Raw genomic sequence first — 57,671 nt, forward strand, 5'->3', positions numbered from 1 at the left:
TCCTGATGACGCAACGATTGGTATTGCAAATGATCCGTCTAACATTGACCGTTCCCTTCGCCTGTTAGCTTCACATAATTTAATTGAATTGAAAGAAACAGATAGCGGACAGTACAAATTAGAGGATATTAAAGAAAACTCACACAACTATAGTTTTGAACAAGCAGGTATTACTGCTTTAACTCGTTTGTATGAAGATTTTGATGGCGTTATCGTTAACCCGACACACGCTGGTAACTTAGATTTAACTCCGGCTGACGATGCGCTCATTACAGAAAAAGAAGATAATAAATTCGCAATTACATTAGTCGCGCGTGAAGATAATGCGGACTCAGAATTGATCCAACAGTTAGCTGACGCGATGACGAGCGAAGACGTTCGCAAGTTTTTAAATTCTCGTGAAGGCGAAGCTTCTATTCCGGCATTCTAAAAACCGAATGGTTCACCACCCCTGTGGCATATAGTATTGAAGCGCACCCCAGAAAGTTGTATTTGTCGCACAACTTTTGGGTGCGCTTCACTATAGTGATAGGTAAGACCTTGAAGTTATCGCTAGCTTCTCCCGCACTTCAATCGCACTTACGACTTTCACCACCTACAGCGTTCCAACTAAAGCCAATTTCATTTAATTATCAGCACTTCTTGTGGCTCAATTCTTCCATATCAATAAGTCGATGCTCCCTTGAAAGATAAACCGCTTTTATTCATACGAGAACCTTATTAACGTATTAGAAAATGCCTGATCTTTACCGAAATTGTGTGACCACGTTTCATTTGAGTCAGGAACGTTTTCCACCAATAGAAATAGTGACAGCGTCATTATAAAATTTATCATACATATTTTTGACGTTCGTCAATGAAAACAAAAGCTTATGGTTATGGTCATCAAAAATCACAAAATTCCCTGCAACACAAGACATGATATAGAAAATTTTCCAGACGATTCAACTCAAATATTCGCTTCATCATATATGAAATCCGGCTCAAATCCAAGATCGCGCAGCATCTGGTGGTCTTCCGTATCTTCCCGGCCAAGGGTTGTCAAATAATCACCGATAAAAATTGAGTTTGCTGCATACAATCCCAATGGCTGAAGACTTTTTAAATTAACCTCTCTGCCACCCGAAATACGTATCTCTTTTGTCGGATTAACATAACGAAACATAGCAAGCACCTTCAAACAATATACCGGATTTAATTCGTCAGTTCCTTCTAGCATGGTTCCGTCAATCGCGTGCAGAAAGTTTACGGGTATAGAATCTGCATCCAGCTCTTTGAGTGCCTTAGCCATTTCCACAACGTCTTCCTTTGTTTCTTTCATTCCAACAATAACACCCGAACATGGTGACATACCTGCTTGCTTTGCTTGATTCACGGTCCGAACCCGATCCTGATACGTATGACTTGTTGTAATCGCATCATGATGATTTTCTGAAGTATTGATATTATGATTGTAGCGGCTGACACCCGCATATTTTAGCTTATCAGCCTGCCCGGGTTTCAATATGCCAAGACAGGCACAGATTGTCAGATCGTATTTGGATTTGATTTCTTCGACTGCCTCAGCCACATGATTCAGTTCCCGATCAGTCGGCCCTTTACCGCTCGCCACAATACAGTAAGTACCGGAGCGCATCTGCTGTGCTTTCTCAGCACCTCTTATAATCGAATTCTTGTCCAGCATCCGATACTTTTCAATTGGTGCAGTAGAGTCTCTTGACTGTGCGCAGTATCCGCAGTTTTCCGAACAATTTCCGGATTTTGTATTAATAATCATATTCAGTTTTACTTTGTTTCCATAATAGTGTTTACGAATCTGATATGCACCGTTTAACAATTGCAAGATATCATCATCAGGGCATTTCAGTATGCCCATTGCTTCTTCATCCGTCAGTTCATATCCGTCCAAAACACCTTTTGCCAGTTTACTGTATTCCATATATGCATCTCCTCCCCGTTTACGCTGCATTCTCTTTTTGAAAACGTTGAACCCCGATTCCTGATTTTCTAAGTCTGTATGCGAAAAGTCCTGCGCCAATTGAAAGAATAATATCTTTCGGTAATGGCACCATCATCCATGCCCAGGCTAGTCCGTATGTGAACCCCTCCGGTGCATCAAACCAGAGAATATACGCCGCATACATCCAGTTAGTCCCAAAAACATAATTAATTGCCAAACCAATCAGTGCTGCAGTTATGTACATTGGCAGACTCCTTTTCTTTTCAATCAATTTTCCGGCAACATAAGCTACTAGAATAAAAGACAAAATGAAACCAAATGTCGGCGTAAAGAAAACCGCAGCTCCTCCTTTGAATTGTGCAAATATAGGTGCACCTACAAGCCCGAGCATCATGTAAACAAACATGGAAAATGCTCCGAGTCTGCTACCCAGCACTATACCTGCGAGCACCGCAAAAAATGTCTGTAACGTTATCGGTACACCACCAACAACCATAAATGGTGCAATTGATGTGATATTTGCACCGATTGCCGTCATCGCTACAAACACGCTGGCTGTAGTAATGTTAAGTGCTGACCAGTTTGTTTTGGCCATAATCGTCACCTCCTAATTATATATTGTTAACCTAATAATATTTTGGTTAACAATTATAGTGCAAAGAATATCATAAACTCTTATAAAATAGAAGACCTTAAAATAAAAATTAGAAATTTCATTATTGATTGAGGAATTTCTAGACTTTAAATCCGAAGACGAAAGTTGGGTTAAACTTATATAAGGCCACTTTATATAAAAATCAAGCCTAGTAAGGACTCTGAATACTATAGCACATAGACCAGCTTTTAATATTCTTCCTTACTTATATCTATTTAATGTTTCTTTTGGAATATGACAATAATCATTTGGACATCTAGCTAACCTATCTTGATGTTCTTCTGCACTTCTCACATAGTTTGTAAGAGGTAATACTTCAATAACTATGAGGTCATAATCATTTCTCTCACCAAGAAATGCCTTCGCCTCTTTTAAGTGTTTTGGCTTTTCGCTATATACTCCTGTCCTGTATTTCTCGCCAACATCCCTTCCTTGTTTATTCAAGCTGTATGGATCAATAATTTCAAATAAGTATCCCATTAATTCCCTGATTGATACAACCGTCGGATCAAATCCTGTTTTGACACATTCGGCGTACCCATCATAATCACCCTCAAGTGTATGGCTTGTTCCATTAGCTCTTCCCGCTTCTGTAAACTTAACTCCAGGTAAAGTTTTTATAAAAGCTTGTACTCCCCATAAACATCCACCTGCAAAATAAACTATTTCCATATTATTCTCTCCCTTTATACAGCAAATGGCCCAACAATCCAAGAATGGATCGCAGTTCTTATTCCAGTTTCGCGCCTGATAGCGGGATTGTAGAAAGTACTTCTTTTCTATAAATCATCTTGCACAAACCCTAATTCATTGCCGTCTATATCTAGTATGGTAAATTTTCTACTTCCATAAGGCGTGGAAAACAATTCCTCTACTATGTCTGCTTTACCTTTAAATTTTTGCCAAAGTGTGTCAACGTCATCGACATAAAAGTTAAAGCGTCCAGGAGATGGATAATTTTCATGTTCCATCAACCCAAACATCGCTCCTCCTTCATGTTCAAAATGTACGTAATTAGGTTGTTCAGGAGGCCATGAAGCTGCAACCGTATACCCTAACACTTCTTCATACCACTTTACTGCTTTTTCAAGATCCCTAACATTTGCTCTAACATCTTTAACCTTGTTTTCATTTACAATCAATCCCCTCATTCACATTTCATACCATGGGATTTTAGGTCTCGATCTTGGATAACCGAATTTTTGACGGTACGCTTTTCTATACTCGGTGAAGTCAAACCACTGCTTGTCACTGACCGAGTGATTAGCATGATGAATAACACATATGATTTGATCCTCCACACAAGGGGCAGTTCTGCATCCAAGTGTAGCCTCCAATTTTCCGTTTGTGTTAAAGGTAGCCTGGGATTTTTATAGCCATTCAATTCAACCCACCTCTCTTATAATGGAATTTTACACACTAAAATAATTCTATGTTGCTTACTAAAAGTCCTGCTTGTTCAAAAACTAACCCTAACATGATGTAAGAGCGCAATTCTTATTACAGAATTGCGCTCTATTATTGAGGATTTGAGTTATCCCTTTTTCTTTTTATAATATCAACAACGATATGGAATGCCAAAGCTAAGCCAAACGAAAAGAATAACAATCAAAGTGTTTACTATTATGCTCCAAAAACCATAAGTCGGTAAGTAAGAAACTAACAACGACATAGGGACTATAAATATCAGATCTAGCCATCTCATTCTATTAAGTACTTATTTTAAGTCATTCAAACGAATACCTAGCTTTTTTGGCAACGTGGCGCCAGGCATTATGCTTATTTAATAACCAAAACTTGCCCGATTCAGACAATTTAAACAACTGCGTCCTTACATGGAATAAGCACATTTGATGAATTTATATACCATATCTATGATAATCTCTAAAATATGTTTTGTTATCCTTACCTAATTCGAATCAAATGCTTCCCGATAAAATTCTCTTAACTCAGTTCCATTATCCGGCCATTCAGGTGGCAGTTTGTTAACCATCATACCCAATGCATCAAGACAGCGATGCCATCCTGCAGCTGTTGCTGACGCCCAAGACCAGTCATCAAACGTATGCTCAAATGTCATTCGACATCCATCAGAGGTGTTTTGCAATTCGATTCGCAGCAAATCATCAACTTCACGAAAAGCAAAAACCACAGGTGGCTGGAATGCAGTAATCACTCCTTCATACTTTGTTCCTTCTCCATCTGTTGGGTCCTGTCTGGCTTCCAATAATGAGCGTGCTCCCGGGTTTGTTTGTGGGATTTTTGTTAAAAAGGATACTTACAAAGAAGCTGACCTTATGATCAGCTTTTTTCTTATTCAAATTACCTTTAATGCCTTATTACTTTATTCCATTAAATGGCCCGACTGATGAACAAATTTATTCCGGAACAGCGCCCGATTACTGAATTTTACCTTAGTATAAGTTAAAGATTAAATCTTTGTCTTTTTTAAAAAAACTCCTTAACCCAAATACAATAAGCATCCCTATGAACCCTGCTATACCAAAGCAAATAATGGACTGCCAATCCATTGCCTCGTTATGCCATAGACTTTTAAAGAACTCGAATCAAGTTATTCCAATAAACCATCCAAGAGCCAGTTTCATTAAATGTGAAAATTGCAAAATTATCATCCTCCAGTTGCTTTCCGTCAAAAAGTAAATTCTTACTCCATTAAATGGCCCTTTAACTTGATACCAATTATTTCAAATTCCAAGAATTAACTCAATCCTTTTTTCTATAAAAAATGGCACTTACCTTATTCGCGATAAGCTGTGAGCGTCAAGTGAAATTGAACACTTTTTGCTAATTAATTTTGAACACTTTTATCCTGTTCATTTTCTTCGCCAAAAATGGATTTTCTGTATTTCATTCGGTAACTTTCCCCATCCATTTGGATTACCTCCGCGCGATGTAAAATACGATCGAGGATGGCCGTGGTAGTGGCCGGATCCCCAAGAAGGTCTCCCCAATCTTTCGGCCCCTTATTTGAGGTGAAAATGATGGTAGATTGATCATATAATTCATTAATCAGTTGGAAAAACAGATTCGCCTCCTGTTGATTCATGGCCATATACATTAAGTCATCAATGATAACGAGATCCGACTTAAGGATACGCTTTTTTCTTGTTTGCGATTTGCGAATGACATCTGCTGTTTTAAGAATATGAACCAATTCGCCCATTGGCAGGAACGAAACCTGGTAACCCCGATAAATGGCCTCAATCCCCAGCGCAACACCCAGAAAGGTTTTCCCTACGCCGGGTGGCCCCAACAGAATTAAATTATATAGTTGGTCCAGCCACGTTAGTTCTTTTAGTTGATTCAGCTGTTTTTGACTCAACGCTGTTTGTTCATGAACATCGAATTCCTCCAACGTTTTGTGAAAAGGAAATGCCGCCCATTTCATGTTGCGCTCAATCCGTTTCTCCTCTCGGCGTTTTTGTTCGTAATTCAATAAACGGGCAAGAAACTCCTGGTAGGAGGCGTCTTGTTTCTCCGCCTCCGTAATCATTTCAGGGAGTTGTTGTGCCGTTTCTGAAAGCCGTAATGTGCGCAATTGCTGTTCAAGATGGCCTGTTGATGTCATGTAGAAGAACCTCCTTCCAGAATGCTGATATAATCGGTCAAAGCCCTAGTCGTTGGCTGACAATTCTCATAAGATTTATGAACGGGTGAAGAAACGTCATTCTCCATTGCCTGATCTGTGCTCTCTGATTCCTCCTGATGCAGGTGGTTTAAGACGTCTCGAAAATCATTTCCGGAATATAATCTATTATCCACACACATTATTAATGCCTGTTCCATTCGCTGGCTATCGCTGTTTTTCGTGCATTTCGCTATGACTTGGAGCTGGTCTTAGCGTGACGTGGGTAACATTTACGAATTTCCCCCAAATAAGTCGTCGCCCGATTCGGATTTTCAAAACGTGAAGCCAAGCTTTGGATATAGGCTTCAATATCCTTTGAACGATCCCTGCGATGATTAGACGCTTGAATGAGTTCTCCTTTTCGGTTATCGATTTTGTGTTCAGCGATGATCTCGCCGTTTCCGTCAATCACGGTCAGTATCTCACCTTTATTTAAAAGATGAACCTGATTGGACTCCCCATGTTGATAGGTACCAAGTGGCACGGAATAACGATTGCCATCGTATAGGATAGTGTTGTCCTTCCTCACCGTTACTGTTATACTAAAATCATCTTTTTTAAGTATATTTGCTTTAGGAATGACTGGGCGCAAGTGTTTCTTTTCTATTTGAAACACCGTGTCCGGTTTCTTTTTTGTTGTATTGTGTATTTTGCCGTTACCGGTTCGATCCAGCCATTCCTGACACGTCTCGTTCCATTTATCAATGTTGTCAAAAACACGATGTTTGGCAAAACCATTTTTGACGAATCCCACAACATTTTCAACTCGTCCTTTTGACTCCGGATCAGCTTTCTTGCACATATAAACCCGGAATCCCCGTTCCTCTCGATACTTCTGAAAGTCTGCTGTAAAAATGAGGTCGCCGGCATTTTCATCGACAAGAATGACACGATCCTGGTCATAAACGATTTCTTCAGGCATTCCATCAAGTTGTTCAAAGAATGTCTCATGCGCCTGGATAACGTCTTTCGTCGTAAACGGCCGATCCCACCACATCACTGTTTTATACCGTGAATTCGACAGGACAAGGCAGATAAAGTAAAGCTTTTTTTCCTCTCCTTTCGTCGTCTGTTGTTTTGTCTCACCAAAATCAACCTGTGCCTGTTGCCCCATGGGGGGATCGGGAATGGCCTCGTAGTCTCGCACATGTAATACTTTAGGAATATGATACCGCCCTCGTAATTGGCTGACATAATTGCGAACGGTACTGGCCGCAACATCCATATTTCCGTGTTTCTCTAAGAGCCAATCTTGTATCTGCGCGGCCGAAAGGTCGGGGTGCTTTTTCAACCAGGAAAAGATCTCATTTTCATAAGGATCAAGCTTTTTAGAGCGTTCCTTTGTGCCGGCAACCCAAATAGACATTTCCTCAGGCTCCCGATTCAGATAATCATAAACAGTTGTTCGTGAGATGCCAAGCTTTCTGGCGATCTGAGCAACTTTAAACCCCTGCTGGTAAAGCTGCCGTATGTCCGTGTACACTCTGAACTTGTCCACCTTTCCATACACTCCATTTCTTTGATGATATCTATTAACCTATCATATCGAAATGGCGTGCGTCTTTTTAAAATAGAGCATGTAGACTACCGCGCTCACGCTTGCTTCCTTCTCATTCGCATTAGCTTGCTCCGCAAGCAAATGCTCATTACGAAGCTACGCCCTCCAACATTTAAAAAATATTCAATTTTCAAGGTGCAAATGAATCGTTGACAGAATCAAAATGAAAACATGTAAAAGGAGATTCAGTTACCGTTGCATTGGGCAGGCCCCGGCCGGGGCCTGCCCAATGCAACGCCCCCCCAAAAGTGTTCATTTTTATTTAGCAATATCTGTCTACTTTAGTTTAGCAGTCACATGATAAAGAAGCATTGATGGCAATCGAGCAAAAAATAGATGAGAAATATTCAAAGCAATTTTAAAACTTAGCGGGATTTCCTGCTGAGTTTTTTCATTCTTTATGATATGCAAAAGACTTGTATCATTTTACTGTTTTCATTTCGCCTGATATTGGGTATAATAAAATTAGAAGACATCACATAAAATAAAAGAGACCGCTAGTGTAGATACACTAACGGTCATGTACAACAGCCCTTCAAGGGGGCAGCTCACATTGTAGAGTGAAAAGATTAACCACCCTTTATGCTTACCAGGCTTGCAGGGTGGTTATTTCTTTTGAGACAGCATTGCAACGACAAGTGTTGCGAATGAAATCATTAAGATTAACGATTCAAAAACTGTCAAAGGCATCACCCCCTTTCTCTAAAGGAAGGTGCGAAAAAAGGAGTGAGCCACCACCCATGAAAGCCTTATTGTACAAGTTCTATTGTAACAAAAATCAATCTTTTCTAACAGAACATACTTTCCTATTCGTGAAGAAAATAACAAAGGCATGTTAGGCCTAGTATTAACCTTACACTTCTTTTTTCTTCATAATTCTTTCTCTAGAAGTCACCTTTTTGAAGCTTTCCACCCTATACCATCTTGAGAGCAAAAAGCATGTCCAACGATCAAGTCAAATGGAAGATGACCTAATCCATAGACATGCCAATATTGCGAAACAAATCCCTGTTTCTAACCTTTGAACCCGGTAAATCGATTATGCTTCCTTAATAAATTCACCTTGTTCGTCCAGTAAGTAAAACACGTTTTGAAAATCCTTGTCACCCCCCATTAAATCCTTATCGGTTGTTATACGTAATTTCATATCTTTTGCATACATTTTCAACGGCTCGATATGCTTCATTGATTCAGTGATGGCAATCATACGTTCATTAAATGAACTGCCTTTCCACTTTAAATGCAATAATAAGTCTTTGATATCTCCACGGCACACGTAAACATAAAATGGTTTTCCCTTCCATTCAATGGCTGCGATAAACGGTTGTGGTGCCGGGGTAATTACCGCTCCAGGGAAAAATTGATATAGTTCAAAAAACATGAGACGTTTTAACACACCTTTTGTTTGATACACCACCCAATAATTCGCTTCATACGAAACATTTGTTATGAAAGCGCCCGTCTGTCCCAACGTATAAACGGGCATAATCTGCTTATTTACACGCATTTCATGACGAACGATTTTTTGTTCGCGAGCCATCTGTTTTAAACGTTTCTTTTGCAGCCGGAATAATCGGGAGAGTTGTTTCCCCCCAATCACCCCCACCTTCGCCAACGCATCCAAAGCTGCACATTCTTTAGGGGACCTATCATTCACATAATGGATGGTCTTCAAATTGGACGGCAGCCGCTGCCAGTGCAAGGTCCATGGCTGTTCAATTGAAAATGGTCTTGACATCGTTTATCCCCCCTCTTATAGGACACGGGTGATACGCGTACGGATTTGTTCCTTTTCCGTATTAATGTTATCCACGCGCACCAGCACCCGGTCATCTTTCTGAACGTTTTGGAATTTCAAGTGACTGGACAGGGAATCAACCCCCGGCTCCAAACGAACAAAGACACCGTATTCCCGTACTCCGGACACAGTGCCAACATACTCCCCATTTTTCTGATAACGTTTCACACAATCCGGCCATGGATTCTGCAACAGAGCTTTGGCGCTAACTTCTACGTGCTGTTTTTCTTCGTCAATGGCCATCACCTTGACTTTGATGGCTTGGCCTTCCTGAAATTCGTCATGCAAGTTATCAATCCAGCCATAACGAATTTCATCAATCGGGATGACTACATGAATACCGCCGATATCCGCCAATAAATACCCTTCATCTACATGGCGAATGACAGCCGGTGTTGTATCCCCTACTTGTAGTTTGCGCAGAGTAATAGCCGCCAATTTTTCACGTGCTTTGGTGCGCGATGCTGTAAACAATTCATTTTCCTGATCGTAATTCAACACCATAAAAGCAGTGTTTTGTCCCGTCATGGAACGTAATTGGCGCAAATTTTGTGCGCCCGTATACTCCAATGGAATCAAACCACGAATGGTTCCCACCCTTACGACGGCACATGGATGTTTTTCTTCCCCTGGTTGTCCAATTTTTTCAATACCGGCAATTGGTGCGTATAAAATTTTGCTGTTCTGATAAGCTGCATAAATTTCTTTCCAGTTTTCCAGCGTATGGTCTTGTTCCTGATCCACCATCTTAGACGGGTCAAATCCTTCAATCATTACGCTTTCGTTTAATTCTTCAGCCATTATGAATCGCTCCTTTTCCAATTTTTAAATGAAACTTTCCGTTATTGATTTGTTACAAGCTGCTTTGATATCTCGTTAATAATTGCTCGATAATCTCTATCGCTGTTTGGAGTGCCTGTTCCCTTGTTTCAAAAAAAGCATGTGGCCAGGTTACCCCTGCTTCTGCCAACTGATTATGGCCGGCACTTGTGAACGAGCGTAAAACTTCGGGGAGATAGACCCAATGCTGATTACTCGGCTCAATCGTGCAAGCGAAATAGTACTGTTCCCCCGGCACGTTATACAATGCTATGGTTGCGGCCCCCACCCCCTTAAAGCGAAAATGATATGTTTCTTCCTGATACAACAGGCTTCCTTCTGCATGTTGATAAGGATAAGTGTCCATTTCGTTCTGCTCCTTTCTCTTGTTAAATGCATACAAAAAACACCCTTTTCCTATGAAAAGCGCGTTAATCCCAAAAGCCATCATCTGCTCCCTGCCCAATGGGCTGGTCCGGCTTGGCCGACGTATTCTTTTGTTCGGTTTCCTGTTCCTGTACTGAAGGTTCGACTATTGGCTCTAATTTTTGTTGCGACTGCGAAACGTCTTGGTCAATGGGGCCGGACGATAAATGATTTTTGTCTGGCACGTTTTGAAATGCTTCATCGGAAACCGTTTTTTGTTCGTGGGGCTCTGAGAACCTATGTTTGTCGTTATCTTTCACGGGTTCAGGCTGATTTGGCGTTGGCTCAGCTTTTTGATGTTTTACATTAGCAAGACGATGGAACTGCCTTTTCAGTCCAGCCCCCGTTTTTTCTCCCGTCTGATAAACTGCTTGTCGCAGTTTAGCTTTTAGACTGTTATCTTCCCATTCCCGTCTTTCCTTCCAATCCGATGGGACAAGGTCACCTCTTGCCAGAGCAGGTTTCTGCATAGCTGCTTCATACATAACTTTATGGATAAAGCTGTACTTCGGTAAGTTGTCCATAATATCGGTTGGATCAAAACGGTATTCTTCTGATTCTGTATCTCGATAAGAGTCCGGGAAGACCGTAGGCATTATCAGGCGATGCTTATATGTTGATTGACGCATCACGATTTTATCTTTACCAAATTCATCCGCAAATTCCTGTGCGTCCTGAAAGCCGACACCATTAAAACATAATTTATTCCGACAGTTCGTCATAATCGCCTGTTTCATAGCTTTCGGGCTGATGTCACCTGCTTCAACTTCCAATTGACCCAGTGACTGAGATGCAAGAATGCCTGACACTTTATAGGATGCTGCAAGCGACAGAAAAATCTCTACTTGCGGATTGATATAACGTTTATACTCATCAATGAACATAAAATGCGGACTACGAGTGTCTTCGGTTCCCGGACGGCGGAAGGTACCGTTTTGTAAATGCATGATCAAGAATTGTCCAAACGCATCCCCTGCTTTTTTGAGTGTTCCAAGTGCTGTGTTGACGATGAGCACCCCATCATTGGCAAAATGTTCATCAACATCCACATCACTCTTGCCGGTCATGATATTTTTTAATAGCTCGTTACTCGTGATGTTTTCCAGTTGCGCGCGTAAACCTATGACAAACTGCTTATATTTTTCTGCCATACTGCCCAACAGTTCATTTTCAATGGAATGCACCAAATCGGTTTCCCCTTTTTGCATACGCAATTCATTGGTCCGCTGCTCCAATAACGTTAAGTCCCGTAATGTTTCCAGTACTTCCATTAAATCGGTATTGTCCCCTTTCAATTCTTTAAGCAAGCGGGTTACATTACGTGCGGCCAACTCCTGGACGTTGGCAAAGAAAGCGTCCTGTTTGCCGAACAGCCCCCGTAATACAATAACCGTTCCTTCCACCACATCCTCCACATTCCCTTCCATGGGATTAAATTTCTGCGTATGAGGACTGGTGGGATCAATATAAATATAGGGGATAGCCATTTCATCGCAGAAATCCTTTACTTTTTCCGCAAATTCGCCTTTGGGTTCCACCACGGATAAACCTAGATTTTTTCCTTGTTTCTTTTGCAACAGCAGCTGATAAATCATTGGCTCCAAGACAGAGGCTGTTTTACCGGAACGGGTTGCACCAACCACCAGCATGTGCGTGAACATGTCTTTTCCTTTCCATACGATTGGCAGGTTATCCTGTTCAATAGAGTGTCCCAATACCGTCACCAGTTCATCGCTGTTTTTACGCTTGGACTGCTTAAAGTGTTTTTTATACGATTTATAGCCTTCCTCGGGGTTTTCGATAATGCGCTGATTGCCACGCTTTTGGCGATAAGCCTTTTCTGCTCGTATATACATTATATTGGCATACACACCTGCCAATCCGAAGAAAATCATAGCCATCCTCATCATAAATGTTTTAGAAACCATCTGCTCCCATTGCCAATATTGATAAGCCAGACTTCCTAAAGCCATAACAATGCACAATGTCAGTGAAAACGTCATGAGACGGGAAGCCATAGTATATTGCAGCTTTTTGCGCCACCTCCATAAATGATAAATAACAAATAAAGCTCCCCCTGTTCCAAGCGTGAACAAGGGGACTGGCAGGAATGTTGTCTGAAACATAACGATAATGCGGGTAACTGCCATACAAAAAACAATTACGGCATAGACCATTAGTACGATAGTATCACCTCTTTTAAGTTATATAAAAACGCTTGGCAGAAGGTTGCTTCCGCCAAGCGTTATTTGTTCCATTATTTTTATACGGCTAATATGTCATGTTTTTACTACCCGTTTACACAGGAGCAATTAAGAGTTTCATAGTACATTATTATTTAATTTCCTTTAATATCTTTTCTTGCTCCCTTTTTTTTATATACTGCATGAATTTACCTTGAATGGTATTTAAATTCTTTGAGTAGTATTTAAAATTAAACCATGAAAATACAAAAAACAACAGTAAAAGAACTAAATATATTATACATCCCCATATATGTTGGAATTGAAGATAAAGTAATTGATACGCAAAAATTATAAAAATGACAGTTCCTAGACTAAATCTTAAAACGCCAAGAGAGTGTTTAGTTGTTAATAAATACCTATACCTTCCAGCAATATAATTTCTCTGTTCATCTTCCATTTTTAAAAGACTTGTATGCCATTCATATTCTATAAAAAAATACTTCTCATTTAGTGTTAAGTCATCCCAATTATATGGTACTTCAAAATCTTTATAGTGATTTAAAATCTCATCAATGACTTTTCTCTTTTTTCTTTTGTCATAGAAATCAAAAATAAAGTATGCTTGATGTAGCAGATAACCAACAGGGACACTGACTACAATCAAAGAAAACATTATCGCTAATAAGTCAGTTGAGTTTTGTATTGACCCATTTAGTAAATTTTGTTCAAAATCATATGTTAAGCAGAAATATAATCCAAAACCAAAGATGATTGTCCATCCGGGTATTCCCCAACGTATTAGATATTTACTATCAAAGCGCAAAGTCGTCCCCCTTTCAACAAATATTACTGGTCGCTTCTATTTGAAATGAGCAGTATTCCAGCTTCTTTTAAAGCATTTCTTGGTTTTGGTTACGCCGTATAAGCCAATTTGTTGCTTCAATTGTTAGCACTCGTTCCAATCCTTTTCACCATGACTCACAACCCACTCCATCACCATCTCGGTCAAGTCCAGGGTGATAGCCTGGATCATCTTCATGTACAGGAGCACCCCCAAATTTTCTTGCTTCATCACAATTTTCGTAGAATACAGGTACCCCCTCATCAGTTCCATCTACAGGCTCTATACCCCCACCAAATAAAGATGATATAATTAATATTGCGACTCCAGACCATTGTGCCATGAATGAGCCTAGAATGATAGTTAATACATCATCTCCATCAAAACTAGCTACCTCCCTCACTTTGAAGTGTCGATAGCACCAATAACCGAAGAAAACTACCATACTAATCAAAGTACTTATAATAAACCTAACAACACCATCTTGAATATCCACTATTCCAGTTTCAAATCCAATATAGCACAATGCTGATGCAGTGCATGCAGCAAAAAATGATTGCATTGAAAAATCTTGTGATTCCATATATAACATTTCTCCTCTTGCACCCGTTGGTTAAATACACCTTTTCAGAGCTAACGATTCATGAAAAATGTGGAGTACCCTATAGTTATTAGTTAAATCCGAACATATTTTATCATTTATTACATCGGAATATAATGATTTTACCGTGCATAATTCTCCTTCTCTGTTGTTTTGGTTAAAAAATTCTGTTCTATCAGCAAAAATTCCACATGATGAATATGTTTCAGTAACCGTTCATGAGTGGGGCGTAAGCCTGCATGCGTCAGCACAAGCACCTTCCGTCCATTACGCATATAACGGTCTTTGCGGTAGGCCAGTACATGGTTGATTTTCACAATATCGGTGTCCAGCAAATTGATGAAATATTTTTCTTCTCCATTGTGCTGGACGATATGATGAAAGCCTTTCGGGTGATTGCCTGCCTTTACAGATGGTTTAAATGTAAGGTTCTCAGTTTGCTCTAAATATTGATGTAAGCGTTCCTGGTCATCTGCAAATTCAGGTACATAGCTTTTGCCGAATCCAAGTGGAAATACTTTGATGCTGTTGCACTGTAGCATAGCTCGGCTGTCCATGAGACGGTCAATGACTCGAATGAAGCTGTCTTGACCTTTGGCGAACAGGGCATAGTTGTCGAAATAACGTTCGCCAGACTGAGTGCGTTCGTCTGTACGGTGCATTTCCATTTCCCGTACAGTTTTGGCTAGGTTTTTAGCGGATATTCCATGCAAAAATGTATAGACCACATATGCTGCTCCTTTTGGGCTTGTGACGATACCCTGTACATTGTCGGCGCGGTTCAGGTTAAAAGTGTGTTTCACATACCGGCTGTCCCAGATGGTCCATCCTGCCTGTTGTAAGCGCAGAAATATTTCATTGGTTGTAAGCAAATACGGAACATGATACGTACGGACACGTAAGTCGTCGGCCCGACGCTCAACAGGATAGCCCTGCTTTCGCAAGCAGGCTATACCAGTCTCGCTGATGCGATGGTGATTGCCCTGTCTGGCTTGCTTGGCGTTATAGCCTTTGGTTGGCTTACTGATGATGTAGCCGGTGTTGCGCAGAATGCTTATTTTCTTATAAGCATAGCGCCATGTTAGGTTATGGTGCTGTTGTATCTGCTGGGTGCTGAGTATACGGTAGTCGTATAAGGTTTTGAGTATATTGACGTCCAATGGTTGCAGTCGTTTGATGACCTGTTTTTTGTTTGCTTTTCCCAATTTATCACCTGCCTTTGTTGTTCGTGGAACGGGGCTGTTTTGTCTCCCCAGTTCTCCAGTCCTTCCGAAATGGCTCAACAAAACTATTCTCCCTTTGGTTTTTTACCACTGTTCGCTCAGTTACACCGCAAGTTGTCTCCAATCAAGGAGTCTATCTTTTCAAATAGGTAGAATATCCAAATTCCGTTTGGGTAGAATATCAGGGGTAGTTCCAAATCGATTATGTTCTACCCGTGTAGAACATTTTCTGGGCAGGTAGAATATTAATTCGACTACCAGAAAATATTCACCTCGTTCTCTTCTACTATTGCTTGCTCCTTTTTATTCGATTTTTCAAAGCACCAGTCCAGATTACTAACTTCCGGAATATGTTTTAAATCGTTATGATGCTCCTGTAAATACGCTAAGAACGAAACCAGGTTTTGTTCTTCTACTAAATACGCTTGAATATGGTTTTGACTATCTGGATGACCCTGTTGGAAAAGAGATAACTCTTTCCAACTATCATCTGCAATCAACCGCGTGTATCGGATGGCATCAATAATGCATTTACTGTTGCCATTATCAAGGTCGCGTCGAACATTATCTTTAAAGTAATGCAATATAAGCAAGGCGGATTTCCCGAATTGACAGTCAATACTGGCGTAATTATAGGCTTGAAACGTAACATGTTGATAATAACTTTGAAGCGAACTAAAATAATCACGGTCATGCTCAACGTTGAAAGGTAACATCCCTGCATACGAAAACTGAAAAACCGGATAGCCATCAATAACCAATGGCTTGCTTGCGGCTAGTGGATTCTCCGGTAAACTCCTTTCCACGGGCTCATCGTTTTGCATTTCCATTAATCTTACCATCGTTTCTTCTTTCAGCATTTCTAAACTTTTTAGGATATTTATATAATGCGTCTGCAGCATGTTTCTTCTCCTTTTCCTTTTGTCTGACGTTGTAGAGCCTTTATTGATTAGCTGTCACTCTGACTAACGTCCGACATATGATGTTTGATTTTCATTTAAAAAATAGACTGTCCGACATTGTTTGTTCAAACACCTGCCATACCAACGGTTATACCTATATAATAACGTCAGACAACCAACATTGGAGCTGTCTGACGTATTATGATGAAATATTGATTTATCTGGGATACAAAGCCTATTATCCCGTCTGACATTCGTAACTTTCATTTGTTGGCTAAAAACTTGTTTACATATGGCATGGGATCTACCGATTCAAATGTGCCATCACCCTTCTTTTGATGTATTTCAAAATGGAGATGTACGCCTGTGGAATCACCTGTTGTACCCATTTGTCCAATGATTTGGCCTGCTTTTATTTTCTCTCCCACTTCAACACCTCTTTTCATCATGTGCGCATAATATGTCTGCAATCCATTCTCATGTTGGATAATTACTAGGTTACCAAATCCACCCCTGTTAAACGCTGAATATACAACTTTACCTTCAGCAAAAGCCGTGATAGGTTTGCCACGATCTTGACCACCAGCAATATCAATCCCTGCATGAAAACTTCTTTCTCCTTCTATAACACGATAACCATAGGTTGATGTTAGATTTTTCGTATGTGGCACTATCCATGCCTGATTTCCTTTTATCTCCACCGTTGCTTCCTCTTTTGATACAAAGCCAGCGTTATAGAGATTATAAAAATGCATGACCTCGTCTACATACCAATCAGCATGATTATAAGCACGTATAGCTTTACGTAGATCACTAGATTTCGTTATATAAACTTCCAAATGGTTAGCAGCTGCAAAAATAGCATCTTTTTCTTCCCACGGACTTGCAATGCCATTTCCATTAGCGTCCACACCAAATCCACCGTACCTTTCAATTTGTTTCGGGTCTGTTTTGATGTCTTTAGGAATTTCTGTCCCACCTAAGCCTTTACAAAAGGGATAGTCCCAGCCCAACCAACTACATGGCATGAATTGAAGATGGCCTTCTGCTCCAACTGGTGATACCATATCGATGGTAGAAAATACGGTTTCGACACGGTGGATGGACGCAAGTAATAACCATGGCACATCATATTTCTCCCCCGCCTTCTTATACATCGGGATAAACCGTTCAGGGATTTCTTTTTCAGCTATTTTGGAAGGTGTTCCTGTTTGTAGCACGTTCTTATCACCGAAACCAATATCACCAAAAAACATACCTAAAAATACTACACCCACAAACAAAACAATACAAAAGAACATGATTAGGCCAACAAGAAGACCAATACTTAATTTAAAAATTCCTCTCATAAGTACCGGTAATCCTTAATGATGTAAAACATTCAACTTATAATTCCTAACCCGGAATGTTTCTTCTATTTGTTTCATTTTGAGGGTGTAATTAACTACTTCCTGCCTAGTTTTTTTGCCTTTACTATTGTAAATATCACCTGTAACTCGAGCTTTCCAAACAAAATATTCTTCACTTGGTTCATAAGGTTCATAAACCTTCGCAGACACTATCTGCTTTTTATAGATTGCTGCAGTTGGTCTAGGTGTTTTCTCTACAAGTTTTTGATACATCTTGTCTGTCATATAAGCATGAGCATTTTTAATATGCTGTATCGGCTTATCACCATTAAAAGCATAATAATTTGTTGCGAATTGTTTAGCTACTTTTCTGGACTCCTTTATTTGTTCACCTGAAAAATGCTTACGATAAAAACTCTCAGGCTCCTTCAATGTATCCGGATCAGGAGTATCTATCTCTTGTTGCTCATGATTTTCCTGAATTATATTGGATTCTATTGCGGTCCCACTCGCTTCTTCCGTTAGTTCGTTATACTCACGCACTGTTTGATTATTTTGTTCCAAAGCACCGTTTTCTGTTGACACATCATTTGATGCATCTTTAGGCATTGTTTTTCCGACAAATATAGAAACTAAAAACAGCGTAATGATAATAGCCATTACGCTGTAAACAATGATATTTTTGGTTTTTTCATCCATATCGTACATGGCCCTCCTGTATTAATCCAATTCCGGATAATCATTTTGTTCCGTTCGTTTTTCATTTGCCACCGGAGGCATATGGTTTTCTAATGATGCTAAGTCTGTTGAATTATCATGTTCAGACATCTGAACATTATTTGTACGGTCTTCAGCCAGCTCACCATATTGTGGCGTTTTCAATGGTGATTTCACGACTGTTTCCGGACCATCTTTTCCAAGTGTATTTTTACCAGATTTACTTTGAGTTGCTATATTATTTTCTGTTATATGGCCACTTGATAAATTATCTGGTTGGCCGTAGCTCAATCGGTCAACATTGTTTGCTGCTGTATTCGACTGGACCGTGCCTGGTGATAAAGTTCCCAACGTATCACCTTCTACATTTTTTCCTTGTGTATCCTTGTTATTGGCTTTCACATTATTATTATCAGGCTGTAAACTCGGCATTGGGTCACTACGGCCATTTTCTTGTTCCGTCATCTCCTTATTGTTACCGGTATTGGAAGTCTCCGATTTCTCCGACACTGTAGAAGAATGTACATCTTTATCAGGGGGTCTTACACTGCTTGACTGATTGGCTGGTATCACTGAAGCTTCTGAATTAATTTCATTCCTTTGTTTTAGTGAAGTCAATTGGCTGGATCGTTTAGCCTGAATACCACTTTTGGTAACATCTGCAACATTGCCTTCACCGGTGGCCATTTTTCCAACGGAACTTCCAATATTTGCCCCAGCTAAAGCTCCTGCTCCCCCTGTAGTAAGACCTCCAATTGCAGCACCGTAAGTTGTTGCTAGTCCCTGCGTCCCTTTCTTCAGCGGATTGTTGAAATCACCCATTCCATCCCGTATTTCTTGAACGCCTTGAGACCCAGCCGCAAAGATATTTTTAATTCGTTTACGTAAAAAGAACAGCAACATAAATAAGACAAAGTGAATTAAAGCTGCGGCAATATATCCCATAAATGGATTACCGGATTGAGTTGCCGTAAAATCAGCCTGATATAGTAACTCTGAAATCGCAAATATGATCAGTGCTGAAAAGGCCACCACAATTTTTAGTACCAATGGTAAACCCAGTTCTATAAAGTATCGTTTAACCACATTAAATTGTCCCGGCATTGCTCCAAACAAAAGAGCAAATGGAGCAAAAATTGCTATTAACATAAACCAGAATTGAAACAGCAACAAAGCCAACGCCAAGAAATATACAGGTAATGAAGTAATACCATTTATTGTTAGATACATTGGTGTGAAAGATAAACGTTTGCTGATATTATCATAAAATAAGTTATTGTTATTCCAATCTTTTGTTTCCGTTGCTATAGCATCGTACCGTTCTTCAGAGTTTGGCTTCGCTTTTAATAAATTGTTTACACGGTTAATTGCTTTATCCTTACTATCTGCTAAATTATTTAGATTGGTTTCACCGTACATCATATACATAAATGGGCGATCCACAAACAACGTCCAAAGATTGTTTTTCATCTCTAACTTTAGGCTTTCTTCATCGAGATTGGTTGGCCCAGCATTTTCAACCTCTTGAGCACCATTCTGGCCTTGTTCATTCAAATTACCCGCTAATACCAACGTACTGGCTTCCGTAGTCACCTGATTCAGCCCAGATAAGAACGTGGAGTAGTTCGTAAACAACAATAACGCTATGGTTAATGCTAGGACTGTTTGCAAAATAGTTCCTAATGATGAAAACATCGATCGCTTCCAAACCATTAGAAATATAGCATAAATGACTGTGAAAAGAGCTACGAATTTTGCTAAATTTCCAAAGATGCCATTTGATGAAAAGTTACCAATACCAGTGATACCAGTAATTTTCTGCATTATGCTGTCCAGTTTTTCAATAATTAAATTGATAAAGTCAAAACTGTAGGCAAAGTCTAAGGAAGAAATCATGAAATTGGTCATTAGGATATTCATATCAAAAGCAATGTTGACAAGATAGTTGAAAAACTCATTCATCTTCTGTCCTGCTTTATCTTTCATGTCCAGGAACCAAAACTTATCCGTTACTTTATCAGCAAAACTTTCCTCTTTATTAAAATCCTCTGGAACAGCATCTAAATGATAATAAGAATTATCGTCTTCTTTAAAAGACCCTAATTGATTATGTTGGGTTTCACCTTGCTGTTCTGCATTAACAGGACCAATTCCGCCAATTAACAATGTAATAACTATAGTTAGAGACAGTAACTTCATCAAGCGTTTAATAGATAATCTCATATATCCGCCCATAAAAAATAACCCCTTTAAATCAGGGGTTATTCATAGGTTTATGCCTCCCTTTATTATTTATTTTCTTCTTCAAAGCCATAAGACTCTTTTCCATTTGATGTACTTTGCTTCTCATACTCATGTATTACTTTTCCCGACTTCCAATCATTTACTTTGTCAGGTTTTTTCTCAGTAAATTTTTTTACTTTCCACTCTCCTTTTTCATTCTTTTTTAAGCTGATGAAATTAAAATCGCTCTCATCTTTTTCATAACCTCTCCAAGGCTCTACATAGTAAATTACCTCTTTCGAACTTTCACCGTAAACATATCCATAACGTCGTATTTCATACTCATCATTCAATTTTTCAAAATCCTTAAATTGGTCGGTATACTTATTTTTTATTTTCTTATAGTCTTGCTTGTTAATAAGTTCTTTCCCGTGAATATCATCACCATTCTTACTAACAATACCTGTAACATATGGCTGATTTTCAAGCTCTTCTTTGCCTTTAGGCGACAACATTTCGTATGCAACAGGAATATTTAATTCAAATCCAGCTTTATAAAACTTTTTGGCTACTTTATCTGTTTCTTCAAATACTTTTTCACGTTCTGACTTTTGCTCGTTTTTTGCATCGCCTTCGTTATTTTCTGGACTAGCTTCTTTATCAGAGGAACAAGCAGCCACAAATAAGAACATACTAATCATCAGGAGAATAAATAGTGTTTTCTTTTGCATCAGAACCACTCCTTTATTTTGTTATAACCTTCGTTTATTTACTTTCACCGTACCAACAATACTAATCGGTTCCTTAGGAGGTTCCCATCAACTCTCTTTGTTTTTCTTCCACCGTTGCGGTAGATGAATCAAACGCATCTAATAAATCTCGAAATACCGGATTAATATGAATAACCGCCGAACGTCCAAAGATATCCTGGAATAATGCATCCCCACGTCCAAGGTTTTTTAGCACATCAATATTTTCTTGCGTCTGTGGCAAGTTTAAATAATTTAACATCTCCTGGGCTTCTTCCGTTTTCCGTAAGCCAAAACTGAATTTCATTCCCATGTTTGCCACGTCCTGCCCATGATCCGAAGCATTTTGCGAACCTTTTAAAAGCGTTGTATTATAAAATCGTCCCATTCGCACAATAAAGTCCATCAACTCCGAGCCAACAGCACTTTGTTCGATAGAACTAGCTTCATCCTGTAGGATAAATTTGTGTCGCATACGATCTTGATTAAACATGTACTGTTTCGTAAAAGCTGTCAGCGAAATCATAATTGCCTCAGATATTTTATGTTGAGGCCGCATTTTTTTCGTTGTTTTACTTGGCAAATTGAGATTCTGTACCATTAGTACTTGAATGGGGACATCAGGATGCAGTACTTTATATTGCTGTCCTACTTCCCCGAAGAGTAACTTCGCAAGCTGATTACGCCGCAATGTTTCTAACATACCTTTTAATTTGTCAACAGCGTTAATACGTGCAGCATTCAGGTTTGCTGCATTATAAAGATTTTCTAAATACGTTATTACCGCCCCTATACAAGGGTCTTCTTGTTTCGCCACCTGTTCTATTGCTTCACTTAAAATAGCGTATGCATCATCTTCAATATCCACATTTGTAAGATGTGTCAGAATGTCCATGCAGATATCCTTACCTTCCTCCAAATTAGTACTTGTTCGGAAAGGGTCCAACGAACCAGCGTCCTTTGCATCTGCCCCTATTTGCCAGACAGCAATATACTCTTCAGGAATATAAGGAAGTCCCTTTGTCCAATTTTTGCGGTCACCCTTTGGATCAATAACTAATCCCTGCGAACCAGTCAAAGTGGCCAAATAGATAAATAGATTCATAAACAAAGATTTCCCTTTTCCGGTCATGCCTGCTACCATGACCGAGATAGAGTCAAACACATTATTGACATTTTCATACGCTTTGGCCGCAAGGTCCGGTTTAATAAAAACAGGCTTTTGAAATTGACGTGTATAGCCAATATAAAAACCACGGTTATCCCCGATATTCGTTGTAGCGCCAAACATCATACCTGCTAAAACCGTTGGAGATACGTACATAGGAAAATCATTATTAAATTGTTTTGATCCCGGTATGGTTTCCATTAGTAAGTTGAGTTGTTCACCATATGGAGAAACAATACTGACTCCAAATCGAGATAATTCATCCGTTAATTGCTCAACCCGTGTTTGCAATGTCCGTTTATCTTTTGCAATGACTTTAAATACAAAGGAACAACTATATCCCGGCTGCCCTGTCTGCTTAAAGTAATTTTCCATTTGCACAGCACCCTGTTCCGATTCAACAACGCTTTGATCGATGCTGTCCTGCCCTTTCGCAGCTTCTTTTCTTTGATCCTTATATTCCAATCGTGCATTACTCAATTTCTTTTGCACTAACCGATTAGGCTGGTGATGTGCTCGTATGGAAATAGTGACCGGAAAAGGCATTCGGGACTGCACATGATAAAGCCATTCGAAACCGGGATGACTACTGACGTCATTCATATCATTACAGACTAAATATTGTGTATACAGCTCTTCGACTTCATGATTTCGTATTTTACTTAGCAGCAATGTTTTGGGGCCGACTTCATCAATATTCGCATTTTGCAGATCCATAAAGGCATTTTCTTTGGGACGGATAGCTTCATGATGGATATTATTGGAATCTATACCCTCAACTTTATCACCTGATGCAAACGCCTGTCGATATGTCACATCTTGATTCGTTGGAGAGATAGAATAGGTTTTTTCTGCCAAATAAATAAGTTCTCCCGTTGTGGCTGATTTTACCATAGAAGAAAAACCGTTAGCCATATTCGTTATTAATCCTTCTGCCTGTTTCTGATACGCCTCTATCACTTCCAAAGGAATATCATAAGGGTATAATCCAACTGCCCGGTAGACTGGTGAACGTAGACCATCTAAAAAATTCTTCAACTGATAAAGCAATGTGTTCCCCATATTAGGTGATACATATCTATTTTTGGAAGGATCTAATTGAACTCCCAGATAATGAATATATTCACCTGACTCATTCTGAGAACGTTGTTTGTTCAAATGCTGATTCACCTGTTCCATAAAATGCTTTCCATTCTCTTTTAACGAATAATCCAGTCGCTGCATTTCCTGTATGGTTTGATTCACCACACCACTAATATTCTTAGGTGTGGGATCAATTATAAAGTGCAAGTCGTGCCCATTATTTGATAGATAACTTAACTGATGCTGAAATGGCTTTACTTTATCATCAAAATCCAAGAAATCGTAACTGAAACCTTCAATTCGATAATAGGCCCATACAGTGTTATCGTGTGCAAAAACAAGATTATCTTCAATATGCCTAATGGGAAATTCTAAAATATTTGTCGGCATGCCAAAACTCCTTTCTTTCTTACTTATAAGTCACAAATCCTTTATAACGATAGGTTGTAGGTTTAAAATGATGTATCTTAACACCATAGGTATAATGACTATGGAAGACATGCGTACTTTCTTTGGGTATTTTTCGTCCATGGACGTATGTTTTTCTGCTTAATTTTCGTACATGATAAAACAGAAAGGAACGGAAGAAATGGATTGGTGATCGTCCTTCTGTTCCGACATCTGTCAATAACCAAGCAATCGTAATAGGTAAAAGAAATAAAATACCATCGGGAATCCACCGAATGAATTGGCCTAAAACCGGTATTGCCAGCCAAATAACTTCTCCTATGCTAAATACAAGTAAATAAAGCAGCCCTTTAAAAGGAATAGGTCTGCCCAATTTCAGGCCGAACAGCTGATAAATCTTACGATCAAATTTTAAAAAGTTATTTAATACATATAATGGGATACGCCTTTTTTGTTCATCCTGCATATAAAGCTCCTTTAATTAGATAAGGAACAGCATTGATTAATGCTGTTCCTTGAAGAAATAATTGACGCCATATCACTGGCCAATTTTCAGTTTTTTGTTGAACCATTCAGATAAACCTAAAATAAGATCCGGGTTTAACACAAATATACCAATGATTGATCCTGCAATTAATACGCCTGCTGCGAACAACCACGCACGTTTAAAAACAGCCACCATTAACAAAACAATGATGATAAAAAACAGCACATACTGTATTTCTTCGGTAAACCAACTAAACAATGGTTCCAAACTCATTCATCCATCACCCACTTTCAAGTTGTCTTTTTATTTATTCGGATGCTAGCTCTTTAATTGCTTGATCGGCTTTCAGATTTGATACAAGGTAGTGGTCTTGCTCCTTGGTGACGACTAACCTGTATACGGTATCAAATTGAATACTTGTTTCCGGGTCCTCCATCGTTACGTCAGCAATGACAATAAACTTCGATTGTTTTTCTCCATGGAATACATCAGCACTTCCTACTTCCACGAAATTTAACGCTCCCTGTAATCCGTTTTGATGCTTCTCATCTGTCAAAATATAACTCAATCGGTCTTCTGAGTCTTTGGCATAACTAGTAAAGAAGGTGTCTAAAAAGTTTTTAATATTGGTCACTTCCTTACTAGCTTTTGCCGCCTCTAAATCCTTTCGATAATTATTAGCTTCTTCGGTTACAGTCGTTGCTGAATCGACATTTGTAATAAATGGTAGATCATAAACACCATAAGATGTTCCGTTATACGTAATTGGTACAGCAAAGAAATTGGCTACTTCTTTGGTTTCAGTTTTCGTTTTTGCTTTTTCCTTATCTTTCTTATTTTCGTTTTTTACTTGCACCTCTCGGCTCATTTTTGTCATTGTTTCAAAAATAATATGTGCTTTGTTTTCTGTTATTTTTTCTACGTTCTGCAGACTAACGTGCTGTACAGATGCATCCCATTTTAGACTGTCCTTAACCAATCCTGCTTGACTATCAAGTCCTTTAGCCAAAAAGTTGGAAAGCCGTTTTTCACGAACTTTCCAACTATCACGTTTCCAAGTGAAATAATTTTTGGTGAAGTCTTTAGCAAACTGAATGGCTTCCGGCTTTGTCGCAGGATTTGTCATTGGTTTCGGCTGGCTTTGTTTCACTTCAGCACCAGAGTTGATGTTTGACGTTATGTTCACAAACACAACTAAAAACATGAACGAAAATAACAGCCAAAATGTAATGACACCGAGCTTACGCATAAGATAACTTTTGGGACGCGCTGGTTTCTCTTTTTTAGGCTTTGTGCTGAAAAACACTTTCATTTTTTGCATAAAACGTTTTAATGCCTTGATGTTTTCTTTATTCTCTTTTTTCTTTTGAATGTTTTTCAACCATTTGACCTCCCTCCCATTCTGTTTTTGCTATCTTATATTTTTTTACTGGAACCAAATACGATAAAAATGGCAATAATGATAAGAAAGGTAGTTACGGCCCCATACCGAACTAAAGCCATATCGTATAGACGTACAATGGCATCTTTAAACTCTTGCCATAAAGGTTGAATAGCCGGAAACTCTTCCAAAATGATACTTCCGACAACCAAGAACAAAAATATACCTAAAAGCAGTCCAAGAAAAAAACGAATCATATGTTCACCTCCCTCTCCATGAAATAACTAAAATTAAAGCTAAGACTTTGCACATTCCCCCTTTCAAGGCATAAAAAATACCCTGCAGATGCCGCAGAGCAAGTCCTTCATGCCTATTTTTCTTTACCAGTATATGTTTTGCTTTGACTGAAACCTTCTTTCACGAATAATCGACATTAGTTTAATCATCTTCCTGAAAACCAAATGAAGTAAGAAAAGCATTGGCAGTTTCATGCATGGTTTGTTCATTTACTTCATTGGAAGTACTTTCCTGACTACTTGCTTGCGACACATTACAATTATCCAACTTCCGCAGCATCTCTTGCTGATTTTCTTTTAGTATTTCCATATCTTTCTTTAGAGAATCAATCATTTCTTGTTGTTCCAGTCCTTGTTGAGAACTATTTACTGCAATACCTAACAGCTTTCGTATACCTTCACTTCGCTGATTGGCAGGTAGTTTTTCCAGATATTCATAAATTACTTGATCATCACTGGTTAAACGAAAACTATACCGTTTTTTCCAATTTGTATGCATACACTAACCCATCTTTTTGTCTCGCTTCTGATTGGTGATGGACCGTCCAAGCCGAAGGTAACCGATGGTATTGGCAAACTGACTTTCCGTTATACGTTTTAAACGATGATCAAAGTGGGGCTGGACAAATGACTCGAACAAATTACCACCGCCACCTGCCAGAAAAATAGCGTCGAACAGATCGCTTTCTTCTGCCCAGACACTTTTTAGCCGATCGGCAATATTCGTTGCTATTGATTCCTTACTTTTATAGATGGCTTCTGCAAAATCAATACGTTTTCTCTTGTAGGTTAAAAACTCATTCTTTAAGATTCGACTGATATGGAACTCATTCAGATCGGCACCTCCTGATTGAGCTTTAAACACTTGCCTAATGTCGCGATGCAAATTAATAACGCCTTCATCCACCGTTCCCGATAATTTAGCATGCGGTACGAAAGAACCGTTTTTTTGCATTTCGACTACAACAAAATCGGTTGTTCGAAAACCAATATCCATTAACGCAAGAAAATTTCCCTGCTCCATTAAATGCGGATACGTATATTTCCCTTCATGATTTAGGAGAGCTGAAAAAATTGCTGATGCGCCCTGTGGAAACACCATCGCCAGATCAATATTCAGACGTTTTTCCTGGCCTTTAAATGGACCAGTATCCCATTGCATAATTGGCTGCATTCCCAGTATTGCCTGCCTAAATTCCTTTGCCTGTGACTGATAAAAGTCCAATGGCAACCCTGTGGAAACCTGTACATGTTCATCATCTGTAACCAACTGAACAGCTACATTTAATAATACCTGCGTATATACATGAGTAAATCTTTCCTGATCAAATATACGGGAAACGGAACGTGATTCCTTGGCCAAATCACCGACAAAGTAATCTTCTCCTTTGAAATGAACATGTATATTTTTTAAATTATTCGGTTCCTCCCCCATAACACTGGTAAGGTTTCGATGATATCCTTTCCCTACTAATGATGGAAACACAATTTGTTTTCCGGAAGATGACATAGCCTTTACATATCCATAACCCAAATCAACTGCGACATGCTCCATAATTTTCTCTCCTTTCCAATCCTTTATATTTAGCTAGATAGTGGATTCTTCCCATACTTCTCGATAAATAGATTACTGTGTGAAAAGGTGTGTAGCTTAGCCGTATTTATTAGGTTTATATGTTCGTGATCATTTCTCTCCCTAAATAAACCAGTAACAACAGTGCCGTGCAGCGATCTAACAGGTGGAACGTCTTTTGTCTAACGTTGAACCCGATTGCTTTTGGGACTGGATAGAAAAACTGCACTTGCCCGGTAAGCATGTCCCCTGCAATATGGGCCAACAAACCAACACCTGCTGATAACCATACCCACTCACTTGTAAGAGGGTACAATACTAAAACGATTAATACAGAAAATAATAGCGAATGTGTTATCGTCCGATGACCAAACATTTTATTGATCAAAAACGATAACGGGAACACGATTTTTCCAAACTTTGATTTATGCTCATCCAGATCTGGAATAATACCTGCTATGCCGCCTACCACTGCTGCCCGCCAGTCCCCACCTGTAACAACATAACCTGCAGCTATTCCAGATAATAGATGCGTCCTCCACTCCATGGTCATTCCCCACTCTATTTACTTATTAGACATAACAACTTCTCCAATTCCTAATTGTCCAACCCAGGTACAATTGAAACAGATATAAAAAGCAGGATCATTGGACATTTTCCCTAACAATAAGTATGTTTTGCTACCGCATTTCGGGCATGATGTAACTTGTGACATTTGAATCGTGTACGCTGATTTGAAGTGGTTCATGTTACCCCTCTTTCCGATTTATTTATCATATTTATCTGCTAAAAACCCTCGTATGGCCTTTTTCGTTTCAGCTTGGTAAACTTCTTCCACTTTGTCCTGCATATACCATAAGAAATTCTCTAATTCTATAAGACTAATCTGCATCTTGATTATCTCACCTCTCGGAAAAGCACTTATTTGGCTGGATGCTGTTATAACAATGCCTGCAACAACTGGGGCTATATTTTCGGTCCAGTCCAGCCTTGTGTTAGCTGATACTTTTAACACCATTGATTTAAAATGTCTTGTTTTCTACTTTGGCTCACTAACATTACACCCGTCTGAGTAGGAGCGCATAATTTAGAATGACAGCTGTATAGAGAAGAGTGAGAAAGGAAATCTCAGCATTATTCGTTATCATTCCTGTCATAACAACAATGACACCAATTTTAGGGTGTGGTTTTTTGACCACACATGTGTTGTTTTTTTGCCACACCCCCAAACTATAAATACCGGAAATGTCAAGGTGTGATTTGATACCACAGCTACCTTTTATAACACAGCTAACTCCCGCTGCATCAATATTCAAAGGTGTGGTTTTATATCACACCCTTTCATTTCGCTTTAATTGTAAATACGTTTTACGCCGATACAAGCGGCCAAACTCGTGTCCATTTTTCAACCATAGTTTCCAGGCTAGATACACTTTTTTGCGTTCTAATATATCAAATTCCATCACTAATCTGGCCAATGTCGCATTAATGCGGTTACGATCTCCTGCATAAATAATTTCCGGATTCATAAACAATGGACGCTGGGATACATTTCGTTTATGTGCTTTTATTTCCTGCGCATTCACAAACTCAAATAACATTCCTTTAGCAAGAAGCTGGGATATCGTCTTACTTGTGGCTGAACGCTCTCGATTTAAATAACGTGCTATTTCCGAAATACTCATAAATTCATTAGTTTCGCGATTAATAATGGCATTGGAATGAAATTGCACTAATGGCATAAGTGACAGCAACAATCCCAGCTCGCTATTGGTTAGATGCTTACTCTGGATGACGGTATCCAAATTCTCCTGTATTGCCTGACAAAATAGTGCTTTATTTTTCTGTTTTAATTTGTAAAGGCCGTATCCCTGTTGGTTAGCTTTTGTTTCCTGCTGGGTTACCTCACTTAAATCAACCGCTTTTTGCATGCTAGATGATCGTGCTTTACCTTCAGCCTCGCTGAGCGATTTTCTAAAATTTCCTGTCATGATCTTTTTTCCTTTCGGAATAAGCAACGCTCTGATTCAAACGTTGCCACATTCCCGTATGTCAGCTTCCCGTTGACTCGGCTTATATGAATTCGTGTATTTGTTTATTCGTTCAGCGAGTTTGCTGTTGCGTTTAATAATTTGGTTATTTGCAATAGCTGTATTTAAGGCTTTTTTTGTTCCAATAAACACCAATTTTTCTGTTGCACGTGTCATAGCAGTATATAATAAGTTTCTTTCCAACATCATATAATGACTTATCGTAGCAGGAATAAGCACAATCGGTGCCTCACCGCCCTGTGCTTTATGGATCGTAATAGCATAGCCCAGATTCAATTCTTTTGTCTCTGTTTTGGTATATGTGATTTCTTTACCAAAGTAGTCAATTTCCATAATGTCAATAACGTTTCCATCATCATCTGTTTTTTGCCTAAATCCGGTAATAACACCCGTATCGCCATTAAAAATTTGCTTCTCATAATTATTTTTCACCTGAATAACTTTATCCCCAAGACGGAAAAGGCTCTTACCTATTTTCCATTCTTGTTTCATTACGTCAGATGGATTAAGCTTTTCTCGAAGCATTTCATTTAAAATTTCTGTGCCAACCGGACCTTTTTTCATCGGACTGAGAACTAGAATATCTGATAGATCATAACCTAATTCTTGAAAACGACTCGCACTTCGTACAAGTAACGCAGCAATTTTCTTTGGATATTGCTGAACCAGAAAATAGAAATCGTCTTTTTCTTTATCAAAGACAATTGACTTGCCCTGATTAACGCGGTGAGCATTTTTGATAATTTGACTTTCTTGTGCTTGTCGAAATACCTCAGTCAGCTCTATTGTTGGCAGTCCGGCTTGAATCATATCACGCAAAACATTCCCCGGACTGACGGATGGTAATTGGTCAATGTCTCCCACAAATAACACTTTTGTTTGGTCATTAAGAGCCTGTATCAGATGACTGGCTACTTTAACATCCACCATAGACATCTCATCCACGATTAATAGGTTGCATGGCAATGGGTTATCCGGATGATACTCCGGCCATTCACCCTGCCGATAACCGATCAGCCTATGAATTGTTGACGCATCCTGTCCAGCCACTTGTGATAACTTTCTGCTTGCTCTACTTGTAGGTGCTGCAAGGCGTATGATATGCTTGGGATACATTTCCTTATAAATATCTATCATGGCCCGTACTACGGTTGTTTTCCCAGTACCGGGCCCACCTGTCAGTATAAGGAGCTGTTCATCAAATAATTGTTGAATAGCTTCCCGCTGTTTTTCGCCGAGAATCATTTTCTTTCTTCTTTGATACCAATCGATACATTTTTTCACAGTAGGCATGCCTTGCCCATTTCGAAAACGTCTCATTTTGGAGAGTTTTCGGCCTAATTGTTGCTCATGGTTATGCAGGAACTTTGGGAATATACAACCGCCCTCGTTGACAATCATTTTTTCTTCTGTACACATTAAGCTATCTTCCAGCTCATTCATGGTGACCATCTCAGATGACGTGACATTATGGTTCAATGCCTTTTTCGTTTCTTCCAGCAATTCCTGTTGAGATATATACGTATGTCCAGATTCAAAGCATTGTTTTTGCAGTACATACTGCAGACATGCTTCAATACGATAACTTGATATCGGCATAATTCCCATGCGTTTGGCGATCTCATCTGCTTTCAAAAAGCCAACCAAATTCAGCTCAATCAATTTATACGGGTTTCGTTTAATGGTTTCGATGGTATTCGAACCATATTCCTTATAGGCCCGTAAAGCCATATTGGCGGTTATACCATAGGTGAGCAATTCGGATACAACCTTCTGTACCCCGAAAGTATCCATCACACTATCCACAATCTTTTTGGCCCGCTTCTTCCCTATGCCTTTTATTTTTAAGAGACAGAATTCACGTTCTTTTGCTATAACGTCCAACGTCTGCTTACCAAACGTCTGAACAATCTCCCCAGCCTGCTTTTTTCCACATCCCTTTATAATCGGTGATGAAAGAAACGCAAGAATCTGTTCTTCGGTCTGTGGAATCGGACGTTGCCAACTCTCCACATCAAACTGCCTTCCGTACGTTGAGTGTGTTTCCCAAACACCCCAGACTTCCACTGTCTCTCCTTTTTCTACTCCATATATATTGCCCTTTATTTTCATTCGTTGTTCATTGGATTGCATCATGGCAATCAGAAAATCGTCATTTCTATATAGCACTTCGGTAATGGTGCCTTTTATTAGAATCATTCCAAAACCACTTCATGCTTCTGAATCCATCGTCGTAAACGATGAATAAAATCAGAAGAAGAATATTTGGCTGGGACGGCACCTTTGGCTTCTTGATATATGGCATAGAAAAGTGAAACAGGCATCGTAACAGTTTTTCTTTTATTTTTAACCCATGCCTTAATCCGTTCAATTATTGGATAAGACGATGGTTTCAAGTCGTTTATTTCTTGTTCCAAATCTGTATCCATGTCATCCATTGTACGTAACAGTTCTTTTTCTCTTTCCGTACCTACACATTCATTTGCTTCATGAAGAAGATTCTCTTCTTTCTTTTTGGACTCCTGATAACTTAGGATTTCATCAAACTGTAATTCTACTTCAGCTGACATAGCTACCTCTTTTAAAAAGGCACTGACTTCCTGCTCAGGAATATTCATACGACTTGGAATCCCTGATACTTTCGGAATCGAGACCATCATATGATATAAATGGCTCGGCAAATAATGAAAATTATTATCCAGTTCTAATAAGATATACCCTGGGAGTACACTGCTAATTTTCTTGGAGTCATTTCGGATATTTTTTAATTTCGATGTTATTGCTTTAATTTGCTCCCGGTACTCTTCTTTTATATTTATGGATTTGGAATCATGATGGTCTTGTATGTGTTCATATGCTACACGCAAATTACTTAAGCTGACTTGCAGTCGTTGAGAGTATAGATGATCCGATATGTCTGAGGATGTTAATTCATGGGGATGTAGTTGATCAGTTTTTGCACTCACTATCTCAGTATAAGTTTCCATTGCATAAATTGATTGAACACCTTGATATCCAGTTCGGGATAATAATTCCGTCATCATTTCCTTTACTTCTATTTCGGAACCAGTACGTACCTGAATTGCAAAATAAGACATTACACTCACCTCATTTCTTCGTTACCTCATCCAAATGTTTTTTGGGAGTTTCCGTTAGCTCTTTAACCAATACGCAGTTATCCCTTATACACTTAAAACTTAAAGCCCTAAATACTCATAAGAGTTCCATTGGCTGGCTTCCGAATAACCTGTTTTGGCGATTGACCAGGATGTACGTTTAGCTTCATCTTCTCTCTTCTTTGTTCTAATATTCGCGGAATAGATGTCTTCATGAAGAAATGTTTCATTTCTTCCATTGTTTGTTCACTTATATTGGGTTGAGTTATTTCTTTCAATTTTCTCCTCCCTTAACTAGATTTTAATTCTACTAGTGTTCCAAAAAAAATATAATCAATCGGAAATTTATAAACTTCTTGGATTTTTCTTTGCTGATTCGCCGTAAGATCACCAGGATATTTTTCCCACTTAACCAATGTACTGTGGGAAATCCCAAGCTTTTTGCACGCCTGTTCAATAGTCAATCCAGCATTAACCCTAGCTGCTTTTAATGTGATCTGTGGCATCTGCTGCATCTTGTTACCTCCTTTCTGTTTTCTACAATACTAGAATTTAATTCTATAGTAAATGCGACTTTAGAATTAAATTCTACTTTTATTGCTAAAACGTTTGAAACAGTAGAATTAAATGATAGAATAACATTAAACGGAGGGGGGGTGAACTTATATGAGTGAAATGGAGCGAATAATATCTGAAAACATTAAAACATTATTGAGGAAATACAATGTAACCCAAAGTGATCTTAGCAAAATTGCAGGTGTATCAGAATCGACGGTTGGTAAATGGATACTACAAAAGTCAACACCACGAATGGGTGCCGTACAAAAGATAGCGGATCATTTCAAATTGCCCAAGAGCTACATCTTAAATGAAAAACAGCCGGAAAACTTATATGAAATTAATAAGGAGTTTTCATATGTTCCAGTTTTAGGAACAATTGCTTGTGGTGATCCAATCTATGTAGAAGAAAACTTTGAAGAATACCGCACTGAACCAAAACAAAATTTACCAATTGGAAACCTTTATTACTTAAGAGCAAAAGGCGATTCAATGGAGCCAACCATTCCAAGTGGTTCGATTGTATTAATTCGAGAGCAAAACGATGTAGAATTAAATGAGATTGCAGCGGTTCTTGTAAATGGAGACACAGAAGCAACCTTAAAAAGAATTTCAAAACAAAATGGAACTGTTTTTCTAATGCCCGACAACCCAAAGCATCATCCAATTATTGTTGATGAATCAAATCCGGCTAAAATAATAGGAAAAGCAATTCGTTACACACAGGATTTATAAGCATTTGGCCAAATGTTTATGAAAGGGCGGTTAAACTAACTGCCCTTTTAATTTAAAACGAGGTGATAACAATGATAGCAATTTATTTAAGAGTGTCTACACTAGAACAAGTAAAAGATGGCTACTCTATAGATGCCCAACGCGAACGATTAGTAGCTTTTTGCACCGCTCAAGGTTGGAATGACTACAGATTTTATGTTGACCAAGGTGTATCAGCAAAAGACACCGAACGACCTGAATTAAAACAAATGTTCAAGGATATTAAAAAAGGTAAAATATCTATGATTCTTGTGTATCGATTAGACCGCTTTACTAGAAGGGTTATTGATCTCCATGAAATGCTAGAAGAAATGGAAAAATATAATTGTAAGTTTAAATCAGCAACGGAACCTTACGACACGACAACAGCGATGGGAAGAATGTTTATTACAATTGTTGCTGCACTTGCCCAATGGGAAAACGAAAACCTTTCCGAACGTATTAAAATGGCTTTAGAGGAAAAGGTCTCAGGTGGTGAACGTGTGGGGGGTGTACCATACGGATTTGATATGACAGAGGATAGAAAGCTAATTAAAAATGATAAGGCACCGATTGTACTAGATATGATTAATAAAATTAAGTCTGGTATGTCTGCGATGGCACTAGCTGATTTTTTAAATAAAACAAATAACGATAAACCAGTATGGAGAGCACAAACTGTATTACGAATCCTTAAAAACCCTGCTCTTTACGGTGCTACTAGATGGAATGATAAAGTCTACGAAAACACCCATGAAGGAATTATAAGCAAGGATGAATTTATGAAGTTGCAGCTCATATTGAACGATCGAACCCAACACCGTAGACGAGATGTTACGAACACGTATATATTTCAAGGTGTCATAGCTTGTCCTAGCTGTGGTCATCCCCTATCCGTTAATCGGTATATACGAAAACGGAAAGATGGATCTGAACATCAATTTGCTATGTATCGTTGCCAACCTTGTGAAAAAGAAAAGAAATTTACTAAAAGTATAAATGAACATAAAATAATTGATGCTCTTTATGACTACATGAGAAACGTAAATATAGATAACATCGAAACCATTGAAGATACCAGCGAGTCAATTTATACGGATCAACTCAATCAAATTGAAAAGAAAAGGGAAAAATATCAGAGGGCCTGGGCATCGGATTTAATATCAGACGACGAATTTAAAAAATTAATGGATGAAACCAAGGAAACGTTTGAGTACTTAAAAAAGAAAGTCAATGAATACGAATACCCTGTTGTTGTAGATAAGGAAGCATTGAAGCAGATTGTGTTTACATTCAACGATAATTTTAGACTGCTTACTCTTGATGAAAAAAGAGCGTTTGTCTCTACATTTATCCGTAAAATCGAGATTCAAGTTATACCGCAACCACCTAAAAGACCAGATAAATCCAAGCGTGGCCTCTATTCAATAGAGATTACAAACGTCGACTTTTATTGATTGTTATAGTTGTATTTACATAACGAGCCCAACAGGAAGTGGCAAAACAACGACATTATATACGCTACTGCAATCGATTCTTGAGGAAAATTCCTTTCAAACCATTACACTTGAGGACCCAGTTGAAAAGGACATTGACGATATCCTACAAGTACAAGTAAATGAAAAAGCGGGTATTACGTATCAAACAGGGCTAAAGGCTGCTCTTCGGCACGATCCTGATATTATTATGATTGGAGAAATCAGGGATCGATTCACAGCACAGTTTGCATTTGATGCTTCACTAACAGGTCACCTTGTACTGAGTACACTACATGCAGGAAATGCTCAAGGTACTATTCAGCGCTTATTGGAAATGGGAATAACCAATACTGACATGAAACAGTCATTAATTGCAGTAGCTGCACAGCAACTGATCCCGGTTAGTACCAATCACCAAACCACGAGGCGTGCTGCCATTCTGGAAATGTTGGATGGCACTACGCTTGAAAATGTTTTAGACAGTGGAGGTCTACAGTCGACGGACCACTTTCACACTTTTGATCACTTACGAAAGAAGGCTTTTGCACATGGATTTATTTCGGATAAAACGTTTTGGGCTTTCGGCAGCCAAACGTAAAGCACCTAGCAAAGAGCTGCAGTTACGTTTTTTACACCGCCTGGCCAGATTGCTAAAAAATGGTTATGCCTTAATCAGGGCCCTTGAAATTATTCAGTGGGATAAACAGTTGAAATTACTTGCCACTTCGGTTATTTCGTCACTTAAATCCGGTAGCCCATTTGACGAAGCGCTTGAATACGCCCGTTTCAGTCCCGTTGTCACATCCTATTTGTATTTAGTCCGTAATAACGGTGACATGGTAACAAACTTGGAGAAATGTATCACCATGTTTGAACAACGATTTGTCTACATGAAAAAGTTCCAAGAAACGGCACGGTATCCATTAATCTTACTTATTGTGTTTACTTTCCTGCTGTATTTTATCAAACAATCCATCCTGCCTACGTTTCTGGATTTTTTCCAGGGAGCTCCGGAAACTGTATCGACCTTCATGCTTGCGATAACATTAATTGATACGATTGGTTATTTTTTCATCGGTTTCTTGTTCATTTTGGGTTTAGGATTTGTCATATGGCATTTAAACAAATCAAAGATTGACATTGATAAACAAATAAGACTGTACACCCTAATCCCAATCTACCGACAATATAAGCAAATGCAAATCTCATTTTTATTCGCCATACACATCAGCTCCTTATTAAAGAGTGGCCTTTCTATAAGAGAAGTTTTGATTAATATGTCGAAACAGAAAAAACAACCCATTCTTGCCCACTATGCTTCCTTGCTTACTAATGAATTATCGCATGGAATTTATGTAACAAACTTGTTGGCAAACTTACCGCTCATTGATAAGCAGTTATCCATCATCTTTCAGAAGCATTCGGACGTACAAGCGTTGGAGAAAGATTTGACCGTTTATAGTGAACTACAGACCGAAGAAACGCATCGTAAAATCATGAAAACAATTACTTATATACAGCCCATCTTCTTTGTCATACTTGGTGGAATGATTGTTACCATTTATATTTCTCTCATGTGGCCAATGTTTCAGCTAATTAAAACCATTTAACAATAAAATTAAATTCTAATCAGTGGGGATTCAACACCCGGACTTATTATTGGGTTTGATTCATAGGATAAGACGAGCTTAGTCTACTCTTCCAATCCCCACTGATTGTGAGTGATTCGATTTACAGATGGTTGTCAGTTGTATGCAAAACAAAATATTACCTAGCTCATTTGTAGAACAGGTTATTTTTTGATTATGTCCAAATAAACGGTGTTTGCTGATACACAAAATAGTTCAGCCAATTGGAAAACAATAAATGCGAATGCGAACGCCATGTATTCAGTGGCCGTTCATTGACATCGTTATTCGGAAAATAGTTTTGCGGCATATCAACATCGATCCCTTTTTCCAAATCCCGTGCATATTCGTCAGCAAGCGTTGTGGCGTCATACTCTAAATGTCCCGTGATCATGATATGTTTCGCATCTTTTGACATGGCCATAAATGTTTCGTTAGCAAATGTTGTCGCCAGTAGATTCAGTTCCGGATGCTTAACAATCGCATTTGTCGGGACATCAGTATAGCGGGAGTGCGGTGCATTAAATACCTCATCAAAGCCGCGCAACAATCTGTTTTTCGAATCCATTAAACGGTGCTGGTAAATACCAGAAACCTTTTTCGGCAATGCAACCTTATCAATACCGTAATGATAATACAACGCAGCCTGTGCGCCCCAGCAAACATGAAGGGAGGATGTGACATTTTCTTTGGACCATTCCATAATATCGATTAATTCCTCCCAGTAATTCACGTCCTCGAACTGGAGATGCTCAATAGGTGCACCTGTAATAATCATCCCGTCAAAACGACGGTGCTTCACGTCCCCAAAAGTTTTATAAAAATTATCGAGATGATATTCACTTACTGTTTTTGCTTTGTGTGTGGCCATGCGCAAAAACGTGATGTTAATCTGTAACGGTGTGTTACCAAGCAGACGCAAAATTTGCAGCTCTGTTCTTTCTTTCTCAGGCATCAAATTAACAATCAGTATATTTAACGGACGAATATCCTGCGAAACAGCACGTCCCTCATCCATTACAAATATCTTCTCTTCTTTCAGCGCATCACGTGCTGGCAAATTCTTTGGTATATTAATTGGCAACTTATTTCTCCCCTCTCCAATTGAACCTAGCCATAAGTTCATATTAATACATTGTTACTGGCATTTTAACTTAACTATACACCTTTTCACACTTCACCGGTAAAAAAGTCGTGGATTCTATCCCATCTTTTAAAAGTTTAAAATAAATTGAAAAAAAAGAAGGACTTTAGCAAATCATGTCGAATATAAGCTTGTAAAGGAGGTGAATAATTTATCAGACACAGCTTCTAAAATCGGAACAGCTTCTCCTCGATACCATTAGTTCAAATCTTCGGATATTCCGTTTTCCCCTTTTGCTGACCATGCAACTGACCATCTTCGGGTACTTGGCACTCGCATTCACCACAAAAACATTCCTCAGCTAGTTAGAATTACCGCCTATGTATTACGATTTTACATCAGGAATGAATATAGGTGAAGTCCGAAAACTCTAAATTCCATCTATCATTCATGAACTTAAGGACAGTAGCCACTTAGCACTCCGTTGAACAAACTACCACAAAGCCATACGCAGGCTTATTAACTGAATTCACCTGCAAGATCTTATACTCTTTCCTTGAGAAACTTTTCCTTGTAAAAATTGAAAAAATTGGGAGTAATTGGATTGAATTCATGTTGTTCACAGGTCCAAACGGCAGCAGCAAAACGACGACGGTGTCTGCAGTGTTGCAGACTATCCCTAGCGAAGATTGAGACAATCATGCTCGATGAACGGTGGAAAGATTACTTCCGGAGAACTAAAGGCACATGAAAAGCCGAGATTGCGCAAAGTCGTGGAAACCATGTACAACAATCAAGCATCCTTAGCTGGATGACTACTGGCGTTTATGTTCCTCGTCCTACCGATGTTCCAGTTAATCAAAACTATTAACGATAAAAGGAGATGTATTTAATGTTTACCAATCAAAAAGCATTTACATTAATCGAAATGCTGATCGTGCTGATGATTATATCGGTATTGGTCATGCTGCTCATACCAAATCTTGGTGATAAAAGTAAAGAGGTGAATAGAAAAGGGTGTGATGCCCTTGTCACCGTTGTCCAAGCCCAGGCCGATGCATACTACATCGAGACAAACAATTACCCGGAAACAATCGGTGAATTGAAGAAAGAAGGTTATATTACGGATGACCAAACCAAGTGCCCTGATAACAAAACAAATCTAATCATTGACACTGATGGTAATGTCTCTCGCGACGGCGACGATGAACAATAAAAACGGATTCACATTGGTCGAGATGCTGTTTGTCCTTGCTGTATGGTCGGTGTTAATGCTACTAATAGTCCCCATACCCCTTCCCTTATTGAACGAGAAAACGGAAGAATATTTTCTGGAAACACTTGAGATGGATTTGCTATACACGCAAAGTATGTCTTATAACTCCAGGACGAATTATATGCTCATGTTTCCTGATGACCGTACTTATGTGATTAAGCAAGGTGGTTATTCTACTGTAGATAGACCCGTTGTGAAACGTAAATTGCCTGACGGATGGAAGATTCAGGATCGGTTAATGTCAGTGATTTCATTTAATCAAAAGGGAACCATTCTTAAACCTGGCACATTTGCCATTAAAACATCATCCAGCACATATAACATTGTTTGCCCATTAGGTAAAGGGCGGTGTTACATTGAAGAACAATAAAGGATTCACGTTAATCGAAACCATTGTTGCAACAAGTCTTGTCATGATGGTGATCGTATCACTCATTCCTGCTGTAAATATTTTATCGAAAGAAAGGATGAGTTTACAGCAAAAGCGAAGTATTAGCAATGAGTTGCACAGTGAGCTGCAATCCTATGTATGGACTGATCGTCACCCCAGACTTCCTGTCCATTTTGTGAAAGAAATAAAAGGGGTACGTGCTGTGTTTTCCTTTACTGCAGAAAGAGAGCTTTTGAAAGGATGTGTGACTTGGACTAATGCCCAAAAAAGAGAAGAAAAATTATGTTTATATGGATATCCGGCCAAATGAAAAAGGTTTTACATTTATCGAATCGCTACTAACAATCAGTATCCTTTTAATGACACTCCCTTTTATCGGGTATGTTGTAAAAGGAACGGATTTCGCGACCGACTATAAACCATTAGCAGTACAACAATTTTTTTACTTTTTAAGAGATGAAGTAATTAGGTCACCCGATGTAACAATTCAATCATCGAAATTATTGCTCCAGCAGCAGAACGGCACAACCGCTACCATAATAAAACATGGTGACAGGGTAATCCGAAAAGTTGATGGGAAAGGCTTCGAGATTTTTTTACAGGATCTACGGGGGGTTCGTTTCAATCGGGTTCCATATGGTGTGCGTGTGTCAATCATAACTACAGATGGGAATCAGTATGAAAAAGATATTATCATCTACCGCTGAACAAAAGGGGTTCATCCTCCCTTACGTCCTTTTCTTCATAGCCATTGCGTTCATTGCCATCACGTTCAACGTTAACCTGTATCGTGATGAGGTCCAAATCACCAAGAACCAAACAGAACAGTTAAAAATCGAAACATTGCTGCAAATGGGACGGACACGTTTTAAAGACGAAGTTGCAAGTGATACTGAGATACCCAATCCAGTCGTTTATCACTTCCCGGTTGGAAACGTTAAAATCCGTTATGCTGAACCGCACGAACAAAAATATCACCTTTATATTTCCATCCAAACAGATACGTTCGCTACATTAAGCATAACTAACCAACTGCGGATATTAAATGAATAAATGTCTCCCAATGTGTCAAACTAAGGATGCCTCTAAGAAGATGTGTACAATTTTCAACAAATGTTCCACCGCCACCACTTCTCTGGTGTTTTCTACTATAATGAAAGTAACAATCTTAGTGAGGTGATTTCGGTGGAACAAACGTTGAAAGTTACGAATGTAATGAGCGATCCGACTAGATACAACATTTATCAATACATGATTAAACACCACCGCAATGTTAGTGCGGCTGAAATAGCAAAAGCCTTTGAAATTCACACAAATGTGGCCAGGTTGCACTTATCTAAACTTGAGGATGTCCACATGGTTGAATCCTATTCTGAAAAAACCGGGAAAGGCGGACGTCCAAGCAGACGCTATCACATATCGGATGAAGTAATTGAACTTAACTTCCCATATCGAGATTATAAATTGCTTTCGTCCATAGCGATAGAATCATTTGCTGAACTTGGGGAAGCCGGACAGCAGGCATTGTATAACACAGGTAAAAAATATGGTACAAATATAATTAACAGAGATCAACAGGGGCACACATCCATTGAGCTTACTACAGAACAAAAGCTGTATATTTTGGAAGATGCTGGCGATATGCTTGGTATGTATCCCGAATTTCATTATAACGAGGCACAAAATATGATTACGTTCACCATTAAGAACTGCCCGTTTAAGGAAATTGCCCTTAATAATCAGGCAACGATTTGTCATATGCATCATGCCTTTTTGAAAGGAATGCTTGAAGCATTATTTGAAGATATTCAACTCTTGGAGACAGAAAACATGTTTGAGGGCTGTGAAAATTGCTCATATCTGGCAAAACTTGCAACTGTTTAACTAGATTCATTTACATTATTCCATTCGTCGTTTATAATAGCCTTGATAAGGTTACCTAAAGGAGGAGGAAAACATGGATCGAATGTTTCGCGTCCTTGCCTTTTGGACAGGTATTTTCACCGTCATGTTTTATGTAGGAGACATGCATAAGACGGCCGTATTATTCCTTGTTCAAACGGCATTTTTCCTGACAGTAAGCTATCTGAAATTATCTGAGCGCATGTATATGTATTTATTCGGAGCTTATTGTACATTATTTTTTGTTGGATTCACTTGGTATTCAGAATTTATATTAGTGCCAGGATTCGAATAATATTCCTGGTCAATCGCAACAAAAAACCCTGTCTACATACAATTGGGACACAGGGTTTTTTATTTTCTTAGTTTTCATTATTGACAAATTATTAAATTGTGTTTATACTATAAAAGTAGCTTAACTTTTATCCCTAACCAACAAAAGAGCAGAGCACATCCCCCCAAAAATGCCGGCCATAATAATGGCCGGCATTTTTCTGTTTACCTTCATTTTCGTGCTATTAAAAGACAACGAAATACAGATTAAAGTGTAAAGAAAGGATTCTGCCGCTTTTCGTTGCCGATTGTTGTTTCTGGGCCGTGACCGGGATAAACAGTGTAAACGTCAGGTAGCTGATACAGTGACTCACGTATACTCCGTTCTAGCTGTTTTATGTCACCACCGGGTAAATCTGTACGTCCAATGCCCCCATTAAATAATACATCCCCACTGACGATAAAAGATGCATTATGAAACAGAAAGCTTACACTTCCTGGTGAATGACCAGGTGTATGAATCACTTCAAAAGAAAACGTTCCTATCTGAAGGTTTCCCGGGACAAGTGAATATTCTGCTGTTGCTGTAGTGATTTCTGTTCTCATAAACGTCAACGAACCATTTAAGACCGGGTCCTCCAGCCATGATTGTTCACTGGCATGCAGATAAACATCGCTTCCGAAATAAGATCTCAATTGACTTACAGCACCGATATGATCAAAATGTGCATGCGTCAGTAGGATGGCTTCAGGTGTTACGCCTACATCATTCAAATAATTGACTATAGTTTCAAAATCCCCACCCGGATCAATAATAAGTGCCTCCGCCTTGTCGCTTACAATGTAGCAATTCGTGCTCAACGGCCCTGCAGGAATACATTTAATTTGCATCGTTACGTCTCCTTTAAAATTGATCAATAAATTGAAATGGATTTATCTCGACAAAACTTATTTTATACTATAAAATAAGTATAGAAAATAGTTAAGTACATAATAATACAGATAACTTTCTAATGCGTTTTACTTATAAGGGAGGGTGTGTAACAAATGGTATTAGGCATTATCTTTTTGCTTGTTGCTTTATTAGCAGTTGTATCTGTCATTCGGCAAATACGGATTAAAAATTTATTTGCCCTAGCTTTTTCAGCATTGGCTGTATTAGTCTTTGGATTTTTCTCCATTGCAACGATTATAACAGAATTAGGTATTATATAAAAAACGAACTATTCCAGTTCGTTTTTTTCATTCGCATACGAATCATAAGCCCCCCGTTGGTTGAAATATGTTTATCAGTAATGAAATCACCATTTCTGGGTGCGATTCATGCTATAGTTGCCCTGCATAAAAAGTGACACACTTTCCTCAGGGCTGCTTCAGCCTCCTCGGCAATTAAGAAATTAAGATTAACTTCACTAAGTTTAAAATTCAATCTTTTCTTTTTTGTTTCACTAAAAAGGCGGCACCAATGATACCGGCGTCATTCCCTAACTGTGCTTGTTTTATTTCACACGCATTGCTAATTCTCCCAAGTGCATATTGCTGAAAAGAAACATTAATCTGACGGATAAATGTTTCTCCAGCCTGAGCCACACCACCGCCAATAAGGATTTTTGCAGGGTTAACAACTAGGGCGGTATTAGCAAGACATAGTCCAAGAACAGAAGCAGTATGTCTGATTATCTCACTGCAGAGCTCGTCACCTTCTTCGCTAAGCTCGAAAATATCTTTCGCGGTAACCTGCTGATATTTTCGGTAATGTAATGTCAGTGGGGTTTCGTCATTTGAATCCATCTTTTCCATTGCTTGACGAACTATTCCAGTAGCAGATGCGATTGTTTCAAGACACCCTCGGCGACCACAGTTACACGGATGACCTTCAGGCTCCACCGTCATATGCCCGATTTCCCCGGCAGTTCCATTCGTACCACTTAAAATGCTACCATTGGATATGACTCCGCCGCCAACACCTGTACCAAGCGTGACAGCTATCAGATTTTTCGCTTGATTACCGGCACCTTTCCAGTTCTCACCAAGCACTGCAAGATTGGCATCATTTTCTGCAAATACCGGTAACCCGGATAATTCCTCTAATTGTTTGACCAATGGGACATTCCTCCAGTTAATATTGACAGTCTGGTAAACGTAGCCCGATTCACTGTCAATAAAACCTGGAACACCAACACCAATTCCCAAAATATTCTTTTTTGATATATTCAACTCAACGATTTTTTTATAGATCGATTCCCATACATCAGAAAGAATAGCGTTACTCTCATCATTGGTCAATATAGACCATTTATTCAATATATTCCCATTTTGATCGACCATTCCCAATTTAATGGAAGTCCCACCAATATCAACGGCAATCAAGAGATTAGCCATCATCCGTTCAACCCCTTTTCATCACGAAGGCGTGATGCCTCTTCCCGTAGAAGTAGCAAGGCCATTTGATATTCTTTCGTATCAATACACTGTGACTGGTACAATTCTTTTATCTCATCTTCCATCAATTCCAAATCTGCCAACCTGTCACCTACATAGATCACTGTTCCAAATCGTTTCAATAACTGTCGTACATCATAAATCGTTTTCATTTAAATCACCGTACTTATTATACCAAAGGAAAGACAGATAGGGAATGGTTTAGAAACCTCGGTATTTGTCCCGGATTATCATTTATACCATCTAACTATGATTTAGAATCAGTTTATCATCTTTTGAAAAATAAAAGCCCCCCACTTCAGACTGATAAGTGGAGGGTAAAATAAAATGCAGGATAAAATTGTAAAGGTCTCAGCGATCCGGGTCTTGTGGGTTCAAAAACACAGGTCTGCGGTTTTTAAGCGGAACTGGTGAACGGATAAACATGCCCCGGAATGCCCGGTAGGAAAATGGAATCAACGGCCAAAAATAAGCAGTCTGAAATGCTGACATGCGTATGAGATAAAGTAACCAGAATGTAATACCAACCACATAGCCTATTGCACCGAAAATTCCGGTAACTGCCAGGAGAAAAAGCCGAACAAGCCTATTTGCCAAACTCAATTCGTAACTTGGTGTTGCATATGTTCCAATCGCGGCAATAGCCAAATAAAGAATAACCTCATTGGAAAACAGACCAACTTCGACTGCGACTTGTCCGATCATAATGGCCGCGACAAGTCCGAGTGCTGTGGCTAGTGATGACGGTATATGTACCGCTGCCATCCTAAGCATATCAATTCCCAGTTCGGCCAAGAAAAACTGCAGTAAAAGCGGTAGCGCCCCTTCTTCATTCGGACCTATAAAAGAAATATTTGCTGGAAGAAAGTCCGGGTTAGTGGATAACAAATAATACAGCGGCAAAAGAAGAATAGATGCAAACACTGCGATATAGCGTACAAATCGTAAATAAGCTCCAATAACCGGCTTTTGCCGGTATTCTTCTGCATGCTGTAAATGGTGCCAAAAGGTTGCCGGGGTAATCATTACACTTGGCGAACCATCAATAATAACGAGTACATGCCCTTCATATAAATGAGAGGCTGCAGTATCTGGTCTTTCCGTGTAACGTACTGTGGGATATGGGTTCCAATGCCGGCCGCTTATAAATTCCTCTACAGTTTTTTCAGCCATGGGCAATCCATCTGTATCGATGTCTTGTAATACACCTTTTAGATCCTCTACCCGATCCTGGTCAGCAATATCTTCCAAATAACAGACAGCAACATCCGTCATAGAACGACGGCCTATTTGTAAATATTCCATCCGAAGCGAACGGTCTCGCACTCTTCTTCTTGTCAGAGCAGTGTTGAACACAATTGTTTCGACGAAGCCGTCTCTCGGCCCACGGGTAACTCGTTCCAAATCCGGCTCATCCGGTGATCTGACCGGATATGTCCGGGCATCAATCATAATGACTTCATCGATACCTTCAACAACAAGTGCAGCAGGTCCACCAAGAACCAAGTCCGAAGCCTGGTTTAAATCTTTTACATGATCGACTTCGATATACGGAATATAGGTTTTAAACAACTTTTCCAGTGGATCCGGTTCAAGCTGCTCCGGCTCAAGATCTGCCAGTAATTTCATAATATAATGCAGAATTTCATCTTTGGCAAATCCATCAATTAAGAAAAGTGCCATATTTCTACCGGCATATTCCAAATCCAAATGGATAACGTCAAAACTCTTTTCAACAGCCAGCCTTTCCTTCATATAGGAAACATTTTTCGCATATGAAGAAAATACCGGTTGTTTTTCTTTTTCCATCCTATCACCTGCCATGATTTAAATGTGTTTATGGCAATTTTGTTGGCTTTTTTACTCTTTTCATGGACTGTCCTAGTTTATACAGGCGTATTATTTCTATACATAAATATATAACGGGTATCATACAAATTTCGTTAAGTATACTCGCCATGTTTTAACCACAACTAAACCTTTAAGCTGTCCCTAAAGGATGATCATGATGAAAAAACGATTATTGATGTTGGCAATTGTTCCCGTACTTTGTATAGGAATCTTCATTTATATATGGCAAACATCCACTAGCCCGGCCATTACTTATTTCGAGGAAGATAAGGAAACAAACTACCATAAGACAAGCACCTATCTTAAACTGCTTTCTGAAGAGTCGAGGGACTCTTATGAAGTTGGGTGGAATAGTCAATCAGTTAGCGAACGTGAATTATATTTACGGCAAGATGTCTCATTACTGTTTCATAACGGAAGATTGCGGGGGGTAAAATCAAAATGGAAAGAAAATGCCAGCACTATCAAGCTAAAAGAAAAAGTCACCGGCGAAGACAGCAACTATTATCAGGCAATAACCTATCATCATGGAGAAGTCCATTATCCTGATGACCGGATTACATCCATTCAGCAAATGTCATATGATCAGTTATACGTCATTGATTCACCAAACACAGCACTGCGATCATTCAAAAAAGCGGAATCAGATTTTGAATATGAATGGAAACGTCTGTTAAGGCATACCACCCAGCAGCAATTGGCCTATTCGTGGAACCAGCTAATGGAACATTTTCAGGTTGACAAATCATCATACAGGGCGGTCCCACTAACAGCTCTTAAGCGATTTAATCAAGAAGCGCTCCCGTCGTTCACACCGGCCCAAACGAACCAAATTATTGGGCAACTGTGGGAAGGACTTTATAAAAATTATATTATCCCTCTTGTTACGTCAAAATCTAAATCCGAAACGTTGACAAGCTACACACCAGTTATTTTATTTGATAAACAAAAGACTCATTTAATGGTCCTATATGAAATAAATGGCGAGAAAAAACGACTAATTCAAAAATATCCTGCTTTTTAAGTGAAGGCTGCATAACCGGGGTTATGCAGCCTGTTAATTGCAGACGTTTATTCAACTGTTTCTCCTGTTATTTGTTCATACATCCGCCGAATTTCCTGTTCGTCAGGTGTAAGTTGATATGCAGTCCGAATATGCCTGGCTGCCTCTTTCTCATTACCTTTTTCAGCATACAATATGGCCAAATTATAGTGTGCTTCTGTAAATTGCTTATTCAGTTCAGCCGAAAGCTCGAGATCGTCAATCGCGGGATTGATTTTTCCCAATTGAATGTATGCATAGGAGCGCTGGAATAGTAATTGGCTTTCTAAATCACTGTCTAGATCATCATCTTTTGTAAGCTCAGTTGTGGCTGCATCAATGACCGCTTCATATTTTCCATCATCATTTAACAGCTGTGCATTCATAAGCTGATACGCTGGACTTGTTATATTGTGGTTAACCCCATAGGAAACGAGTCCGGCTGTAAATAGTACATAAAGAATAAGTGCAAGAATTTGCATAAGAGCTGTTCGTTTCCCGGGCAAATGTACGACAGCCGAAGCAATAAAACCGGCTAATAAACCACCCATATGCGCACCATTGTCAATTTGTGGAGCCATAAGCCCAAATAAAATATTGATGCCGATAATTACCAGTAGATTCATTCCTATCGTCTGAAAAAAGATTTTCTTATGAATCACACCGAAAAACAACAAGGAGCCGAATAGTCCGAACAATGCCCCGGACGCACCTGCTGATATATTTTCCGTGAACGCAAAGCTTGCCAATCCACCACCAATTCCCGCCAAAAAATAAATTAGGATGAATCGGGCGGTTCCGAACAGTCGCTCAACTATCGCTCCCAAATAATAAACCGCCAGCATATTCATGGCCAAATGCAAAACACCGATATGCAAGAACATCGAGCTAACGATCCGCCACCATTGACCATTTTCGATGATAGCCGGATTGTACTTTGCCCCGAATCGAATTAATGTTTCGGTCGATGTACTGCCTCCACTGATAGAAAGCAGTGCAAATACGAGCAAATTGACAGCCAACAAAATATACGTGAACATTGGTCTGCCATTTGTAAACAGATTTTCCATCTCCTGTTGCTTTCTGTTCTTGTCTTCAGCCAATCGTTTTAAGTAATAGTCAATACCCTCGCTCATTTCCTCCTCAGAAATCGATGCCGGTATATCTTGCAGTTTTATTTCAATTGCAGACTGCAACCGTTGTAATTCGTCATTCCTTTCCTGGTCAGACAAATAGTATACATACATTTTTATTTGGTGTTTATCTTGCAGTTGCATTGGTTTTTTTAATATTTCCCAATCATCTACGGGGGCATATGTCGCGATATAAACATTATGTATGTCAATTTGCTTTCCACGTAACAAACGCTTTATAGATTTTGTTTTTTGAAAAACTTGTGCTATATCGTTTTTCATATGATTTTTCCAATCAAAGCCACCATGATAAAGACGGACAACTTTGGAGACTTTACCGGACTTCCGTGTTAACCAAATTTCATTGTCACTGAAGTCAAGCACCTCAAAGTCTGCTGCACCAGTCAATTGGTATGCCAGATCGTACATTCGATATTTTTCTTCCAGTTCCATATTCCTTTCCTCCTCAGAGCAATCATATCAGATTTAGCCCTGTTTTTCTTTCCGGACAAATGAGCTATCCATTTAAAAAGAAGCTGTACCATGACAGCTTCTTATGAATGCGTTATTTACTTGATTGACCACCGAAGAGGCTAGGCAATATTTTTTGGCGGATTGCCGGTAAATTCATCGAAATAATAACTGCCAACCGACGCAGGAAACTGATTGCTAAAAGTGTATTCATAATGCGATACCGCCATCTAAAAATAACCGCTACAGCTGTGATTATTAATGTAACAATTGAAATGATTCTCATCCATGACACCCTTTTCTTAATGATAATGGTGTTTTAGTTATTCGCCAATTGGATAAGATTATGCATCAGGAGCCAATATAACGGTCATACCAACTCCGCGCCTGTACAGGGTCCTCCGTTCCTTGAACAAGAACCCGCCCATCTTTGAATAGCACCAAATCAAATCCTTCTGTGAAAGTAGCTTTTAGTAAAAATGGGGTACGTTGTACGGAAGCCGTAGTGGCAAGACTTTTCTCCCAGTGTTCAAGGTCTATGGCGGACTTACGGTGAATCTGAACGGTATCACGCCCACATAAAACAGTTTCTTCAGCCTTTGCCGATTTTTTCAATGATGGATAATCGCGTTTTTTGCACACCGGACAGCCCTGATCAGATGTTGATAACTTCATATCATACTGGTAGTTTGACCAAATATCAAACGTTCTTAGTGAATTCCGAAGCGCCTCCTGATTACCAGTTAAAAACTTTAGTGTTTCTGTCACCTGATGGGAAGCAACGATATCAACCGCTGTCGAAATAACACCTACCATGTCACATGTTTGTCCACCGCCTGCACCTTCATCTACAATACATCGCAGGCACGGGGTTACATTAGGAATAAAGAAAGCTGTCATTCCTCGCGAACTAACCACCCCACCATAGGAAAACGGAATTTCCTTTTGAAAACAAGCATCATTTAATAAAAAGCGTGTTGAAAAATTATCTGTACCATCAAGAACGACATCCATACCTTCCAACAAACCGTCTACATTTTCAAGTGACATATTGCCAACGATAGCTTCTATTGATACCTGACTATTTATTTTTTCCAATTTTCTTTTTGCTGCAATAGCTTTTGGCACAACTTCTATGACATCGTCCTCATCAAACAGCATTTGTCGCTGCAAGTTACTCCATTCCACATAATCGCGATCAATCAAGCGTACCTTGCCGATACCTGCGCGGACCAGCTGATTGCCAATAACCGTACCAAGGGCACCAGCCCCAACAATAAGCACAGAACTCTCCGCTAATTTTTGTTGCCCTTTTTCCTGAATCGGCTTAAACAGCATTTGTCGTGAATACCGTGTTAAATCCACCTCAATTACCTCCCTAAAAAAGTATGCCGTTTTCAGTTATTATGCTTTCGACGGGGATATCAAACGAATCAGATGGAAAGTGTTCAACAATTTGTTTTGTTGAAGCCAGCGACAGTTTTCTATTTGAAAAGTCGGTCAGAAAACGATCATAGTAGCCACCACCGAAACCAATCCGAAAACCACTATTATCAAATAGAAGACCTGGTACAACTAGTAAATCGATCATTTCCTTGTCCACCCTTTCCGTAGCATCGGGATTTGGCTCCAAAAGATCATGAAAAACCGTCTCGAGCTGCTCGTATGTATCCAAAACATAAAAATCAAGTTTTCGTTCTTTGGGCAAACATTTGGGTACACAGACCGTTTTTCCTTCCTGCCAAGCTGTTTCGATAATCGGTTTTGTATCCCATTCAAAACCTTTGGATACGGTTATGCCGATAACCTCTGCATTTTTCCATGCATCCGTTGTAACAAGATTATCTTTAAGTTTTTGTTCAATTTTCCGTCGTTCCGAGTCCGGTATATTTTTCAGTAGCGTAATCGCTTTTTTTCGTAAGTTTTTCTTATCCAGCTTAAACACCCCTTACTGACATGTATGCATGTTACTAAAATAATAAAGCTCTTGCCGTAATATGGCAAGAGCTGATTAGACCGCACTACTTCGTTTCACGGTGAAGCGTATGTTTCTTCAGACGCGGGCTATATTTCATTAGCTCCAAACGCTCTGGGTTCTTACGCTTATTTTTTGTCGAGATATAGTTACGGTCGCCTGTTTCAGTACAAGCAAGTGTAATATTTACGCGCATTTTATTTCCCTCCAAACAATAAATCTTTCTTAGCAAAGACGTTTATTATTACGTTTCAGACTTATTCATAATAGCAGACATCCGTAAAATATTCAAGAATCGACTGTTAAATTTTGATCATTTCTCTTTTTGATCATGTATGTTATAACTATAATGATGAGTGAATGGAGGGGTGAAACATGCTTATAGCGATAATTTCTGTTATCGTCATTGCAGCAGTGCTTTTGATATTGTCATTTTTTATGAACGATAAATTTGACGAGCTGGAAAGTGAAATGGAACAACTTTCTATTTCCACCATGCAGGATAACTACCAGATGAAGAAAAAAATAAAAATACTTGAAGAAGAACTGCTGACCGATGATGTTTCCGATGAAGCATTACATAATAACTGAAATGACACTTATAAAGAAAGACAGGGGAAGATGATGAAACAGCCAATCCGATTTTTTGCACTTGGTTTATTAACAGCGGGAATCATTTGCCTTGTAGCGTTTTACTTGTTTGATGCTAATCAGGAAAGTCCAGAGCTATCGACAAAAGAAATGGTCAAAAAAGTTGAATCAGAAGGGTACCATGTATTGACGGAATCTGAATATATTTCGGTTTCTGTACAATCTGATGAAGCAGACACAGAAAGTAATGACAATAATAATGAACAAAAAAGTCGTTCAGATGATACCACTGAAAACAACTCGGAAACTTATACATTGACGGTTGAATCCGGCATGACTCCATCAAACATCAGTGAAACACTGGCACAAAATAATATTATTGATGATGCAGATGAGTTCACTCAATACATGGAGAATGAAGGATACAGTAAACTTGTTCAGCTCGGAGAATTCAAATTAACAAGTGCAATGAGCCGACATGATATTGCAGAAGTCATTACAAACTAAGCTGTATTGCGCTTGCAATACAGCTTTTTGTTCGTTACAGGATTCACCAAAATACTTCGCTAATGATGTACCGTGTTATAAAGTATTTATTACTCTTCTTCTTTTCCTTTTTCCAATTCAAAGTACGCATCAAGAATACCCTTGCCAATTTCATGATTAATCGGATGCCTATTACCGGTTCCCGCTTTCGGAACAATAAGTGCAAACGCTACTTCCGGTTCATCATAAGGGGCATAACCGATAAGTGCCAAATTTTCTGCGTCATGCACTTTTTCCCCATCATCATATACGTCGGCTTCAGCTGTCCCCGTCTTACCAGCCACTTTGTATGATTTGTTGGCAAAATGGCGTGTGGCAGTACCACCAGATTCCTGGAATACCTGGCGAAAACCTTCCTGAACTCGTTGAATATAATCCTCGCTCATATCTACCCTGTTGATAACTTCAGTATTGTTGGTTTGATATATCGGGCCAAGCTCTTCACTATGTGAAATCGGGTTGTGTATCGATTTCAAAAAGTGTGGGCGCAACCGATATCCATCATTGGCAATCGTTGACACGTATTGTGCCAACTGCATCGTCGTATACGTGTCATACTGCCCGATAGCAAGGTCGAGTAAGTTTCCGGCACGCGGATCACTGCCCTCATAACCGGTCGACTCCAGCGGGAAATCAATCCCTGTTGAAACACCAAGGCCGAACTGACTGAAATAATTACGCATTTCGGCAAATGCGTCCGGGTCAAAGTCAATTGACTTACCCGGCTGATAGTTGAACTCTCCACCCATACGCATAGCAATATAAAACATATATACGTTAGAAGAGCGTCGCAATGCATCCAAATCATTAACCTTGCCTAAATCACGATAAGACTTTTTAATCGGTGTTCCTTTTATATCGATTGGTGCATCGTAAAAATAATCCCCGGGGTCAATCACACCTGATTCATACCCGGCCAGCACTGTGGCCCCTTTTACGGCCGACCCCGGACTATAGGCACTAGTAATTGTTCGCAACCCGGCATTTTTAAATTTATTTTTGTCCGAATTATAGTATTGCCCACCGGCAGCCAGTATTTCTCCCGTTTTAGGGTTCATCATCACAGCCAGCGCCGTATCCATATATCGATTCTCGTATGGCTGATTTTGAATAGCCGTCTTTAATTCCCTGCGCAAAACCTTATTTACTTTTTCCTGCAGCTCCATGTCAATCGTTAGTACAAGGTCTTTTCCACGCTGCCCTTCAAAAGCCACATCTGAATCAACAATCGTGCCATTTTTATCTGTTGTGTATTTTATTTTTTCTTTTCGGCCTCGTAAAACACTTTCATACTGCTCTTCAAGCCCGCTACGGCCGACACGATCATTCCTACTATAGCCCCTCGTCAGATAATAATCTTCTTTTTCAGCCAATATACCTTCTGATTCTGATGTTATTCGCCCTGCAAATTGGCGGAATGTATCGTTATATGGGTACGCACGCTCCCAATCAGTAGTTGCGTTAACACCAGGCAATTCATCCAAATGCTCAGCCACACGCGCAAACTCTTCAGACGTTACTTCCGGTCCCTTAATGATTGTTTGCGGAGTAAGAGCCATCGCTTTGTCCAGTTCCTTTTTGATAGCCATTATTTCAAGCTGCTGGTCGGTAAAGTTAGCAAATTTAACTTCCTCATCTTCAATCCTTTCCAGCATGGTACTATACTGTTCACCATTATCCATGTTATCAATTTCCGCATCAGTGAGCCTACTTTTTGCTGTTTTCGTATTCTCGAGGTACCAATATTCCTTTCGATTTCGTAATGTGAGTCCATACTGGCCATCATCTCCTGGATCTATTGAAATATAAGCAGCCAGTTTTTCCGCAACATCTAATCTGTCTTGTGCCTGTGTCCCTTTATCTGGTGTATAGGTTATGGCATACTCGGCATTATTCCCAACGATTAAATTTCCATTGCGGTCATACATTTTACCGCGTGGAACAGGAATTTCCGAATAATCATTTGATGTACGATCAATTTCCGCTTGAAACGTTTCCCCATTTAAAATCTGGACGACACCAAGTTGTAACACTAGCAGTGAAAACAATAAAAAAACGGCAAAAAATAGTATATTTAAACGAAAGGGCACTTGCGCCTTCTTTTTTTTCTTTTTATTAGCCATATCCGTCTCCCTCGCCCTGGAAAATGTATATGCCCATTATATCACTTTTACTGCTTGTTTCTAACAAGTATCACCGATTTTTTTCATCAGTCACAGGCTCTTTTGTTATGGATTCTTTTTTTCCGCTCGCGCCAAGATAAATATCTTTAACAAACAGATAAATCACGATATGACCTAGTCCGAAGAAAGCGAGCAAATACGGGATGATCACCTCTGCGGAAAATAACGTTATTGCAATCACAAACACCACAATTGCTGTGACCCGTCCAATATTGGCAAATACTTCACGAACAACGATATACTCAACCCGAAGTTCTTTTGCTTTCCACGCCTTTCCAATCACATCAAAGGTCATTGAAAAATATGGAACGTTAACGATCGGATAAGCAAGCCCAATAAGCCCCGCATAAATCATAAGTTTGGTATAACTGACATCAAATAAAATAATATAAATGGAAAAATACAGGATGAGTGCACCTGTAAGAATAAACTTTTTCCGCATAGAGGATTTTATCCATCTGGTTACGATAAAATAAAGCACAAATGATAAACCCGACAGGAGCAGGTTAAACATACCAAGCGAAAATTCACTGCCGGTTGCAACAAACACCCATATGGTAATGACAAAAAGAAAAATCCCTTCCCGAAGACCTTGTGCAATGTGAGCATTCAGGATTTTTCGCCAGTTCTTATTATGATTCCACTCTCCCAAGACACGCCTGAAATGAAACCGTCCTTCTGCCTGACGACGTTTCAAGAAAAAGCTGCAGACAACAGCAGCAATAAACAGACAAAAAGAGACAGTGAAAATAACTGTATATCCAATCGTCTCTTCCATTTTCGCGATTATTGTACCCGCAAGTATAGGACCAATCATACCGGCGAAAGACTGTAGAACTCCTAGAAATCCATTAAAAAAGTCTCTCGACTCGGGTTCGGTAATTTCAAATGTAAGCACATTGAATGCCAGCCAATAAAATCCAAATCCAATTCCCAATACACTGCCAAGCAAAAAATTATATGTTGCTGCGTTCTCAGCAATAAACAAGACACTCAAAAAGAACAGAGATAAACATATTACCCCTAAACGAAGTACGATAACACGGTCAACTTTTTTGGCAATCTTCCCAGCTAAAATGAATGTGATTGGTTGGAAAAGATAAATGCCTAAGTTATAAAAAGCGATAGTGCTGTAATCTCCCGCTTGACGCCATAAATACACATTAACAAAGGTATTGGAAAGAAAAATACTTAGCGAGTACAGGCCACCTATAACTAGCAGCAAAATAAGATCCCGATTAATATCCATTTTTCCCGTGAAAGCTTGTAAAGTCTTGTGCATAATCCACTGCTCCTTTTTTGTTCAGTTATAGTTTGAACAAATGAAAGCATGGTTATGTAATGACGGATATTTTAGAAAACGGCGTTAATCGAATGCTGTTATTTAATTGAACATAAAAAAACACGGGCACTTAGCCCGTGTTTTTTAGAGAGTGTATTTACTTTGCTTCGTTATAATTTTTAGCAACCTCATCCCAGTTAACTACATTCCAAAATGCTGAAACGTACTCAGGACGGCGATTTTGATATTTGAGATAGTATGCATGCTCCCAAACATCAAGGCCTAGAATTGGTGTTTTACCATCCATGATTGGATTATCCTGATTTGGTGTGCTTGTGATTTCAAGTTCACCATTGTTGACAACAAGCCATGCCCAACCGGAACCAAAACGTCCTTTAGCAGCTGTCTCAAATGCTTCCTTGAATTTATCAAAGCTTCCAAACTTTTCATTAATCTTATCAGCTAATTCACCAGTTGGTTCACCGCCGCCGTTTGGTGACATGACTTTCCAGAACAGGCTATGATTGGCATGTCCTCCACCATTGTTACGGACAGCCGTTCGGATATCTTCCGGTACAGCATCAAGATTACTGATTAAGTCTTCAAGTGACTTGTTCTGAAGATCAGCATTGCCCTCCAGCGCAGCATTCAGCTTCGTTACGTAAGTATTATGATGCTTTGTGTGGTGAATATTCATAGTTTCTTTGTCAATAGTAGGTTCTAAAGCATCGTATGCATATGGCAGTTCAGGTAATTCAAATGTAGCCATTGTATATAACCTCCCTTAAATCTTTATTAAAAAGATTGAAGAATCAACCTTTTAATTTTACCGTACCAAAGCCTAGTTACACTTGCAAACAATATGCACTTTTACACCATGTATATGTTATCGGACGTAGGTGAAGGAAATTGCGCTAGTCGCTAGCATGCTAAGTTCGGCACGTCCTATACGTTGGAGCTGGACGTGGCTTAACCTTGCAAGTAAAAGTTATATCGCTAAATTTTATAGTTTCTTATCTTTTAAAAAAACAAGCATTTAAGCTTGTTTAAAAAGATGGCTCGGGACGGAATCGAACCGCCGACACACGGATTTTCAGTCCGTTGCTCTACCGACTGAGCTACCGAGCCGTTTCAGGTATTTACTTTTTATTGCGCTGTTAAATATGTATGGAGGAGGTAGAGGGATTCGAACCCCCGCGCGGTTTGACCCGCCTGTCGGTTTTCAAGACCGATCCCTTCAGCCACTTGGGTATACCTCCGAGTAGAATGGTGGACCCTGCAGGATTCGAACCTGCGACCGATCGGTTATGAGCCGATAGCTCTGACCAGCTGAGCTAAGGGTCCTATTTAATTATAATTTATGGGGCGACCGGTGGGGATCGAACCCACGAGTGCCGGAGCCACAATCCGGTGCGTTAACCACTTCGCCACGGCCGCCATAAAGTAGCGGTGGAGGGATTCGAACCCACGACCTCACGGGTATGAACCGTACGCTCTCGCCAGCTGAGCTACACCGCCATATGGCTCCACAGGCAGGATTCGAACCTGCGACCGATCGGTTAACAGCCGATAGCTCTACCACTGAGCTACTGT

The 57,671-nt window shown here is 39.3% G+C and carries 65 protein-coding genes and 6 tRNA genes (2 of these 71 only partly in view); 16 read left to right on the plus strand and 55 right to left on the minus strand.

All coding sequences use genetic code 11. The annotated features are described in order from the left end of the window. Positions 1–430 carry the 3' portion of a MetQ/NlpA family ABC transporter substrate-binding protein gene (locus tag FFL34_RS01450; protein ID WP_138600684.1) on the plus strand. 413 nt of this gene lie to the left of the window's left edge, so the window shows 430 of its 843 coding nt (coding positions 414–843); its start codon lies off the left edge, out of view; its stop codon occupies positions 428–430. Between the two features lie 519 nt (positions 431–949). Here the strand turns inward: FFL34_RS01450 and bioB are convergent. The 36 genes from bioB to FFL34_RS01625 form a co-directional block, all read right to left on the minus strand. Continuing rightward, positions 950–1,939 carry a biotin synthase BioB gene (bioB, locus tag FFL34_RS01455; protein ID WP_138600686.1) on the minus strand — a complete coding sequence of 330 codons (990 nt, stop codon included), beginning with the start codon at positions 1,937–1,939 and terminating at the stop codon, positions 950–952. A 19-nt stretch (positions 1,940–1,958) separates the two neighbouring features. Beyond that, a complete protein-coding gene (locus FFL34_RS01460; protein WP_138600688.1) occupies positions 1,959–2,555 on the minus strand; it encodes a biotin transporter BioY in 597 nt (198 codons plus the stop codon). 261 nt (positions 2,556–2,816) lie between these two features. Next, positions 2,817–3,287 (minus strand): peptide-methionine (S)-S-oxide reductase, encoded by a 471-nt coding sequence (locus tag FFL34_RS01465; RefSeq protein WP_138600690.1) that lies wholly within the window; start codon positions 3,285–3,287, stop codon positions 2,817–2,819. Positions 3,288–3,394: 107 nt separating this feature from the next. Continuing rightward, complete coding sequence (locus FFL34_RS01470) at positions 3,395–3,757, minus strand: VOC family protein (protein WP_171046239.1); 363 nt, start codon at positions 3,755–3,757, stop codon at positions 3,395–3,397. Positions 3,758–3,766: 9 nt separating this feature from the next. Continuing rightward, the gene (locus tag FFL34_RS01475) at positions 3,767–3,952 is read right to left on the minus strand and encodes a helix-hairpin-helix domain-containing protein (RefSeq protein ID WP_138600694.1); all 186 of its coding nucleotides are present in this window, start codon (positions 3,950–3,952) and stop codon (positions 3,767–3,769) included. Between the two features lie 221 nt (positions 3,953–4,173). Beyond that, positions 4,174–4,320, minus strand: coding sequence for a DUF6007 family protein (locus FFL34_RS18985; RefSeq protein WP_411712046.1), 147 nt, complete (start codon positions 4,318–4,320; stop codon positions 4,174–4,176). A 204-nt stretch (positions 4,321–4,524) separates the two neighbouring features. Next, the gene (locus tag FFL34_RS01485) at positions 4,525–4,842 is read right to left on the minus strand and encodes an SRPBCC domain-containing protein (RefSeq protein ID WP_181954917.1); all 318 of its coding nucleotides are present in this window, start codon (positions 4,840–4,842) and stop codon (positions 4,525–4,527) included. A gap of 582 nt (positions 4,843–5,424) precedes the next feature. Then, complete coding sequence (istB, locus tag FFL34_RS01490) at positions 5,425–6,204, minus strand: IS21-like element helper ATPase IstB (protein ID WP_138600698.1); 780 nt, start codon at positions 6,202–6,204, stop codon at positions 5,425–5,427. A 250-nt stretch (positions 6,205–6,454) separates the two neighbouring features. Next, on the minus strand, positions 6,455–7,762 hold the full coding sequence (gene istA, locus FFL34_RS01495) for an IS21 family transposase (RefSeq protein WP_234031397.1): 1,308 nt from the start codon (positions 7,760–7,762) through the stop codon (positions 6,455–6,457). Positions 7,763–8,428: 666 nt separating this feature from the next. Then, positions 8,429–8,512 carry a putative holin-like toxin gene (locus FFL34_RS18990; RefSeq protein ID WP_411712835.1) on the minus strand — a complete coding sequence of 28 codons (84 nt, stop codon included), beginning with the start codon at positions 8,510–8,512 and terminating at the stop codon, positions 8,429–8,431. A gap of 349 nt (positions 8,513–8,861) precedes the next feature. Continuing rightward, the gene (locus FFL34_RS01500) at positions 8,862–9,560 is read right to left on the minus strand and encodes a hypothetical protein (protein ID WP_138600701.1); all 699 of its coding nucleotides are present in this window, start codon (positions 9,558–9,560) and stop codon (positions 8,862–8,864) included. Between the two features lie 15 nt (positions 9,561–9,575). Continuing rightward, positions 9,576–10,421, minus strand: coding sequence for a S1 RNA-binding domain-containing protein (locus FFL34_RS01505; RefSeq protein ID WP_138600703.1), 846 nt, complete (start codon positions 10,419–10,421; stop codon positions 9,576–9,578). A 52-nt stretch (positions 10,422–10,473) separates the two neighbouring features. Further along, complete coding sequence (locus tag FFL34_RS01510) at positions 10,474–10,806, minus strand: hypothetical protein (protein ID WP_138600705.1); 333 nt, start codon at positions 10,804–10,806, stop codon at positions 10,474–10,476. Between the two features lie 64 nt (positions 10,807–10,870). Further along, positions 10,871–13,042, minus strand: a complete 2,172-nt coding sequence (locus FFL34_RS01515) for a type IV secretory system conjugative DNA transfer family protein (RefSeq protein ID WP_234031398.1) — start codon at positions 13,040–13,042, stop codon at positions 10,871–10,873. A 157-nt stretch (positions 13,043–13,199) separates the two neighbouring features. Next, positions 13,200–13,874: a BA5345 family protein gene (locus tag FFL34_RS01520; protein WP_138600707.1), complete on the minus strand. Its 675-nt coding sequence runs from the start codon at positions 13,872–13,874 to the stop codon at positions 13,200–13,202. Between the two features lie 145 nt (positions 13,875–14,019). Continuing rightward, entirely contained in the window at positions 14,020–14,475 is a 456-nt protein-coding gene (locus FFL34_RS01525) for an excalibur calcium-binding domain-containing protein (protein WP_234031399.1), read from the minus strand. Between the two features lie 140 nt (positions 14,476–14,615). Continuing rightward, the gene (locus FFL34_RS01530) at positions 14,616–15,776 is read right to left on the minus strand and encodes a replication-relaxation family protein (RefSeq protein ID WP_171046240.1); all 1,161 of its coding nucleotides are present in this window, start codon (positions 15,774–15,776) and stop codon (positions 14,616–14,618) included. A 194-nt stretch (positions 15,777–15,970) separates the two neighbouring features. After that, a complete protein-coding gene (locus FFL34_RS01535; RefSeq protein ID WP_138600711.1) occupies positions 15,971–16,618 on the minus strand; it encodes a RusA family crossover junction endodeoxyribonuclease in 648 nt (215 codons plus the stop codon). A gap of 263 nt (positions 16,619–16,881) precedes the next feature. Continuing rightward, on the minus strand, positions 16,882–17,967 hold the full coding sequence (locus FFL34_RS01540; RefSeq protein ID WP_138600713.1) for a peptidoglycan DD-metalloendopeptidase family protein: 1,086 nt from the start codon (positions 17,965–17,967) through the stop codon (positions 16,882–16,884). Between the two features lie 15 nt (positions 17,968–17,982). Further along, the gene (locus FFL34_RS01545) at positions 17,983–18,666 is read right to left on the minus strand and encodes a hypothetical protein (RefSeq protein ID WP_138600715.1); all 684 of its coding nucleotides are present in this window, start codon (positions 18,664–18,666) and stop codon (positions 17,983–17,985) included. A gap of 21 nt (positions 18,667–18,687) precedes the next feature. After that, the gene (locus FFL34_RS01550) at positions 18,688–20,919 is read right to left on the minus strand and encodes a CD3337/EF1877 family mobilome membrane protein (protein WP_138600717.1); all 2,232 of its coding nucleotides are present in this window, start codon (positions 20,917–20,919) and stop codon (positions 18,688–18,690) included. 53 nt (positions 20,920–20,972) lie between these two features. Next, a complete protein-coding gene (locus tag FFL34_RS01555) occupies positions 20,973–21,638 on the minus strand; it encodes a hypothetical protein (RefSeq protein WP_138600719.1) in 666 nt (221 codons plus the stop codon). 73 nt (positions 21,639–21,711) lie between these two features. After that, entirely contained in the window at positions 21,712–24,297 is a 2,586-nt protein-coding gene (locus FFL34_RS01560) for an ATP-binding protein (RefSeq protein ID WP_138600721.1), read from the minus strand. A 19-nt stretch (positions 24,298–24,316) separates the two neighbouring features. Further along, entirely contained in the window at positions 24,317–24,781 is a 465-nt protein-coding gene (locus tag FFL34_RS01565; RefSeq protein WP_138600723.1) for a TcpE family conjugal transfer membrane protein, read from the minus strand. A 72-nt stretch (positions 24,782–24,853) separates the two neighbouring features. Then, a complete protein-coding gene (locus tag FFL34_RS01570; RefSeq protein ID WP_138600724.1) occupies positions 24,854–25,075 on the minus strand; it encodes a TcpD family membrane protein in 222 nt (73 codons plus the stop codon). A 34-nt stretch (positions 25,076–25,109) separates the two neighbouring features. After that, positions 25,110–26,183, minus strand: a complete 1,074-nt coding sequence (locus FFL34_RS01575; RefSeq protein ID WP_138600726.1) for a conjugal transfer protein — start codon at positions 26,181–26,183, stop codon at positions 25,110–25,112. A gap of 35 nt (positions 26,184–26,218) precedes the next feature. Further along, positions 26,219–26,440 carry a hypothetical protein gene (locus tag FFL34_RS01580; protein ID WP_138600728.1) on the minus strand — a complete coding sequence of 74 codons (222 nt, stop codon included), beginning with the start codon at positions 26,438–26,440 and terminating at the stop codon, positions 26,219–26,221. 181 nt (positions 26,441–26,621) lie between these two features. Next, a complete protein-coding gene (locus FFL34_RS01585) occupies positions 26,622–26,978 on the minus strand; it encodes a hypothetical protein (RefSeq protein WP_138600730.1) in 357 nt (118 codons plus the stop codon). 3 nt (positions 26,979–26,981) lie between these two features. Continuing rightward, complete coding sequence (locus tag FFL34_RS01590) at positions 26,982–28,034, minus strand: ParM/StbA family protein (protein ID WP_138600732.1); 1,053 nt, start codon at positions 28,032–28,034, stop codon at positions 26,982–26,984. A 115-nt stretch (positions 28,035–28,149) separates the two neighbouring features. Beyond that, positions 28,150–28,599, minus strand: coding sequence for a metal-dependent hydrolase (locus FFL34_RS01595; protein ID WP_171046241.1), 450 nt, complete (start codon positions 28,597–28,599; stop codon positions 28,150–28,152). A 219-nt stretch (positions 28,600–28,818) separates the two neighbouring features. Beyond that, a complete protein-coding gene (locus FFL34_RS01600) occupies positions 28,819–29,070 on the minus strand; it encodes a hypothetical protein (protein ID WP_138600736.1) in 252 nt (83 codons plus the stop codon). A 313-nt stretch (positions 29,071–29,383) separates the two neighbouring features. After that, positions 29,384–30,043, minus strand: a complete 660-nt coding sequence (locus FFL34_RS01605) for a helix-turn-helix domain-containing protein (protein WP_138600738.1) — start codon at positions 30,041–30,043, stop codon at positions 29,384–29,386. A 36-nt stretch (positions 30,044–30,079) separates the two neighbouring features. Further along, a complete protein-coding gene (gene recD2, locus FFL34_RS01610; protein ID WP_138600739.1) occupies positions 30,080–32,302 on the minus strand; it encodes an SF1B family DNA helicase RecD2 in 2,223 nt (740 codons plus the stop codon). Then, a complete protein-coding gene (locus tag FFL34_RS01615; protein WP_138600741.1) occupies positions 32,299–33,201 on the minus strand; it encodes a transcription termination/antitermination NusG family protein in 903 nt (300 codons plus the stop codon). Before FFL34_RS01615 ends, recD2 begins: the two co-directional genes overlap by 4 nt. A 107-nt stretch (positions 33,202–33,308) precedes the next feature. Continuing rightward, positions 33,309–33,497, minus strand: a complete 189-nt coding sequence (locus tag FFL34_RS01620; protein WP_138600743.1) for a hypothetical protein — start codon at positions 33,495–33,497, stop codon at positions 33,309–33,311. Between the two features lie 12 nt (positions 33,498–33,509). Then, positions 33,510–33,734: a helix-turn-helix transcriptional regulator gene (locus FFL34_RS01625; protein ID WP_199799046.1), complete on the minus strand. Its 225-nt coding sequence runs from the start codon at positions 33,732–33,734 to the stop codon at positions 33,510–33,512. Positions 33,735–33,885: 151 nt separating this feature from the next. Here FFL34_RS01625 and FFL34_RS01630 point away from each other — a divergent pair, with 151 nt between their 5' ends. The 4 genes from FFL34_RS01630 to FFL34_RS01645 all read left to right on the plus strand — a co-directional run bounded on the left by FFL34_RS01630 (position 33,886) and on the right by FFL34_RS01645 (position 37,618). After that, positions 33,886–34,512, plus strand: a complete 627-nt coding sequence (locus FFL34_RS01630; RefSeq protein ID WP_138600745.1) for a LexA family protein — start codon at positions 33,886–33,888, stop codon at positions 34,510–34,512. Between the two features lie 71 nt (positions 34,513–34,583). Further along, positions 34,584–35,987 (plus strand): recombinase family protein, encoded by a 1,404-nt coding sequence (locus tag FFL34_RS01635; protein WP_138600747.1) that lies wholly within the window; start codon positions 34,584–34,586, stop codon positions 35,985–35,987. A 13-nt stretch (positions 35,988–36,000) separates the two neighbouring features. Then, a complete protein-coding gene (locus tag FFL34_RS01640) occupies positions 36,001–36,606 on the plus strand; it encodes a GspE family protein (RefSeq protein WP_318279543.1) in 606 nt (201 codons plus the stop codon). Continuing rightward, positions 36,557–37,618, plus strand: a complete 1,062-nt coding sequence (locus tag FFL34_RS01645; protein WP_138600751.1) for a type II secretion system F family protein — start codon at positions 36,557–36,559, stop codon at positions 37,616–37,618. The genes FFL34_RS01640 and FFL34_RS01645 overlap by 50 nt, the downstream gene beginning before the upstream one ends. 193 nt (positions 37,619–37,811) lie before the next feature. On the opposite strand, the gene metA is transcribed toward FFL34_RS01645, so the two are convergent. Further along, complete coding sequence (gene metA / locus FFL34_RS01650) at positions 37,812–38,720, minus strand: homoserine O-acetyltransferase MetA (protein ID WP_138600753.1); 909 nt, start codon at positions 38,718–38,720, stop codon at positions 37,812–37,814. 892 nt (positions 38,721–39,612) lie between these two features. Here metA and comGC point away from each other — a divergent pair. The 7 genes from comGC (at position 39,613) to FFL34_RS01685 (ending at position 42,584) form a co-directional block, all read left to right on the plus strand. Beyond that, positions 39,613–39,936 (plus strand): competence type IV pilus major pilin ComGC, encoded by a 324-nt coding sequence (comGC, locus tag FFL34_RS01655; RefSeq protein WP_138600755.1) that lies wholly within the window; start codon positions 39,613–39,615, stop codon positions 39,934–39,936. Further along, positions 39,926–40,366: a competence type IV pilus minor pilin ComGD gene (comGD, locus tag FFL34_RS01660; protein WP_171046242.1), complete on the plus strand. Its 441-nt coding sequence runs from the start codon at positions 39,926–39,928 to the stop codon at positions 40,364–40,366. The genes comGC and comGD overlap by 11 nt, the downstream gene beginning before the upstream one ends. Beyond that, positions 40,353–40,697 (plus strand): type II secretion system protein, encoded by a 345-nt coding sequence (locus tag FFL34_RS01665; RefSeq protein WP_138600759.1) that lies wholly within the window; start codon positions 40,353–40,355, stop codon positions 40,695–40,697. The genes comGD and FFL34_RS01665 overlap by 14 nt, the downstream gene beginning before the upstream one ends. Then, positions 40,645–41,094, plus strand: a complete 450-nt coding sequence (locus tag FFL34_RS01670; protein WP_138600761.1) for a competence type IV pilus minor pilin ComGF — start codon at positions 40,645–40,647, stop codon at positions 41,092–41,094. Before FFL34_RS01665 ends, FFL34_RS01670 begins: the two co-directional genes overlap by 53 nt. Further along, positions 41,066–41,440, plus strand: coding sequence for a competence type IV pilus minor pilin ComGG (gene comGG / locus FFL34_RS01675; RefSeq protein WP_171046243.1), 375 nt, complete (start codon positions 41,066–41,068; stop codon positions 41,438–41,440). The genes FFL34_RS01670 and comGG overlap by 29 nt, the downstream gene beginning before the upstream one ends. A gap of 132 nt (positions 41,441–41,572) precedes the next feature. Beyond that, positions 41,573–42,271 carry a helix-turn-helix transcriptional regulator gene (locus FFL34_RS01680; protein WP_138600765.1) on the plus strand — a complete coding sequence of 233 codons (699 nt, stop codon included), beginning with the start codon at positions 41,573–41,575 and terminating at the stop codon, positions 42,269–42,271. Between the two features lie 73 nt (positions 42,272–42,344). Continuing rightward, positions 42,345–42,584 carry a DUF2626 domain-containing protein gene (locus FFL34_RS01685; RefSeq protein WP_138600767.1) on the plus strand — a complete coding sequence of 80 codons (240 nt, stop codon included), beginning with the start codon at positions 42,345–42,347 and terminating at the stop codon, positions 42,582–42,584. 245 nt (positions 42,585–42,829) lie between these two features. On the opposite strand, the gene FFL34_RS01690 is transcribed toward FFL34_RS01685, so the two are convergent. After that, the gene (locus FFL34_RS01690) at positions 42,830–43,453 is read right to left on the minus strand and encodes an MBL fold metallo-hydrolase (RefSeq protein WP_138600769.1); all 624 of its coding nucleotides are present in this window, start codon (positions 43,451–43,453) and stop codon (positions 42,830–42,832) included. A gap of 156 nt (positions 43,454–43,609) precedes the next feature. Between FFL34_RS01690 and FFL34_RS01695 the strand changes: the two genes are divergently transcribed. Further along, complete coding sequence (locus FFL34_RS01695) at positions 43,610–43,777, plus strand: DUF2759 family protein (protein WP_138600771.1); 168 nt, start codon at positions 43,610–43,612, stop codon at positions 43,775–43,777. Positions 43,778–43,987: 210 nt separating this feature from the next. On the opposite strand, the gene FFL34_RS01700 is transcribed toward FFL34_RS01695, so the two are convergent. From FFL34_RS01700 to FFL34_RS01710, 3 genes are all read right to left on the minus strand, one after another. Continuing rightward, on the minus strand, positions 43,988–44,947 hold the full coding sequence (locus FFL34_RS01700) for an ROK family glucokinase (protein ID WP_138600773.1): 960 nt from the start codon (positions 44,945–44,947) through the stop codon (positions 43,988–43,990). After that, entirely contained in the window at positions 44,944–45,156 is a 213-nt protein-coding gene (locus FFL34_RS01705) for a YqgQ family protein (protein ID WP_138600775.1), read from the minus strand. The genes FFL34_RS01700 and FFL34_RS01705 overlap by 4 nt, the downstream gene beginning before the upstream one ends. Positions 45,157–45,355: 199 nt before the next feature. Next, entirely contained in the window at positions 45,356–46,813 is a 1,458-nt protein-coding gene (locus tag FFL34_RS01710; protein WP_138600777.1) for a spore germination protein, read from the minus strand. Between the two features lie 199 nt (positions 46,814–47,012). Between FFL34_RS01710 and FFL34_RS01715 the strand changes: the two genes are divergently transcribed. Then, complete coding sequence (locus FFL34_RS01715) at positions 47,013–47,879, plus strand: hypothetical protein (RefSeq protein WP_138600779.1); 867 nt, start codon at positions 47,013–47,015, stop codon at positions 47,877–47,879. Between the two features lie 47 nt (positions 47,880–47,926). Here FFL34_RS01715 and FFL34_RS01720 read toward each other — a convergent pair whose 3' ends face one another. From FFL34_RS01720 to rpmG, 5 genes are all read right to left on the minus strand, one after another. Then, positions 47,927–49,483: a rhomboid family intramembrane serine protease gene (locus FFL34_RS01720; protein ID WP_138600781.1), complete on the minus strand. Its 1,557-nt coding sequence runs from the start codon at positions 49,481–49,483 to the stop codon at positions 47,927–47,929. Between the two features lie 112 nt (positions 49,484–49,595). Continuing rightward, on the minus strand, positions 49,596–49,787 hold the full coding sequence (locus FFL34_RS01725; RefSeq protein ID WP_138600783.1) for a hypothetical protein: 192 nt from the start codon (positions 49,785–49,787) through the stop codon (positions 49,596–49,598). A 65-nt stretch (positions 49,788–49,852) separates the two neighbouring features. Continuing rightward, the gene (locus FFL34_RS01730) at positions 49,853–50,866 is read right to left on the minus strand and encodes a ThiF family adenylyltransferase (protein WP_234031400.1); all 1,014 of its coding nucleotides are present in this window, start codon (positions 50,864–50,866) and stop codon (positions 49,853–49,855) included. A 13-nt stretch (positions 50,867–50,879) separates the two neighbouring features. Then, complete coding sequence (locus FFL34_RS01735) at positions 50,880–51,446, minus strand: 5-formyltetrahydrofolate cyclo-ligase (RefSeq protein ID WP_318279492.1); 567 nt, start codon at positions 51,444–51,446, stop codon at positions 50,880–50,882. 76 nt (positions 51,447–51,522) lie between these two features. Next, positions 51,523–51,672: a 50S ribosomal protein L33 gene (gene rpmG / locus FFL34_RS01740; RefSeq protein WP_138600785.1), complete on the minus strand. Its 150-nt coding sequence runs from the start codon at positions 51,670–51,672 to the stop codon at positions 51,523–51,525. Between the two features lie 179 nt (positions 51,673–51,851). Here rpmG and FFL34_RS01745 point away from each other — a divergent pair, with 179 nt between their 5' ends. After that, entirely contained in the window at positions 51,852–52,067 is a 216-nt protein-coding gene (locus tag FFL34_RS01745) for a hypothetical protein (protein WP_138600787.1), read from the plus strand. A gap of 30 nt (positions 52,068–52,097) precedes the next feature. After that, complete coding sequence (locus FFL34_RS01750; RefSeq protein ID WP_176960559.1) at positions 52,098–52,574, plus strand: hypothetical protein; 477 nt, start codon at positions 52,098–52,100, stop codon at positions 52,572–52,574. Between the two features lie 89 nt (positions 52,575–52,663). Here the strand turns inward: FFL34_RS01750 and FFL34_RS01755 are convergent, their stop codons facing one another. The 9 genes from FFL34_RS01755 to FFL34_RS01795 form a co-directional block, all read right to left on the minus strand. Further along, positions 52,664–54,736: a peptidoglycan D,D-transpeptidase FtsI family protein gene (locus FFL34_RS01755; RefSeq protein WP_138600791.1), complete on the minus strand. Its 2,073-nt coding sequence runs from the start codon at positions 54,734–54,736 to the stop codon at positions 52,664–52,666. A gap of 70 nt (positions 54,737–54,806) precedes the next feature. Next, positions 54,807–56,078 (minus strand): MFS transporter, encoded by a 1,272-nt coding sequence (locus FFL34_RS01760; RefSeq protein ID WP_138600793.1) that lies wholly within the window; start codon positions 56,076–56,078, stop codon positions 54,807–54,809. A gap of 157 nt (positions 56,079–56,235) precedes the next feature. After that, entirely contained in the window at positions 56,236–56,847 is a 612-nt protein-coding gene (gene sodA, locus FFL34_RS01765; protein ID WP_138600795.1) for a superoxide dismutase SodA, read from the minus strand. Between the two features lie 286 nt (positions 56,848–57,133). Further along, positions 57,134–57,206 (minus strand) — tRNA-Phe (locus FFL34_RS01770). Positions 57,207–57,246: 40 nt separating this feature from the next. After that, positions 57,247–57,337 (minus strand) — tRNA-Ser (locus FFL34_RS01775). Between the two features lie 8 nt (positions 57,338–57,345). Next, positions 57,346–57,422 (minus strand) — tRNA-Ile (locus FFL34_RS01780). A gap of 17 nt (positions 57,423–57,439) precedes the next feature. Then, positions 57,440–57,515: transfer RNA gene (locus FFL34_RS01785), tRNA-His, on the minus strand. A 7-nt stretch (positions 57,516–57,522) separates the two neighbouring features. Further along, positions 57,523–57,596, minus strand: a tRNA-Met gene (locus FFL34_RS01790). Positions 57,597–57,599: 3 nt separating this feature from the next. Beyond that, positions 57,600–57,671 (minus strand) — tRNA-Asn (locus FFL34_RS01795) (it continues 3 nt past the right edge of the window).

The organism is Lentibacillus cibarius (assembly GCF_005887555.1).
GTDB classification, from domain to species: Bacteria; Bacillota; Bacilli; order Bacillales; family Amphibacillaceae; genus Lentibacillus; species Lentibacillus cibarius.

Excerpts from the sequence above, each read along its gene's own strand:
- bioB (WP_138600686.1), bottom strand. The coding sequence starts at position 1,939 with ATGGAATACAGTAAACTGGCAAAAGGTGTTTTGGACGGATATGAACTG.
- FFL34_RS01460 (WP_138600688.1), bottom strand. The coding sequence starts at position 2,555 with ATGGCCAAAACAAACTGGTCAGCACTTAACATTACTACAGCCAGCGTG.
- FFL34_RS01465 (WP_138600690.1), bottom strand. The coding sequence starts at position 3,287 with ATGGAAATAGTTTATTTTGCAGGTGGATGTTTATGGGGAGTACAAGCT.
- FFL34_RS18985 (WP_411712046.1), bottom strand. The coding sequence starts at position 4,320 with ATGAGATGGCTAGATCTGATATTTATAGTCCCTATGTCGTTGTTAGTT.
- istB (WP_138600698.1), bottom strand. The coding sequence starts at position 6,204 with ATGACATCAACAGGCCATCTTGAACAGCAATTGCGCACATTACGGCTT.
- FFL34_RS18990 (WP_411712835.1), bottom strand. The coding sequence starts at position 8,512 with ATGCCTTTGACAGTTTTTGAATCGTTAATCTTAATGATTTCATTCGCA.
- FFL34_RS01500 (WP_138600701.1), bottom strand. The coding sequence starts at position 9,560 with ATGTCAAGACCATTTTCAATTGAACAGCCATGGACCTTGCACTGGCAG.
- FFL34_RS01505 (WP_138600703.1), bottom strand. The coding sequence starts at position 10,421 with ATGGCTGAAGAATTAAACGAAAGCGTAATGATTGAAGGATTTGACCCG.
- FFL34_RS01510 (WP_138600705.1), bottom strand. The coding sequence starts at position 10,806 with ATGGACACTTATCCTTATCAACATGCAGAAGGAAGCCTGTTGTATCAG.
- FFL34_RS01515 (WP_234031398.1), bottom strand. The coding sequence starts at position 13,042 with ATGGTCTATGCCGTAATTGTTTTTTGTATGGCAGTTACCCGCATTATC.
- FFL34_RS01525 (WP_234031399.1), bottom strand. The coding sequence starts at position 14,475 with ATGGAATCACAAGATTTTTCAATGCAATCATTTTTTGCTGCATGCACT.
- FFL34_RS01535 (WP_138600711.1), bottom strand. The coding sequence starts at position 16,618 with ATGCTGCAGACGCATTATATAAATATCCTAAAAAGTTTAGAAATGCTG.
- FFL34_RS01540 (WP_138600713.1), bottom strand. The coding sequence starts at position 17,967 with ATGAGAGGAATTTTTAAATTAAGTATTGGTCTTCTTGTTGGCCTAATC.
- FFL34_RS01545 (WP_138600715.1), bottom strand. The coding sequence starts at position 18,666 with ATGGATGAAAAAACCAAAAATATCATTGTTTACAGCGTAATGGCTATT.
- FFL34_RS01550 (WP_138600717.1), bottom strand. The coding sequence starts at position 20,919 with ATGGGCGGATATATGAGATTATCTATTAAACGCTTGATGAAGTTACTG.
- FFL34_RS01555 (WP_138600719.1), bottom strand. The coding sequence starts at position 21,638 with ATGCAAAAGAAAACACTATTTATTCTCCTGATGATTAGTATGTTCTTA.
- FFL34_RS01560 (WP_138600721.1), bottom strand. The coding sequence starts at position 24,297 with ATGCCGACAAATATTTTAGAATTTCCCATTAGGCATATTGAAGATAAT.
- FFL34_RS01565 (WP_138600723.1), bottom strand. The coding sequence starts at position 24,781 with ATGCAGGATGAACAAAAAAGGCGTATCCCATTATATGTATTAAATAAC.
- FFL34_RS01570 (WP_138600724.1), bottom strand. The coding sequence starts at position 25,075 with ATGAGTTTGGAACCATTGTTTAGTTGGTTTACCGAAGAAATACAGTAT.
- FFL34_RS01580 (WP_138600728.1), bottom strand. The coding sequence starts at position 26,440 with ATGATTCGTTTTTTTCTTGGACTGCTTTTAGGTATATTTTTGTTCTTG.
- FFL34_RS01585 (WP_138600730.1), bottom strand. The coding sequence starts at position 26,978 with ATGCATACAAATTGGAAAAAACGGTATAGTTTTCGTTTAACCAGTGAT.
- FFL34_RS01590 (WP_138600732.1), bottom strand. The coding sequence starts at position 28,034 with ATGGAGCATGTCGCAGTTGATTTGGGTTATGGATATGTAAAGGCTATG.
- FFL34_RS01595 (WP_171046241.1), bottom strand. The coding sequence starts at position 28,599 with ATGGAGTGGAGGACGCATCTATTATCTGGAATAGCTGCAGGTTATGTT.
- FFL34_RS01600 (WP_138600736.1), bottom strand. The coding sequence starts at position 29,070 with ATGGTGTTAAAAGTATCAGCTAACACAAGGCTGGACTGGACCGAAAAT.
- FFL34_RS01605 (WP_138600738.1), bottom strand. The coding sequence starts at position 30,043 with ATGACAGGAAATTTTAGAAAATCGCTCAGCGAGGCTGAAGGTAAAGCA.
- recD2 (WP_138600739.1), bottom strand. The coding sequence starts at position 32,302 with ATGATTCTAATAAAAGGCACCATTACCGAAGTGCTATATAGAAATGAC.
- FFL34_RS01615 (WP_138600741.1), bottom strand. The coding sequence starts at position 33,201 with ATGTCTTATTTTGCAATTCAGGTACGTACTGGTTCCGAAATAGAAGTA.
- FFL34_RS01625 (WP_199799046.1), bottom strand. The coding sequence starts at position 33,734 with ATGCAGCAGATGCCACAGATCACATTAAAAGCAGCTAGGGTTAATGCT.
- FFL34_RS01630 (WP_138600745.1), top strand. The coding sequence starts at position 33,886 with ATGAGTGAAATGGAGCGAATAATATCTGAAAACATTAAAACATTATTG.
- FFL34_RS01635 (WP_138600747.1), top strand. The coding sequence starts at position 34,584 with ATGATAGCAATTTATTTAAGAGTGTCTACACTAGAACAAGTAAAAGAT.
- FFL34_RS01645 (WP_138600751.1), top strand. The coding sequence starts at position 36,557 with ATGGATTTATTTCGGATAAAACGTTTTGGGCTTTCGGCAGCCAAACGT.
- comGC (WP_138600755.1), top strand. The coding sequence starts at position 39,613 with ATGTTTACCAATCAAAAAGCATTTACATTAATCGAAATGCTGATCGTG.
- comGD (WP_171046242.1), top strand. The coding sequence starts at position 39,926 with ATGAACAATAAAAACGGATTCACATTGGTCGAGATGCTGTTTGTCCTT.
- FFL34_RS01670 (WP_138600761.1), top strand. The coding sequence starts at position 40,645 with ATGCCCAAAAAAGAGAAGAAAAATTATGTTTATATGGATATCCGGCCA.
- comGG (WP_171046243.1), top strand. The coding sequence starts at position 41,066 with ATGAAAAAGATATTATCATCTACCGCTGAACAAAAGGGGTTCATCCTC.
- FFL34_RS01685 (WP_138600767.1), top strand. The coding sequence starts at position 42,345 with ATGGATCGAATGTTTCGCGTCCTTGCCTTTTGGACAGGTATTTTCACC.
- FFL34_RS01690 (WP_138600769.1), bottom strand. The coding sequence starts at position 43,453 with ATGCAAATTAAATGTATTCCTGCAGGGCCGTTGAGCACGAATTGCTAC.
- FFL34_RS01695 (WP_138600771.1), top strand. The coding sequence starts at position 43,610 with ATGGTATTAGGCATTATCTTTTTGCTTGTTGCTTTATTAGCAGTTGTA.
- FFL34_RS01700 (WP_138600773.1), bottom strand. The coding sequence starts at position 44,947 with ATGATGGCTAATCTCTTGATTGCCGTTGATATTGGTGGGACTTCCATT.
- FFL34_RS01705 (WP_138600775.1), bottom strand. The coding sequence starts at position 45,156 with ATGAAAACGATTTATGATGTACGACAGTTATTGAAACGATTTGGAACA.
- FFL34_RS01710 (WP_138600777.1), bottom strand. The coding sequence starts at position 46,813 with ATGGAAAAAGAAAAACAACCGGTATTTTCTTCATATGCGAAAAATGTT.
- FFL34_RS01715 (WP_138600779.1), top strand. The coding sequence starts at position 47,013 with ATGAAAAAACGATTATTGATGTTGGCAATTGTTCCCGTACTTTGTATA.
- FFL34_RS01720 (WP_138600781.1), bottom strand. The coding sequence starts at position 49,483 with ATGGAACTGGAAGAAAAATATCGAATGTACGATCTGGCATACCAATTG.
- FFL34_RS01725 (WP_138600783.1), bottom strand. The coding sequence starts at position 49,787 with ATGAGAATCATTTCAATTGTTACATTAATAATCACAGCTGTAGCGGTT.
- rpmG (WP_138600785.1), bottom strand. The coding sequence starts at position 51,672 with ATGCGCGTAAATATTACACTTGCTTGTACTGAAACAGGCGACCGTAAC.
- FFL34_RS01745 (WP_138600787.1), top strand. The coding sequence starts at position 51,852 with ATGCTTATAGCGATAATTTCTGTTATCGTCATTGCAGCAGTGCTTTTG.
- FFL34_RS01750 (WP_176960559.1), top strand. The coding sequence starts at position 52,098 with ATGATGAAACAGCCAATCCGATTTTTTGCACTTGGTTTATTAACAGCG.
- FFL34_RS01755 (WP_138600791.1), bottom strand. The coding sequence starts at position 54,736 with ATGGCTAATAAAAAGAAAAAAAAGAAGGCGCAAGTGCCCTTTCGTTTA.
- FFL34_RS01760 (WP_138600793.1), bottom strand. The coding sequence starts at position 56,078 with ATGCACAAGACTTTACAAGCTTTCACGGGAAAAATGGATATTAATCGG.
- sodA (WP_138600795.1), bottom strand. The coding sequence starts at position 56,847 with ATGGCTACATTTGAATTACCTGAACTGCCATATGCATACGATGCTTTA.